The sequence below is a fragment of the Shewanella sp. 5S214 genome (assembly GCF_041439795.1).
Lineage (GTDB): Bacteria > Pseudomonadota > Gammaproteobacteria > Enterobacterales > Shewanellaceae > Shewanella > Shewanella vesiculosa.
Window position 1 is genome coordinate 1 of sequence record NZ_JBGOOV010000001.1, and the last position, 57,671, is coordinate 57,671.

41 protein-coding genes (1 of these 41 running past the window's edge) are annotated in these 57,671 nt (G+C 38.8%); 28 read left to right on the forward strand and 13 right to left on the reverse strand.

What is annotated here, in order from left to right; all coding sequences use genetic code 11:
• Nucleotides 1-313 precede the first annotated feature (313 nt).
• The gene (locus ACED29_RS00005) at nucleotides 314-1,237 is read left to right on the forward strand and encodes a LysR family transcriptional regulator (protein ID WP_371696555.1); all 924 of its coding nucleotides are present in this window, start codon (nucleotides 314-316) and stop codon (nucleotides 1,235-1,237) included.
• A gap of 34 nt (nucleotides 1,238-1,271) precedes the next feature.
• Here ACED29_RS00005 and ACED29_RS00010 read toward each other — a convergent pair whose 3' ends face one another.
• Both ACED29_RS00010 and ACED29_RS00015 read right to left on the reverse strand, forming a co-directional pair.
• Nucleotides 1,272-2,162, reverse strand: coding sequence for a YjjW family glycine radical enzyme activase (locus ACED29_RS00010; RefSeq protein WP_371696557.1), 891 nt, complete (start codon nucleotides 2,160-2,162; stop codon nucleotides 1,272-1,274).
• Entirely contained in the window at nucleotides 2,155-3,729 is a 1,575-nt protein-coding gene (locus ACED29_RS00015; protein WP_371696559.1) for a YjjI family glycine radical enzyme, read from the reverse strand. Before ACED29_RS00015 ends, ACED29_RS00010 begins: the two co-directional genes overlap by 8 nt.
• 356 nt (nucleotides 3,730-4,085) lie before the next feature.
• On the opposite strand from ACED29_RS00015, the gene ACED29_RS00020 reads away from it, so the two are divergent.
• The 3 genes from ACED29_RS00020 to torR all read left to right on the forward strand — a co-directional run bounded on the left by ACED29_RS00020 (nucleotide 4,086) and on the right by torR (nucleotide 7,448).
• The gene (locus tag ACED29_RS00020) at nucleotides 4,086-5,468 is read left to right on the forward strand and encodes a LysM peptidoglycan-binding domain-containing protein (RefSeq protein ID WP_371696561.1); all 1,383 of its coding nucleotides are present in this window, start codon (nucleotides 4,086-4,088) and stop codon (nucleotides 5,466-5,468) included.
• Between the two features lie 305 nt (nucleotides 5,469-5,773).
• The gene (locus ACED29_RS00025) at nucleotides 5,774-6,523 is read left to right on the forward strand and encodes a TorF family putative porin (protein WP_011637450.1); all 750 of its coding nucleotides are present in this window, start codon (nucleotides 5,774-5,776) and stop codon (nucleotides 6,521-6,523) included.
• 199 nt (nucleotides 6,524-6,722) lie between these two features.
• Complete coding sequence (gene torR / locus ACED29_RS00030; RefSeq protein WP_011637451.1) at nucleotides 6,723-7,448, forward strand: two-component system response regulator TorR; 726 nt, start codon at nucleotides 6,723-6,725, stop codon at nucleotides 7,446-7,448.
• Here the strand turns inward: torR and torT are convergent.
• Nucleotides 7,438-8,511, reverse strand: coding sequence for a TMAO reductase system periplasmic protein TorT (gene torT, locus ACED29_RS00035; protein WP_371696563.1), 1,074 nt, complete (start codon nucleotides 8,509-8,511; stop codon nucleotides 7,438-7,440). The genes torR and torT overlap by 11 nt on opposite strands.
• Before the next feature lie 73 nt (nucleotides 8,512-8,584).
• On the opposite strand from torT, the gene torS reads away from it, so the two are divergent.
• Nucleotides 8,585-11,623 carry a TMAO reductase system sensor histidine kinase/response regulator TorS gene (torS, locus tag ACED29_RS00040; RefSeq protein ID WP_371696565.1) on the forward strand — a complete coding sequence of 1,013 codons (3,039 nt, stop codon included), beginning with the start codon at nucleotides 8,585-8,587 and terminating at the stop codon, nucleotides 11,621-11,623.
• Between the two features lie 145 nt (nucleotides 11,624-11,768).
• On the opposite strand, the gene torD is transcribed toward torS, so the two are convergent.
• From torD to ACED29_RS00060, 4 genes are all read right to left on the reverse strand, one after another.
• Nucleotides 11,769-12,410, reverse strand: a complete 642-nt coding sequence (gene torD / locus ACED29_RS00045; protein WP_371696796.1) for a molecular chaperone TorD — start codon at nucleotides 12,408-12,410, stop codon at nucleotides 11,769-11,771.
• 100 nt (nucleotides 12,411-12,510) lie between these two features.
• Nucleotides 12,511-15,003: a trimethylamine-N-oxide reductase TorA gene (gene torA / locus ACED29_RS00050; RefSeq protein WP_371696567.1), complete on the reverse strand. Its 2,493-nt coding sequence runs from the start codon at nucleotides 15,001-15,003 to the stop codon at nucleotides 12,511-12,513.
• A 12-nt stretch (nucleotides 15,004-15,015) separates the two neighbouring features.
• On the reverse strand, nucleotides 15,016-16,194 hold the full coding sequence (gene torC / locus ACED29_RS00055; RefSeq protein ID WP_182697381.1) for a pentaheme c-type cytochrome TorC: 1,179 nt from the start codon (nucleotides 16,192-16,194) through the stop codon (nucleotides 15,016-15,018).
• Nucleotides 16,195-16,236: 42 nt separating this feature from the next.
• Entirely contained in the window at nucleotides 16,237-16,407 is a 171-nt protein-coding gene (locus ACED29_RS00060; RefSeq protein ID WP_124014893.1) for a periplasmic nitrate reductase, NapE protein, read from the reverse strand.
• Between the two features lie 432 nt (nucleotides 16,408-16,839).
• Between ACED29_RS00060 and ACED29_RS00065 the strand changes: the two genes are divergently transcribed.
• The 6 genes from ACED29_RS00065 to ACED29_RS00090 all read left to right on the forward strand — a co-directional run bounded on the left by ACED29_RS00065 (nucleotide 16,840) and on the right by ACED29_RS00090 (nucleotide 22,703).
• Nucleotides 16,840-16,968 (forward strand): hypothetical protein, encoded by a 129-nt coding sequence (locus ACED29_RS00065; protein WP_371696568.1) that lies wholly within the window; start codon nucleotides 16,840-16,842, stop codon nucleotides 16,966-16,968.
• A gap of 1,263 nt (nucleotides 16,969-18,231) precedes the next feature.
• Nucleotides 18,232-18,666 (forward strand): DUF2057 family protein, encoded by a 435-nt coding sequence (locus ACED29_RS00070; protein WP_124014891.1) that lies wholly within the window; start codon nucleotides 18,232-18,234, stop codon nucleotides 18,664-18,666.
• Between the two features lie 126 nt (nucleotides 18,667-18,792).
• Nucleotides 18,793-19,263, forward strand: coding sequence for a MerR family DNA-binding protein (locus ACED29_RS00075; RefSeq protein WP_371696569.1), 471 nt, complete (start codon nucleotides 18,793-18,795; stop codon nucleotides 19,261-19,263).
• Nucleotides 19,263-21,509: a heavy metal translocating P-type ATPase gene (locus tag ACED29_RS00080; protein ID WP_371696570.1), complete on the forward strand. Its 2,247-nt coding sequence runs from the start codon at nucleotides 19,263-19,265 to the stop codon at nucleotides 21,507-21,509. Before ACED29_RS00075 ends, ACED29_RS00080 begins: the two co-directional genes overlap by 1 nt.
• A gap of 10 nt (nucleotides 21,510-21,519) precedes the next feature.
• Complete coding sequence (locus ACED29_RS00085; protein WP_371696572.1) at nucleotides 21,520-21,870, forward strand: cupredoxin domain-containing protein; 351 nt, start codon at nucleotides 21,520-21,522, stop codon at nucleotides 21,868-21,870.
• A gap of 164 nt (nucleotides 21,871-22,034) precedes the next feature.
• Nucleotides 22,035-22,703: a glutathione S-transferase gene (locus ACED29_RS00090; protein WP_371696574.1), complete on the forward strand. Its 669-nt coding sequence runs from the start codon at nucleotides 22,035-22,037 to the stop codon at nucleotides 22,701-22,703.
• An 11-nt stretch (nucleotides 22,704-22,714) separates the two neighbouring features.
• Here ACED29_RS00090 and ACED29_RS00095 read toward each other — a convergent pair whose 3' ends face one another.
• The gene (locus ACED29_RS00095) at nucleotides 22,715-23,476 is read right to left on the reverse strand and encodes an ATP-binding protein (protein WP_371696576.1); all 762 of its coding nucleotides are present in this window, start codon (nucleotides 23,474-23,476) and stop codon (nucleotides 22,715-22,717) included.
• A 218-nt stretch (nucleotides 23,477-23,694) separates the two neighbouring features.
• On the opposite strand from ACED29_RS00095, the gene ACED29_RS00100 reads away from it, so the two are divergent.
• Nucleotides 23,695-24,603: a phosphate/phosphite/phosphonate ABC transporter substrate-binding protein gene (locus ACED29_RS00100; RefSeq protein WP_371696578.1), complete on the forward strand. Its 909-nt coding sequence runs from the start codon at nucleotides 23,695-23,697 to the stop codon at nucleotides 24,601-24,603.
• Nucleotides 24,596-26,989, forward strand: a complete 2,394-nt coding sequence (locus ACED29_RS00105) for an EAL domain-containing protein (protein ID WP_371696580.1) — start codon at nucleotides 24,596-24,598, stop codon at nucleotides 26,987-26,989. Before ACED29_RS00100 ends, ACED29_RS00105 begins: the two co-directional genes overlap by 8 nt.
• Before the next feature lie 235 nt (nucleotides 26,990-27,224).
• Here the strand turns inward: ACED29_RS00105 and ACED29_RS00110 are convergent, their stop codons facing one another.
• Complete coding sequence (locus tag ACED29_RS00110) at nucleotides 27,225-27,668, reverse strand: SirB2 family protein (RefSeq protein ID WP_182756384.1); 444 nt, start codon at nucleotides 27,666-27,668, stop codon at nucleotides 27,225-27,227.
• An 839-nt stretch (nucleotides 27,669-28,507) separates the two neighbouring features.
• On the opposite strand from ACED29_RS00110, the gene ACED29_RS00115 reads away from it, so the two are divergent.
• The 13 genes from ACED29_RS00115 (at nucleotide 28,508) to ACED29_RS00175 (ending at nucleotide 49,605) form a co-directional block, all read left to right on the forward strand.
• Nucleotides 28,508-28,921: a hypothetical protein gene (locus ACED29_RS00115; RefSeq protein WP_259396221.1), complete on the forward strand. Its 414-nt coding sequence runs from the start codon at nucleotides 28,508-28,510 to the stop codon at nucleotides 28,919-28,921.
• 506 nt (nucleotides 28,922-29,427) lie between these two features.
• A complete protein-coding gene (gene putA / locus ACED29_RS00120; protein ID WP_371696582.1) occupies nucleotides 29,428-33,261 on the forward strand; it encodes a bifunctional proline dehydrogenase/L-glutamate gamma-semialdehyde dehydrogenase PutA in 3,834 nt (1,277 codons plus the stop codon).
• Nucleotides 33,262-33,635: 374 nt separating this feature from the next.
• A complete protein-coding gene (locus ACED29_RS00125; RefSeq protein WP_182722947.1) occupies nucleotides 33,636-33,884 on the forward strand; it encodes a DUF2171 domain-containing protein in 249 nt (82 codons plus the stop codon).
• A 749-nt stretch (nucleotides 33,885-34,633) separates the two neighbouring features.
• Complete coding sequence (locus ACED29_RS00130) at nucleotides 34,634-36,823, forward strand: nuclease-related domain-containing protein (RefSeq protein WP_371696584.1); 2,190 nt, start codon at nucleotides 34,634-34,636, stop codon at nucleotides 36,821-36,823.
• A gap of 260 nt (nucleotides 36,824-37,083) precedes the next feature.
• Entirely contained in the window at nucleotides 37,084-37,497 is a 414-nt protein-coding gene (locus tag ACED29_RS00135) for a hypothetical protein (RefSeq protein WP_371696586.1), read from the forward strand.
• A 1,098-nt stretch (nucleotides 37,498-38,595) separates the two neighbouring features.
• Nucleotides 38,596-40,767, forward strand: coding sequence for an anti-phage ZorAB system protein ZorA (gene zorA / locus ACED29_RS00140; protein ID WP_371696588.1), 2,172 nt, complete (start codon nucleotides 38,596-38,598; stop codon nucleotides 40,765-40,767).
• Nucleotides 40,767-41,525 (forward strand): OmpA family protein, encoded by a 759-nt coding sequence (locus tag ACED29_RS00145; RefSeq protein WP_259563608.1) that lies wholly within the window; start codon nucleotides 40,767-40,769, stop codon nucleotides 41,523-41,525. Before zorA ends, ACED29_RS00145 begins: the two co-directional genes overlap by 1 nt.
• 2 nt (nucleotides 41,526-41,527) lie before the next feature.
• Entirely contained in the window at nucleotides 41,528-43,225 is a 1,698-nt protein-coding gene (locus tag ACED29_RS00150; RefSeq protein ID WP_371696590.1) for an EH signature domain-containing protein, read from the forward strand.
• 44 nt (nucleotides 43,226-43,269) lie between these two features.
• Nucleotides 43,270-46,293: a DEAD/DEAH box helicase gene (locus ACED29_RS00155; RefSeq protein ID WP_371696592.1), complete on the forward strand. Its 3,024-nt coding sequence runs from the start codon at nucleotides 43,270-43,272 to the stop codon at nucleotides 46,291-46,293.
• Nucleotides 46,294-46,570: 277 nt separating this feature from the next.
• Nucleotides 46,571-46,888, forward strand: coding sequence for a hypothetical protein (locus ACED29_RS00160; RefSeq protein WP_371696594.1), 318 nt, complete (start codon nucleotides 46,571-46,573; stop codon nucleotides 46,886-46,888).
• A gap of 65 nt (nucleotides 46,889-46,953) precedes the next feature.
• Nucleotides 46,954-47,583: a hypothetical protein gene (locus tag ACED29_RS00165; RefSeq protein ID WP_371696596.1), complete on the forward strand. Its 630-nt coding sequence runs from the start codon at nucleotides 46,954-46,956 to the stop codon at nucleotides 47,581-47,583.
• 58 nt (nucleotides 47,584-47,641) lie between these two features.
• Nucleotides 47,642-48,766 carry a hypothetical protein gene (locus ACED29_RS00170; protein WP_371696598.1) on the forward strand — a complete coding sequence of 375 codons (1,125 nt, stop codon included), beginning with the start codon at nucleotides 47,642-47,644 and terminating at the stop codon, nucleotides 48,764-48,766.
• A gap of 80 nt (nucleotides 48,767-48,846) precedes the next feature.
• Nucleotides 48,847-49,605 (forward strand): hypothetical protein, encoded by a 759-nt coding sequence (locus ACED29_RS00175; RefSeq protein ID WP_371696600.1) that lies wholly within the window; start codon nucleotides 48,847-48,849, stop codon nucleotides 49,603-49,605.
• A gap of 217 nt (nucleotides 49,606-49,822) precedes the next feature.
• Here ACED29_RS00175 and ACED29_RS00180 read toward each other — a convergent pair whose 3' ends face one another.
• The 4 genes from ACED29_RS00180 to ACED29_RS00195 are packed head-to-tail and all read right to left on the reverse strand — an operon-like array spanning nucleotide 49,823 to nucleotide 54,861.
• Nucleotides 49,823-51,382: a TniQ family protein gene (locus tag ACED29_RS00180; protein WP_371696601.1), complete on the reverse strand. Its 1,560-nt coding sequence runs from the start codon at nucleotides 51,380-51,382 to the stop codon at nucleotides 49,823-49,825.
• Nucleotides 51,383-51,389: 7 nt separating this feature from the next.
• Entirely contained in the window at nucleotides 51,390-52,277 is an 888-nt protein-coding gene (locus ACED29_RS00185; RefSeq protein WP_371696602.1) for a TniB family NTP-binding protein, read from the reverse strand.
• 39 nt (nucleotides 52,278-52,316) lie between these two features.
• Nucleotides 52,317-54,248 carry a DNA-binding domain-containing protein gene (locus ACED29_RS00190; protein ID WP_371696604.1) on the reverse strand — a complete coding sequence of 644 codons (1,932 nt, stop codon included), beginning with the start codon at nucleotides 54,246-54,248 and terminating at the stop codon, nucleotides 52,317-52,319.
• On the reverse strand, nucleotides 54,229-54,861 hold the full coding sequence (locus ACED29_RS00195) for a TnsA endonuclease N-terminal domain-containing protein (RefSeq protein ID WP_371696606.1): 633 nt from the start codon (nucleotides 54,859-54,861) through the stop codon (nucleotides 54,229-54,231). The genes ACED29_RS00190 and ACED29_RS00195 overlap by 20 nt, the downstream gene beginning before the upstream one ends.
• A 1,651-nt stretch (nucleotides 54,862-56,512) precedes the next feature.
• On the opposite strand from ACED29_RS00195, the gene ACED29_RS00200 reads away from it, so the two are divergent.
• Nucleotides 56,513-57,484, forward strand: a complete 972-nt coding sequence (locus ACED29_RS00200) for a WYL domain-containing protein (RefSeq protein ID WP_371696608.1) — start codon at nucleotides 56,513-56,515, stop codon at nucleotides 57,482-57,484.
• A gap of 76 nt (nucleotides 57,485-57,560) precedes the next feature.
• Nucleotides 57,561-57,671: the 5' end (the start) of a cell division protein FtsZ gene (locus ACED29_RS00205; protein WP_371696610.1), read on the forward strand. Its footprint extends 864 nt past the window's final position; the window shows 111 of its 975 coding nt (coding positions 1-111); it begins with the start codon at nucleotides 57,561-57,563; its stop codon lies beyond the right edge, outside the window.

The window sequence follows — 57,671 nt, forward strand, 5'->3', positions numbered from 1 at the left end:
GTTATTGATGGTAATAAACCCAGAACCCAATCCACGAGATCAGAAACACTGCTGCCTAGTACGCATGTGAAGTGCTGGGGGAAATGTGATTGGATATTGAATAGAAAAGAAATTAACGGATCAGCAAAGGTTAATGTGAAATAAGCCAAGACTCATGAGCAACTAGAATGACGTTGAACGGCCTTAAATAGACTCTTTATTCGTCAGCACTGTGAAGCGGCTCTTGATTATGACTTTTGAGCCTATACACATATCCTCTTTAGCTTTATATTTTAATGATTAAATCCAATATTTATAAAGGGTTAAGACACTAATGGATTTGGCAAAGCTTTCCCGTATTAGCATGAAACACTTAATCACTTTGCATGTGATGCTTGATACCCTCAGTGTCACTGCCAGTGCTGAACGCTTATGTTTAAGCCCCTCATCGGTAAGTAAAACCTTGAGTCAGCTAAGAAACAGCCTTAATGATGAATTATTTTATCGACATGGTAACTCGCTAATCGCCACACCCTTAGCGCGAAGACTGGGCCCTAGTGTGCAGCAGATGATCAATGATATGAACCATATCATGAGCCAAGATGTGTTTAGTCCTGCTGATTATCAGGGCCGTTTTGCGCTCTCTATGCGTGAAAGCACCTTTGAACTACTGGCGGCAAAAATAAGCGCTCATATTCTTAAGTTAGCGCCCAACATCCATTTAGATATTTACAGTAAAGACAATATTGGTTTTGATGGCTTAATAAAGGGCTCGTTAGATTTCATTATTTTACCCCACGACCTAAGTCAGCCGACGGATATTGATGACGATTTAGTCTGGGAAACCTTGATCAATGATGAGATGGTTTGTTTAATGAATGCATCACATCCTTTGGCTTTGCAGCAAGACATCAGCCTTGATGACTATTTGCGATTCAGCCATATAGGTATAACCGATACCGACTTAAGCACACCCTTTTTCGATATTTTGCTGGCTCAGCAATCCAAAAAACGCGCGATCCCCATTTCAGTAGCAGACTTTGGTAGTGCCGCCTTAATGTGTCACCACAGTGAATTACTGTTTACCTGCTCGCGCCACTGGGGAGCCACAGCCAAACAAGCCCAAGGGCTGGTCATTAAAGCTTTACCTATAGATTATGGCAAAGTCGCTTATAGCCTAGTATGGCATAAGCAAAGCATGAATGATCCCGCACACCGATGGTTATATGAGCAAATATTACACTGTCGTCATTGCTAAAATAGGATGTCGAGATTAAATCGACTTAATTGAATTAAAGATATAGGACCGGTAAGGCAAGATTATTCACTCCTCGCTGGCTCAGCAGCGCGGCTAATTTTTCGATATCAGCCTGAGTGCATTGCTTCCATGTTGAAGCGATTTCACCAACTCCGTGATGGTGAAATGCATTTAATTTAACTCGGGTATTACTTGGTAGCTGAGTTAAATAAGCCGCTAGGGCATCAATCTGGGTATCATAATCTGTAACCTCAGGAATATGTAACAGTCTAACTTCATACAGCTTATTGTGCTGAGCAAGTAATTCAATTGAGTTAAACACCGCTTTGTTGTCACGCCCGGTAATATAGTAGTGAGTAGCTTGGTGCCATGCTTTTAAATCAACCATAGCACCATCTAAATAGGGGAGTAATTTATGCCATCCCGTGCGACTTAAACTACCATTGGTGTCGATCATGCAAGTTAAGTGTGCTAGTTGCTCAGATGATTTAATCGCCTTAAACAGAGTAATAACAAAAGGTAATTGCAAACTCGCTTCGCCGCCGCTAACCGTAATACCGTTAATAAAATGTCGCTGACAACTAATGACCTCAAGTATTTGCTCAAGCGTATAAGTTACCGTTTTGGGCGAGGATTGTGCTTGGCATACCCTAAGGCAAGTATCACATTCAGTGCACTTAGTGCTGTGCCACACGATATGTGGCTTACTTTTTAAATCTGTATCTTGCGACGCAATGAGCGTCAATGCTTGCTCAGGGCAATGATCAACACAATCGCCACATGCACTACACAAACTTATCGTTTGCGGATTATGGCAATTTTTGCATTGATAATTGCAGCCTTGCAGAAAAATCACCAATCTACTGCCCGGTCCATCGACGCATGAAAACGGTAATATTTGGCTTACAACTGCCAGTTTACTCATAAACAAAAGGCGCTTGTTCGTGAGCAATAACACGGGCTTGGCGCTGTAATATGCCGGTATTCATGGCGGCCTCAGCAGCTAAACCGCTAGTATTGCTGCGAGAACCACGTTGTTTGAATGTTTCAATGTCAGATCGTTTGGCCATGTAACCAGTAACGCGGACTAAATCATTATTCGCGACATTGGCGGTAAACTCCCTAAAACCTAAGCTAAATGCGCCTTTACAGAGTTGGAACATGGCTTGTGGATTCGATTTTACGGTTTCATCTATGCTAAGAATATCGCTAATTCCCGCAGTATAATATTGATGATGCTTCGCTAATGCTTGAACATGACTAATGGGATCAGGCTCTGTGCCATAAGGAATACGAACACCAGGAGTCACATCTTTATCGACGCTAATACCACTTTGAGAATGCAATAACGCGCGCCCCTTATAACCATAGGTCACCGGAGTTGATGTCACCATGTTAGCCAATGCAGCTGAGATCCTTAGGCCTAATTCATTAGCTGCCTGGCTGTGACCATAGGCGTTACTGGATTGACTAGTTGCCTCTTGCGATCCAATAGCGGCAGCTAACCCCTTAGCTGACAGGGCTTGTAAAATATTGACCGCCTCAGCCATACCGTAAATCCCAAACATAGGCGCAAAACGGTTCTCATCAATGAGTTGCTCCTTAACCAAAAAACTGTCGAAAAAATGTGATTGTTGATGTAAGAATGCCGAACGCGCTTCAATAAGCTCAAAGGTGAGTTGGCCATAATAAGGCAGTACTTGTTGAAAAAAATCATCGATGCTAGTGGCTTTTAAGGCAACTTGTTTTAAGTTAAGTCGTACTAGCGTATTGGCGCCGCCAGCTAATGGGAGCGCGTTATAACAACTGACAATACCAAACCCGCGCTTATCGAATGTTTCAGCATGCAACGAATAGTTGGCGATGTGAGGCTTATTGCAAAAACAAATATTGGTGGTCGCCTGCAATAATAAATCATCTGGTGTTATTGCGGGCTCGTACATAAAGGTCAAATTAGGCGCAATTTGTTGTAACTCAAGGTCAATGCGCAATAAAGTCCGGCAAATAATATTATCAGTCGGACCAATATTCACGTGCATAAATGCATCGGGCAATATGCGGTCAAGTAAGATCCAAAAGCGGGTTAATTTGCGATAAATGGCATCAGCATCGAGCCCAGCAACAAAAGGCATCAATAACGCATCTAAATGACCTAAGAACACCGGAATATTGGTCACCGACGGCACATGATGATAAAGCACCATTAACGCATTAAGGGCATCATCAAAATCTTCAGCCGGTGATAACGCTAAGTACTCTGAACCTTGCTTCAGGTATTTAGCATAGTCGGGCAGAACATAACGCGGTTTAAACGGCGCGTGGCCTTCAAACATATCGCAAATAATACCATCCTTCATCGCATTACTAACCTGCTCAGACACTGCCACATATGGCAGACTATTTTCAGCTTCTAGGGCCAAATAATTTGATTTTTGCTTAGGAGAAAGGTGAGGGTGGCTGACTATTTGGATAATATTTTCTTGTAATGACATGACTGAATTCACTTTTTAAAGGCTAATGCTTAATAGCCATTAATCTACTCAGTGACCGGGTGTTTTAACAGTGAAAATAGCTGAGGTTGGCATTGATAAAATCGAAATCCGATGATGCAGATCACAATCAATCAAGTTCTCTACTCCATACTATGTCCTAATAATTCTAAACGCATAATGATTATCGTTAAGCTGAATTGATTAACGGTTGAAGTCATTGATAAACTTTTCTAAATTGGCTTTTTAAAACTGATAGATAGAAAAATAAAACTCAATTACAATGGACGACTTTTGCTTCAAAAATATTCGCGATCTGAGCATAAAATGCCAGCGTAAGATCTAAGGAACATCTTTAATTGAGAACATTAATTGTCTTTATCACAACAGGCTTTATCCTGTTAAGTGGTTGCCAAACGGTGGCAATTAAAGATGCCGACGCAGACCGCAATATCAGTACTGCCAATAAAACAAGCTCAACGATCCCTAAGTCTTTAGCCCGCCGAAATTACCAAGACAATGGCGATGTGTGGGAACGCATCCGCTACTCAATGGATATGCCAATCCCAGATGAGCAGTTAGTTAACCAATATCGACAGTGGTATATCGATAATCCACAGCATCTTGAGAGTATTTCGCAACGCGCAAAGCCATTTTTGTATTTAATTGTGCAAGAGTTTGAGCATCGAGATTTACCTATCGAATTAGCCTTACTACCTATGGTTGAGAGCTCATTTAATCCTTTTGCTTATTCTAGCGCCGATGCGTCAGGTCTATGGCAGTTCACCTCACCAATGGCCAGCCATTTTGGCTTGCAGATGAATTGGTGGTATGACGGTCGAAGAGATGTGCCAGCGGCAACATCCGCAGCATTAGATATGCTCGAATACCTGTACAAAAAGACCGATAATTGGTTATATGCACTAGCGGCATACAATGCCGGTGAAGGGCGCTTGCGTGAGGCGATTAGATATAATGAAGCGAGAGGACTGAGTACTGACTTCTGGTCTTTACCCTTGCCTAAAGAAACCAGACAATATGTACCACAACTGCTGGCAATCGCTGATGTGATAAAAAATGCTCAACGTTATGGTATTGCACTCAAAACGATTCCTAACAAACCCCTTGTTGAAGTCATTGATGTTGGCAGTCAAATCGATATCTCGGTGGCAGCCGAGCTTGCAAATATGCCCATAGCTCGGCTACAAAATCTAAATCCTGGATTTAATCGTTGGGCGACATCGCCAGACGGACCGCATCAATTAATAGTGCCTGTTAGCAAGGTAAATGAATTTAAAAAGGCACTTGCTGATACTGACATTAGCGCCAGAATGAAATGGTCTAAATATCAAATAAAACCGGGCGATAGCATTAGTGCTATTGCTAAACGTTATCAAACGACTGTGTCTAAAATTCAACAAATGAACGACATCAATAGTGATAAAATCGTTGCCGGTAAATTTTTGTATATGCCACAAGGCGTATCGAGCATGATACCAGAGGTCGAACTCGCTTCAACAAACAAACAACCAAGGACCATCACCACATCTAATCAGCCAGCAGTTCGGAGCGATCACACGGTAAAATATGGCGATACTCTTTGGAGTATTGCCAAAGTGTATAAGGTCAGTGTGGAACAAATTATCGCTTGGAACAAAATGACGGACAAAGACAAGTTGACGGTAGGCAAAACCCTGCAGTTTTATCAACAGCCCTTCCAGCAACAGCAGACTCAATTGTAACCCTGTTGTTTAAAAACTGATAAGCACAATAGCTCAAATGTTGTAAAAGTTGAGCATTACATAAATGTGAGTATTTATCGATTTAACCTAGTGAAGCACATCGAAATCCAGCTTTGCCATCTGGACACTTTTGATTATACAGATCGTTTAATAGAGTGACCCACAAGGCTTGAGTGATGTTAAATCTTAGTGTTCATATTTTTTCATATTTGTTTCCCATCAGTTCATAACCAACTCAACAGCCATTCATAAGTTTTGAATATAGTCACCCTATCAACAAGAACATATATTTTAGGGTAATGAATATGAACATTAGAAAAACTCAACTAGCTCAGTCAATTTTGTTAGGCAGTCTAATCTTATCGGCTACCTCTTTTGCCAATGCTGCAGATGATAATGTCTTCGATGGAGCCATAAGTGGTAAATTAACCTTTGCTTCAGATTATGTTTTTCGTGGCGAATCGGAAACGATGGATGCAGAAGTACCAGTGGTACAAGGTACTCTAGGGTGGGGTAATGATCTGGGCTGGTATGCCGGTGTATTTGCTTCCAATATCAAATTTGCAGACCCCAATTTAGAAATTGTTACTGCACCTTATATAGGTAAAGCAGGTGAGTTTGGCGATAGTGGTATCAGTTACGACGTTATGGTTTTTTCTTACCTGTATCCAGGTGCCTCATATTCAAATTATACCGAACTGTGGATAAAAGTCGGTAAACAATTTGGTCATGCAAATGTGCAATTAGAAGTGACTCCAACAATCGACGATTGGTTTGGCGTAGAGGGCTGGCAAGGTGTTAACTATGCCGTTCATCCGAGCTATCAGTTTGACAATGGTTTACATGTTTCAGCAAGTATCGGCTACCAAGATTTAGATGGTAATGGAGCAGAAGGTTGGGGACACTGGAATTTGGGAGTGAGTAAAGCCTATGCCGGCCTCAATTTTGATGTTCGTTATCATGGCAGTACCATGGATAGCGATCATAAGGTCTATGGCACTCAAACAAAAATCTTTGATGACCGAGTGGTTGTCGGCATCAGCAAAAGTTTCTAATATAAAAACATAACGTCTTCTATTGCTAAACTACAAATATAATTGGATCTTGTTTTACATATCCCTATTATGTGATCTAGGTCCTTTTTTGTAAACCAATTTTGCTAGCTGCCACTCATTCCTTGTATATCTTTATAGGCAAATATGAAAAGTTATGAATAATAACGACCATTATTAGCAACACTATCTGGATTGGACGATGGCACATCCTGGTTTAACAAATACAGTACTCGTCGTTGACGATGAAGCAGTGATCCGAGCTCGATTAAAAGGTTATTTTGAGCGTGAAGGTTATCGGGTACTTGAAGCTGGAGACGGCGAACAGATGTGGCAACAGTTTACAAATCAACATATCGATTTGGTGATGTTAGATATTAACTTACCCGGTACCGATGGTTTGAGCTTGGCACGTGAACTGAGAAGTCGTTCGGACGTTGGCATTATTTTAGTCACAGGTCGTGATGAAACCATTGATAAAATCGTTGGTCTTGAAATGGGCGCTGATGATTATGTGACTAAACCATTTGAATTAAGAGAACTATTAGTAAGAGTTAAAAATTTGTTGTGGCGAATTTCATTAGTTAAAAAAGCACAGCAAGACGTTGTAGAACAATTTGAACAGTGTGACGATATCATTGCGTTCGATAAATATATTCTTGAGTTAAACAGCCGAAAACTGAGTCGTGGTGACGAGGTGATAAAGCTGACTAAAGCAGAGTTCGAATTACTTACCGCCTTTGCATTGCATCCGCAGCAAGTGCTATCTCGTGAGCGACTAATGCAGCAAACAAGCCACCGTAATGAAGATGTAAATGATAGAACCATTGATGTCATTATTCGTCGATTACGAAACAAGCTACAGGCTGACCTGTTTGTAACGGTTCATGGAGAAGGCTATTTGTTTGCGACAAAGATTAAAGATTAGTTTCTGGCGTCACGCGGTAAATAGGGTAAAAACTTGCAGGGGCTAAGCTGTTATTAAACATATCGAGTTGTACCTTTCCTTGTTCTAACGCCTGTATTTGTGGGCCAATATCACCAAATGATTGTGCTCCCTCAAGTAGTTTTACCATGATGTCTATTGCTAATTTACCTTGTAACACCACTTGATCATCACTGCTGAAAGCGACTTTATTACGATGCAGTCCTCGCAATGTCGCTGGCGATAGATAACTGCTCACAAGCTTTACTTGGCCAGCTAATTGTTTATGTTGCAATGTTCCAATTGCTGCTTCGATAGCAACAGCACTGCCTATAATATAGCTAGGAATATGATCATTAAGCAGATGATGAAGTTGGTCACGATAAAGGTCACGATTATTATCGGTATGGCGAATTGATGTAATCTCAATATGACTATTGGCAATAGCATCTTGAATACCGAGCTCAACCCAATCGCTGCCACCAACACTTTCTGGACCAGTGAGTAGTGCGAGTGTTACTGGAGATGATGGCGGTATTTTTTTAACAGCTTTAGCAATAAAGTGGCCAGCTTCCCAGCCCATTTGATACCAATTAACGCCTACACGAGTCGTTATCATGGGGTTATCGAGTCTATTCACTAACGCTATGATGGGTTTATTAATCTGTCCCGGATAGTTATCAAGTAAATTAGGGGCCACGGCACCGAGTAAGATGGCATCGAACGGCTGATTAAGGCAGTATTCAAGTTGTTTTAGTTGTTGCTCTTTTCTGTAATAACTGCCGGCTTCAAATAATTCTAAATTAATGCCTAATTGGCTGGCTTTTGACACCAAACCGTAATCAATGCCGATCCAATAAGCATCTTTGAGGTGAGGTACTAAGGCACAGATCCGCCAAGGCTTTTTGGCCGAAGTCAGTTGATTATATTGTATCGATTTTACTGTTTGAATTTTGGCATTAAATGGCGTCCGCTGTTGTAATATCCAGCTAGAATCTAATGTAGCCTCAGCAAGTAATGGTATTGTCCCTAAGCAAGCTATGAGCAAATAAATAAGTCGGCGCATTATATTGTCTCGATTAAGGTTTCTAAACAGAACACTAAGATTTTTTGTAATTATAACATTTTAAGGAATGACTGTGAGCACTTTATCACTATCAGGCAAGAGCTTAGTGGGTCGCCTTATGTTGGCATTTTGTTTGCTCGGATTGTTATTGTTAATGTTAGTTAGCCTTGGCAGCATTTCGCTTTATTGGGTAAAGCTTGCTGACCAATATTTATATGAAGAGGCGTTACCCGCATCTGAGGCTGCAAGGCAATTGATGCAGTCTTCTAATGGCTTGCTCGACAATGCCCAAGCGCTGGAACGAGTGGAACAAGAGGCACAACGCGTTTTCCTTGGGCGTAAGTTGTCACTCGAAAGCACTAATTTACTTTCCGCTATTGAACGACTCAATTCGTTAAATCTACAAAATCATGGTGTCGATAAAGATAAGCAATTAGCTCTATTAGCTGGTGAAATTATCCATGACTTATCGGTATTCGGCCGCCAAGTGGGTAAACGTTTAGTGTTGGCGGCTCAATTGAATAATAAAGGAAGCGCACTCGCGGAAACAGCCAGTAAGAGTAGTGTTTTACTTGAAGCAGAACAAGCTGTGGTCGATTCAACCATTCTGGCCAAGTTAAGTTTAGCTTACCCTCAAGTGGTTGGTGCTGAACAAAGTGCCCAACTTTTGGACTCCATCATAGAACAAGACTTGGATGTTCGTGAACGTTTAAATCGAGCTTTGGGATTGATCCATCACATTGAGTTAGTAGGGCAGTTATTACAGTCTCCAGAACAACAACTCGGATTAAATAACGTACTCGACAATATGGCTCGAGTACTGTCTCCAACGACTTATACCATTAATTCTACTCGCGATAACTCCCAAAACGGTAATGAAATACCGAGCCCTTATACTGCTTCAGGCACGAGTGGGCAAATTGATTTAATGCCTCTAGAATTACTTAAAGGCTTAATTCGAGATCCGGTTAGAGCGACAGAGCTTGAGCACCAATTGATAATGTTAAGGGAGGTGAATGATGGCTTAAGTTTGCAGCAGCAATATGCTCAATTGCTAACGAAACAAAATGCGCAGCTGTTAACGCTGACGGATAAATTAGGCCAACTGAATAAGTCAGTCGATAGCGCAATGAAAGCACAACAGCTACAGGCAGAACATGCCCGAAGTAATTTTTTACAGCAATTACTGTGGGCTAAATCAGGACTGTGGGCGACAGGTATTTTGATGTTAATCATTATGCTGTTGGTGGTTTATCGAGTTATTTATAAAGGTATCGCTTTACGCCTAAGTGAAGCAACTGCAGCATTATCTCAATTAAGTCAGGGCAATACCGAAGTAGTACTTGATCCTCACGGAGACGATGAACTCACCGCGATGGCTTCTGCCATTGAAGCTTTTAAACAAAAAACCGCGCACAATCAAGCACTGCAATCTGAATTACAACAAACGGCATCAGAATTATTTGCCCATAAAGCCTCACTTGAAAGTACCGTGCAGGCACGTACACTCGAACTGGCTGAAACCAACCGTCAACTAGACGCTGAAGCAAAAGGACATTCGACGGCTAGAGTGATGGCAGAACAAGCTAACAAGGCAAAATCGCTATTTTTAGCGACCATGAGCCATGAAATCCGTACTCCGCTAAATGGTCTTTTAGGCACCCTGACTTTACTGAGTCACTCGCCATTACCTCCAGCACAAAAACAAATGTTGGCATTATCGCAATACAGCGGCACCTTACTGCAAAATGTACTTAATGATATTTTGGACTTTTCCCGTTTGGAGCAAGGTAAATTAACTAACGAACCACGGGCTGTTGCGCTTAATGAGCTGCTCGACGAAGTGATGGCAATCATGTTAGCTGGTGCGGGATTGTCAGGTATCTCGTTATATTTAGTTCGCGGTAATTTACCTAAATGGATAACGGTAGATGGCCCCAAATTGCGCCAAGTGTTGTTTAATTTGCTCGGCAATGCCATTAAATTCACTCCAGCAGGACAGGTTACATTACGGGTAAATGTGGTCGAGAAACGATTAACCTTTGAAGTGTCAGATACTGGCGTTGGCATAAGTAAAAAGGCCATAGATCAATTGTTTATCGCCTATAGTGCACAGCCTAATCAAGGCAGAACCAGAGGCACAGGACTCGGGCTCGCAATTTGTAAAGAATTAGTCTCGTTAATGAATGAGGTTAATACTGCCAATGATTCTATTTGGGTCAATAGTAAAGTGGGTGAGGGTTCCACCTTTGGTTTTAGTTTGCCATTGCACATCTGTGAGCAAGAACATGAGGTTATCTGTGCAAAATTACCTAAAGTTGATCCTAAATGTGTACTCGTTATCGAAGACAACAAAGTCAATTCCATGGTAGCCCAAGGGTTTTTAGCACATCTTGGACATCATTCCGTACTGGCTGATAGTTGTGCTCAAGCAAGAGCGTTGTTTAACGTCGATAGTGCGTTGAAGTTTGACGGCATTATGCTTGATATTCAATTAGGCGATGGCTCAGGAATTGAGTTATTGGTAGAGTTGAAGAATATTGCTAACACAGTCGAAAAAAACATCAGCATAGCCGCTTTTACGGCACAAATTCAACATGATGACATAAACGAGTATCAAGCAGCGGGCTTTGACGACGTATTAGCCAAACCGCTTAATATGAAGTTTTTAGCCAATTGGATTGGTGATGCAAGTGATAAGTCAGCAATCAACAGCGACAACACGAATAAGTTAACTAAGATGGATAAACACAAAGGCTTTACACAAACGACCATAGATCAAAAAGTATCTGTTTGTAATGAAGACAATCAGCCTTTACTCGATGAAAAGCAAATTAATGAAGACTTACAATATCTTGGTACAGAAGCTGTTAAAGAGATGTTAGCGTTATTTAAAGTAAGTAGTACACAACACATCAATGCACTGGCAGCTTTACCTACAGATAGGCCAAAAGCGTTACACGCACTTAAAGGCAGTAGTGCCAGCATTGGCTTTATTCAGTTGAGTCAGTTGTGCAAACAATTAGAAAAAGATGGCATTAGTGATGATTCATATTTGTTGCTTAAGCAAGTATTGCAAGCATCCATTAACGCACTTGAGTTGAAAATATAAACCTAAGATTTTGTAAAATATGGATAATAATTATAGCCAAGTGTGTGTAACCCTAACGCTATTTATCCTGAACTCAAACATTACATATAAAAACACCGAGCTTGATCGGTGTTTTTATATGGGGGTTAATTATATAGATATCCTGTTACTGAGCACCTTTTAGTCCTACACAATCGCTTTCAACCCAAGCCAGAGTGAGGTGAGCAATGGCTGAATAAAACTTACCAGTATCCACAGAGGTAAGCCTATCTACAAAACGGGGTAACCAAGCGTGGAGATATTGCCTAATAAAGCTGAGCTGAGTGTTATCGTCACAAGCACACGCTTGGTGAGCGACATAAGCCAAAATAACGGCAATATGGTCAGACGGTTCAGGAAATTCACTTTGAACCGTTAATTGGCTTTGTTTTAGATATGTTTGCATTTGCTGATGCTGTTCACCAAATAAGAGTATGTCGTCCTTGGCAACTGCATTATCGTTAAGATATAAACTGGCATAAGGGCTGGCGCTATGCTTTGTACCTACTAAAAATAGGCCACAATAATCGGCAGCAAGCTCTAATAAAGCATGATCAGTATTGACGCTGTTAAGGGTTGAATTAAGCACTGAGTTTATGGTTTCAATGTCTTGACTCAATAACGGGTCACTGGCCAATTTAGCAAAGAATGCCTGAGCCTGACTTGCAGTTAGCTCTTGTAATAGCTGTTGGTCTAGCTCTTTTGCAAACAGTGATGAGAGCAGCTTATACACCATCGAACGACCCTGGTTCATTGGCGTGTTATACAATATCTTGTCATTCATCTATGTTATCTCCTGACCCTATTATGGCTGTTAACTTAAGCGCCAAGAATTAAATCGCTTGGCGCACAGTGATAATACTTACACTTTATAGCTGCGTTTCTATTGGGCCACTAAAAGAACTGACGTCAGGTAACTTACCTTGATACTTTTCGAAATCGACCAAGCAAGTGTATGCGGAGCAAGCCTGGGCAAGCTTTGATGTACCAATATCTTGCGTTAACGTATTAGGGTCACCATAGCTGCACAACGCCCCAATTTCACTACCGCCTTCTTTAGACCCATCTTTACCGACTGGGCCATACCAAGCCCCTTCATGAATTCGGATAACCCCACTAGGGAAGCTGTCGGATACCACTGCACCCGCTAACAGTTGACCTCGGTCGTTAAACACACGAACAACATCGCCATCTTTAATGCCGCGCTGTTTTGCATCGGTAGGATTCAAGTACACGGGTTCACGACCTTGTACCGTATAGGTTTCCCGATATTGCTGCGACTCACACATTTGTGAATGTAAGCGTTTATCTGGGTGGCAAGATTGCATCCACATTGGGTATTTATCTGAACCAGGACCACCATGGCTGCGCTCTGACTTTTCTATCCAAGTAGGATGGCCAGGACAGTCATCGTAATTGAATTGGGCGATTTTACGGCTGAAAATTTCAATCAAGCCCGATGGTGTACCCAATGGATTCATTTCAGGATCATCCCTAAAGTCGGCATGGCGAGTCCAAGGTTGGCCTTCACCAAAATGTACATAACCTTGTTTCCAGAACGTGTCGAAATTTGGCATATCGAACTTACCGGCATTATCGGCTTTACAGTCGTTATAAAGTTTCTTAATCCAGTCAAATTCAGACATGCCACGGGTATATTCTGTCTCTTTACCCATTACTTTGGCAAAGCGGGTAAAGATATCAAAATCAGACAAGCTATCAAATAATGGTTCAACCATTTTTTGCATCGCTAAAACACCACGGTTAGCGTAGCTGCCATAAACGTCAATGTCATTACGTTCAAATGTAGTACAAGCGGGTAAAACGATGTCTGAGAAACGGCACGTTGCTGTCCAGTTAATGTCGACAGTGACCACACATTCAAGCTTTTGAAATGCTTGCTTCATCTTATTTCTATCTTGGTGATGACTCCATGGATTATTACCTGAAAATACCATCATCTTAATATCAGGATAAGTGACCTTAGCCCCGTTGGCATCGATGGTTTTACCCGGTTCTAAAATGGCATCAATCCAACGTGCAATCGGAATTGTGCTACTCGCACCTTTAAAATCATTACTGTCGAATAATGGCTTTTGGCCTTCATCAAGATTACGAGGAAACGCGCCCGGTGCAGCTGCGCCCGATGAAGGAACACCAATACTTGAGTAATGATGGCCATAGCTGATACCACCACCAGGTAAACCAATTTGGCCAATCATAGTGGCAAGTACAGCTGCCATCCAATAAGGTTGTTCACCGTGTTGTTGACGTTGAATACACCAACCCATCATGATTTGAGTACGACCTTTGGTCATCACTTTAGCTAAATCACGTATAATTTCAGGGCTAACACCAGTAATTTTACTGGCCCACTCTGGTGTTTTAGCTACGTTATCTGACTCGCCTAAAATATAAGGTACGAATCTGTCGAAACCTAGGCTGTAGCCCTCAATAAATTTTTCATCGTGTAACTTACTGGTGATCATTTCATGGGCAATACCCAGCATTAACGCAACGTCAGTTTGTGGGTTGACGTAAAGTTGCTCACAGCCTAAGTATTTTTGGGTTTTAGTGACCACTGGGTCGATACTGATCACCCGGATCTTACCTTGTTTTACTTTTTCTTTAAGCTCCGCTAGATAAGCGAACGATTCATGGGTTTCGGCATTCCAACCCACTTGCAGGTTTTTATAGGGATCATTTGACCACAAAATGATGGTTTTAGATTGCTCAAGGATCAACGGCCATGAAGTACCTTGGGCATAAACTTCAGTAGAACCTAAAATATAAGGCAAAATAGTTTGGCCAGCACCCGTTGAGTAGTCACCTATTTTTTTGACAAAATTACCGTGCATTCCAACAGCGCGTTGCATGTGACTGGTACTTGAATGCAGTTGTCCAGTGGCGCGCCAGCCAGTTTGACCTGCGTGCAATCCTGATGGGCCATATTGAGTTTGCACCTCATCAAGTGAATCTTTAAACAGAGTCAATGCTTTATCCCAAGTGACACGGACAAAGCGAAAATCACCTCGTTGACTGGTATCACTTTTATGACCTTTCAATAAAAAATCTAGGCGTACCATAGGGTAGCGAACCCGTGAAGGGTTGTAGACTAAGCCTTTAACGCCATTAATCATATCGGTAGGGTATTTGTCCAACTCAAATGGAATCACCTGGTCAATCACGCCATTCTTACGTTTCATCTTGAATGCACCAAAGTGCGAACCGGTAGTCAACCAGTCGTCATTTGCTTTAGTGCCCGCAGCTGCAAGGGCATTGAATGGTGCCAAAACTGATGTACTGCTTAGTCCAACATAAGAAGTCGCCACTAAGCCTTTAAGAAAATGTCTTCTGTTCATGATGATGTCCTATTAATGCGCCGACTTATCAAAAGTAGATGAATGCTCTTGTAAGTACTTTTGTACAAGCGCTTGAGTGTCTTGGTCCATGTTGACGAATGCAATCATGCCTTTAAACATTCCAGGCCAGCTATTAGCGTCAAAGTGTGCTTCTGCTGGTTGGGTGTGGCACACACTACAACTTCTGGTATAAGTGGTGCGGGCATAATCCCAAAGTGGCTGTAAATCGTTAATTAGGTAGTCAGCATCTGTCCAAATTTTGGCTTCAACACGCTGCCATGTTAATCCGGTCATGGGGTCTTCTTTCTGTTCAAAAACATTCATTACGCCTTCTTCTAACGCAGCATCTTTTGATAACTGAGCCGACAGAATGTTAAGACCAAAATCGAAATAGATAACACGACCAGCACCAATTTTTTTACGCCAACCATTAATACCAACTAGTACACGACTGCCATTGATTTCAAGTACCGTCACTTTAGTGGCAATGTTTAACGTGCCAGCTTCAACATCTGTTTTTTGATTAAAATAAAGGGGTTTAGTTAAGGCAGTAAAGTACTGAGCACCAACCACAAGACCAGTTTCTCCAGATCCTACTTGTGCAATGAGTTCTGGTGCACGAGAAGTCCCCATGTCAGGAAGTTTGTGAGCAATACCTTTATGGCAATCAACACAGCTCTGGTCTATCTCTGCTGCACGCTTCATTTGTTTTTGCGCCAACTTTGACATGTCATCCCATTTCATCGAGTCATAGTTATGGCAGTTTTTACACGCCAAAGAGTTATCACGGTCGAAGCGTTTCCACTCACGGCTAGCCATCTCTAGACGTTTTGATTCAAATTTTTCTTCAGTATTAACAGTTTGCATCAACCAGCCCCACATATCATGTGATGCTTCAATCTTGCGCCCAATTTTACGACTCCAGTTATGAGGCACGTGACAATCGGGGCAAGTGGCCCGAACGCCAGAGTGATTAGACCAATGCACCGTTTTCTGTAGCTCTTGGTAGGGCTTGCTTTCCATGCTGTGACAGCTAATACAGAACTCTTCAGTGTTGGTCATTTCCAGTGCGGTATTAAAACCACCCCAGAATATAATCCCCATTAAAAAAGCAGATAGGCTAATTGTGCCTAATGTAAGATATTTGGCAGGCTGGTTTAGCGTCCGCCAGGTATTAATAAACCATTTCATAACAGCATCCTTTATAAGATTGACTCATAATTTATTTGAGGATTAGTGCGCAACAACGCCACCAAATGCTTGGATCATCCAAATGACAAAACCATACGCACTAATGCTGGTTACTGTGATAATGGGAAAGAATAAAAAAATGATAAACCCAAGAGCTTTCAGCTCCTTAGACTTCACATTACGTTGGGGATCTACTACGTTTTTTGTTGTCATAGCTTGCTCACTTAAAAAATTACCTTTGCTGATGACAGCTATATTAGATAACAATTGTTAATGGCACTCAGACTGTGGATGAATGAACGTAGACAATATATGAAAGATTATGAATAAATAGATTGAGTACCAACAAGAAAGGTTGCGGTAGAAAATAACACCGGGGTAGAGACTAGGGAAAGTGAGATTATGGTTTATGCACCGCATCGCTATCTACCATAGCTTTAGACTATTTTGTGGTTTTTTAACCCGTAATTTTATTCAGGTCTAATAGAGAATTACATTAAACTATTACGATAATAAAATGCTAAACACTCGATGTGATATGACGTGTCATAACAATGTTAAACAACACCATAAAAAATAGATTAAAATCTGTTAACTACACTATAGTTATTCTATTAATTTGAAAACTAATGGAGTAATACAAGGATGTCGATTTTAAAGTTTATTTTATTGTCTTTAATCGTATTTATGCCAACTTCACATGCAGGTGAAACATGGAAAATCGCATCACTAGAGTGGGCTCCTTATGCGGGCTCAACCATCCCAAGTATGTAAAGATGCACTTGTACCATGGATTAATACTATGGGTTCTTGATCAGACTTTGGTCCTTCATCTCTTAAGTGAATATTCATCCTGAGAAGGAGGTTGAGCCCAACGCTTACTCAGCTCTGCAACTGACTTATCAGGTGCTTGATTAAGGCAAGCTAAAAGTACCAACAACAGATATAAAAAATATTTCAACAATCCGAACATTTGTGCACCTTATTATTGTCACAGGTATTATTACTAATAAATATTAACAGCAGTGTTCCTTAGATTAGATAGCCACTTAAGACTACAATGCAAATGAGGTAAATCTTTGCTCAGTAGCTTCAAATAACGACAGCCATATATTTACAATAATGTTAATAGCAGGCTTGCAGCATACACAATGACATTGTTATCACAATATCCCCAGAACAAGATGCATTGGCTCTCTTAAGTGCAAAATATAGCTTATATGGTAGAGCTTTATTGGTCGTTAAATATGTTAAAAATTATTTTTATCACTATAAAACAATGAGATAATCTTATACTAAAGAGTTTTTTAACAAATATTAGCCTAGCTCACAGCATGATATAACTGATATAGAATACATAAACCAGTTCTGACCGTTTTAGGCGGATAGAGGCGCTCTCTGTAGTGAGAGTATTAACGTACTTAGCTTTTTAATCACTTACTAGGCATCATATAGTTAGTCGCTAAATGTGACATGTGTCGAACAAATCTAACTAAAAATCGTTATAGTAAGATCATCTTCGAATTCTTGGGCGTCATATATGCTGAAAGTTTTGTTAAATATAGCGATTATAATATCACTAGTAGGGCAGTTGTTGATGCCTAGCTTCGCTATGTCTAATGAAATGCTTAAGTCTACACAAATGACGATGTCTGACGCACAATCGAGCCCCCCTAATCAGTCAGCAATGATGAATACTGACTGTGATAACGAGCCTAATTGTTGTTTAGGTGATATGAGTCAATGCATTAGTCATTGCCATGCGATCGCGAATACTTTTACGTTTTTTACAGGCATAGAGCTCATCTCTATAGGGCTAACCAGCACGAAGGCCAGCTTGCCTTTATGGGTATCAACCCCTTCTAATCTATCAAGCCAAAACCCACCTCCAATAGCTTAATTCTTTATCTAAATTAATTATTTATATTAGTTACCTATATTAATTACCACATTAATTACCACATTAATTACCCACATTAATTTATAAAGATTTTTGTTGCTGTCGTTATCAGCATCAAAAAGTTAACGGAGTTTATTATGAAAAAATTTATTGCTATTTCACTACTATCTTTAGTCAGCTCAGTATCAATGGCTGCCACTATCTCATTGCCAGATTATTTGATCTTTACGGCGGTCGATGGAAAACCGGTATCAAATAAAAGCCAATTAGAAATCTCTCCTGGTCAACATCTCATTGAATTACAGTTTTATGAGTTGTTCTCATCTGGCGCTGATGATACTAATTTCATTAAGTCTGATGCGTTATATTGGAGTTTTAATCTATCTAGAGATGAAGATATTAAAGTGTATACCAAAGAGATTCTATCTTCGAAAAATGCAAAAAACTTTATCAAATCACCGTTTATAACATTAGAAAGCGCCACTATTAAAGGTGAAACCGTCAAGTTAGTTAATCACGAAGAGTTAATGGCTATCATCATGAAACAACATAGTAAAATGATGCAGCAATAACCCTCTAATAATAGGGCGCTCTAATGCGCTCTATTATTTTAATATTCAAACCTTGCTTGACCTGTGTGTTACACATAGGTTTATAGTCAGATGATTATAATGATTAACCTTAGCGGTGGAGGCTGCATGAAAGTGAACCAACTTGCTACTGAATTAGGTATTACTGCCGACACAGTGCGCTTTTACACTCGCATTGGCTTACTTAATCCCAATAAATCTCCAGTCAATGGTTATAAAGTCTATGACCATAAAGATAAGTCGCGTATGCAATTTATCTTAAGCGCTCGAAGACTTGATTTTTCAGTTGAAGAAATTAAAGTGATTTTTTCAAAAACCGACCATGGTGAAAGTGCCTGCCATCTTGTGCGAACGTTAGTTAAACAAAAGCTGGCTGAAACGGAAAGACAATTTAATGAAATGGTTAGACTACGCTCAAGGCTTGCACACGCAGTTGAGCAATGGTCAACCATGCCAGATAACTTACCGACAGGAAATATGATTTGCCATTTGATTGAAGGTTCACATCAAACAGATGGCACTCCTGCAAGAATTAATCAGGATGATAAGATTACATTAACACCAACGGAGGTTAAGTAATGGAACACACAACGCATTCACCTATACAGCTCAATATTATCGGCGCAGGCTGCGCTAGCTGTGTTGGTAAAATTGAGAAAGCCATTAAAACCGTACAAGGCGTAGATTCGGCCGATATGAATTTTGCAGATAGAACGGTACTTGTTACTGGTCAAGCAACTGCAGAGTCCATTATCAACGCGGTAGAAAGTGCTGGCTACAATGCCACACAAATCCAGGCTGAGTCGGCAGAAGATGCCATGAATGAGAAAGAACAGGCTGATTTACAACATTATAAAAGTTTATTACGCCATACCATTATCGCTTTAAGCGTCGGTATTCCGTTGATGATCTATGGACTTTTTATTGGCGAGATGACGGTATCAAGCCTCTCAGAGCAAATGGTATGGGGGCTGGTCGGTGTAGTTACCTTGGCCATTATGTTGATATCCGGTAAACATTTTTATATCGGTGCTTGGAAATCTTTTTTAAACCATAACGCCAATATGGACACCCTCATCGCCTTGGGAACAGGAACGGCTTGGATATATTCAATGCTAATTGTGGCATTTCCACAGTGGTTTCCTGAAATGGCAAGACATGTTTACTTTGAAGCAACCACGATGATCATTGGTTTAATTAATCTTGGTTTAGCACTAGAAGTGAAAGCGCGCGGTAAGACCTCTGAAGCCATTAAGCGTCTTATTGGCCTGCAAGCAAAAACGGCGCGGGTTATCCGTGATGGCAAAGAAATCGATATCGACATTGCCCAAGTGTTACTTAACGATCATGTTAGAGTCCGTCCTGGCGAAAAAATCCCCGTGGATGGAGTGGTTATTGAAGGTAAAAGTACCATTGATGAGTCAATGCTGACCGGTGAGCCCATGCCAGTTGAAAAAGCTGTTGATGATGATGTGGTCACCGGTACTTTAAATAAATCTGGCTCAATCATATTTAAAGCAACACGGGTCGGAAAAGATACCGCACTGGCGCACATTATTAGTATGGTCAAACGGGCACAAAACTCGAAGCCACCGATTGGTCGATTAGCGGATGTCATTGCGGCTTATTTTGTACCAGCCATTATGATCATTGCCATTGTCAGTGCCATGGTGTGGTTTAACGTTGGACCTGAGCCATCAATGGTATTTGCCATAGTGTCTGCTACAACCGTGTTGATTATCGCTTGTCCTTGTGCCCTCGGACTCGCAACACCAATGTCGGTAATGGTTGGCGTTGGTAAGGCGGCTGAATCTGGAGTACTTATTCGTAACGGTGAAGCTTTACAAACGGCCTCTAAAATCACCGCAATGATTTTAGATAAAACTGGCACCATTACCGAAGGTAAACCGCAAGTTACCGATATTATTCTGGCTCAAGCAGACAGTGAAGAGCAGGTAATTGCCTTATCGGCTGGAATTGAAAGTCACTCCGAACACCCCTTAGCACAAGCCATTGTTGACAGTGCCAACGCTAGAAGTATTAAAGCCATTAACACTGAACACTTTAATGCCATTTCGGGTCAAGGTGTAGAAGCTCAGATGGATGGACAAACATTACTGTTTGGTAATGAAAAACTGATGCAAGACAACAATATTGCGATTAGTGACTACCAAGCCAAGGCCCAAACCTTAGCCAAAGAGGCTAAAACACCTATGTATTTGGCGCTTGCAGGGCAGTTACTTGCCATTATCGCAGTATCTGATCCGATAAAATCCGATTCAATCGAAGCGATTGCGAGACTAAAACTCAGTGGCATTAAAGTGATTATGTTAACCGGAGATAATAAAGCCACCGCAGCCGCAGTGGCGAAGAAAGTCGGTATTGATGACTTTTTCGCTGAAGTGATGCCAGAAGATAAAGCCAAAAAAGTCGCTGAACTTCAGCAACAAAATGAAATTGTTGGCATGACTGGTGATGGCATTAATGACGCTCCAGCGTTAGCCTTAGCCGATGTCGGCTTTGCAATTGGTACGGGTACCGATGTCGCGATAGAAAGTGCCGATATTACCTTAATGCGTGGATCACTTCATGGATTAGCCGATGCCATAACCATTAGTAAAGCAACGCTGCGCAACATTAAACAAAACTTGTTTGGTGCATTTATTTATAACGTTGCGGGTATTCCGTTAGCGGCAGGAGTGCTTTATCCAGTATTTGGTATTTTGTTAAACCCAGTGATTGCCGGGGCGGCGATGGCCTTTTCATCGCTTACCGTCGTCAGTAACGCCAACCGTTTACGTCTGTTTAAAGCTAAAGAACACTAGGAGACTCAAAATGTTGATTAATTTACTGTGTATCGCCTTAATCGGTTTTATCATTTGGTGGTTTTGGCTGTATAAACCATCAAATGAAACTAAGGTTGATGCCAGCACATCAATAGTGGTTAAAGACGGGGTGTATTCGCCTGCAAGAATTAACATTAGCGCCAATACGCCGACAGAAATAACCTTTTTACGCCAAGATAAATCCGGATGTTCCGCCACAGTCTTGCTACCCGACTTAGATATTAGCCAAGATTTAACACTGGATAAACCCACGACGGTAGCATTACCTGCTCTGGAAAAAGGCGAGTATCCATTTCATTGTCAGATGCAAATGTATAAAGGCGTGTTGATCGTTGAGTAAGCGTTACCAGCCCGTTATGGCATAACGGATTGGATAATGAATCTTTGGGGGCATGAACAAAATGACGATCAGAACTTGATAGTGTAATGTCACCCTAAGATTTAATTAATGATTATCGTTAATGTAACGTATGCCTATCGGCAAAATGAATTTACTGAGCAAAAATGACCCAGACAATTGACTTACCCATACTTTATTCTTTAAGAAATTGCCCTTATGCAATGCGGGCTAGGTTGGCGATTTATGCTTCAGGCCAGCAAGTTCAGCTACGCGATATAGTGTTAAGTAACAAACCTGATGAGATGCTTCAGGTGTCACCTAAAGGTACCGTCCCGGTACTAGTCACCACTGATAACCAGGTGATCGATGAAAGCCTAGCCATCATGCAATGGGCATTTTTACAAACAGACCCTGAAGGTTACACTAACAAAGCAGTCCCCAACGCTTTAGATGAAATGTTGGCTGTTATTGCGATATTTGATAATGAATTTAAAGGTCATCTTGAACGGTATCGCTGCTCAAAACGTTACCATGAACACTCATTACCAGAAGATAGACAGCAATGTGAGCGTTATCTTGCCGATCTGGAATCGCGACTCTCTCTGCACCAGTATTTGATGTCCGACAAACCGAGCTTAACTGATTTGGCATTAATGCCGTTTATGCGGCAGTTTGCCCAAGTAGAGCGGCAATGGTATCTACAATCACCCTATCCAAAATTGCGCCAGTGGTTGAATCATTTTTTGCAAAGTCGGATGTTCAGCAAGGTAATGGTACAAAATTCAATGTGGTTAGACACTAAACAACGCCTGATATTTGGCGCTGGTGTCTAGGGCTATTATTTTTATTGAGCTTGAGTATTTAAGATTAATTCGGCATAGCGCGCCATTGGAATATTGATTTGTTGTTGCAATATTTGAGCCTTACGCATGAGTTGTTCAGTTTCTATTTGGGGTATGGCATTTTTGAATGCCAGAATGATCCTGTTGCCACTGTCAACTTCGAAACTGATTAAGCGATGTTCAAATTCTAGCGCAAGTAATGCATCTAACTCTTGTCGAAGTTCTACCGATGTATGCCAAATATTGAGTACTAAAACGCCATTTTCATTGAGTGCATTTTTACAATCCCGTAAATAGGATGACTGCACTTGTTTAGGTTCCATGCCTTGTGAGTTATACAAATCTGAAAAAATAATATCACTTTTGACAGTAGTATATTTAATGTGATGGACTGCATCGTCTATATGAGTAACGATGCGATGGGTATCGGGTAAATAAAAGTAATCTTTGGCGGCATTGACTACCGCTTCGCGGTATTCAACCGCATGGACGTTTATATTAACGAAACTATTGAGTAAACACTTTGCCATCGATCCCGCCCCCAACCCCATAATAGTGGCGATGTTCACTGTCGGAAGAAACAATAATCCGCTCATCATGGCTTGGGTATAACCAAGATGTAATCCATTTATATCATTGAGTTTCATGCAGCTTTGATAGATTTTCCCATCGAAGCTAAGAATACGGCTATTTTTTGTTTGATAAACATAAATGGGGCCGTGCTCATCTTCAGTTGATGAGATGCAGGTTCCTTTGATATCCATGGTATTGTTAACATCGCTTAAATACGTACATGTAACGGGTAGGGCAGTATAGCTGATAATAGACTCGGTAAATTAATTGCTTACGAAGTAAAACTCTTTTAGTTGATATCAAACGGCTAAATTATTCGTGGTTAAGTTAATATAATGTATCCAGAAAGTGACTTTTTTCAAATATAAAACTACTATCATTATTACGACAATAACAAATTGATTTTTTTATGAAAAAATATCTCTTTACCTTAATTATCATTTTGCTATTCGCTTGCGAACAACCCGCTACTGAAAAAGCCCTGCAGTACAGTCGTTCGCCTAGTAATAATACCGCGTTAACCTATCGATTTGCGATTCACCCTTTACACAATCCGCAAAAGTTATTCGAGGCTTATCAACCGCTGATTGATTATATCAATCAGAAAATCCCTGAGATTGATATTGAACTCGAAGCATCAATCGATTATGCCTCCTATGAACAAAAAATCCGCGACAGAAAGCCAGATTTATTACTGCCTAATCCATGGCAGACCTTGCAGGCTAGGAACAACGGATATCGAGTGATTGCCATGGCTGGTGATGCTGATGATTTCAAAGGGATTTTTATTGTAAGAAAAGATAATAATATCCAAAAACCAATTGAGCTCAAGGGTAAAAGAGTGAGTTATCCTGCACAAACAGCGCTTGCTGCGACAATTATGCCACAGTATTTTTTGTACACTAATGGAATCGATATTAACCAAGATCTTGATAATATCTATGTGGGTTCACAAGAATCTTCAATCATGAATGCATATCTTGGTAAGGTAGCTGCAGCAGCAACTTGGCCACTTCCTTGGCGATTATTTCAAAAAGATCACCCAGAAAAAGCAAACCAGCTTAAAGTCATTTGGCAAACGCCATCTTTAATCAATAACTCAGTTATGGTACGTGATGACTTTCCTAAAGAGATTAGTCAAAAAATACAACATTTACTGATTACTTTAGCAGACTCACCAGAAGGTAAGGCGATTATGCTCGGTATGGAAACTGCTAGGTTTACTCAGGCGGAAGATGCTGATTACGATGTTGTACGCAGCTATATAAATAATTTTGAGAGTAAAGTGCGTCCAGTGGAAAGTTCAATCAATGATTAAAAAATTGCAACGCATTCTATTAGGCACATTGCGCCGACAAATGATGATTGGCATGACGCTCATCATCACTTTGATGATGGGATTATTTGTCTGGGATACCACTCATCGCCAACAAAAAATTAAAGTTGAACAATATAAAGATCAAGCTATTGCCCTTGCAGATACTTTAGCGACCTCGTCTGCTATTTGGGTTGCCTCGCGAGATGTCAGCGGTCTGCAGGAAATCGTCAATGGTGTCTCAAAATACCCTAACTTAAAGCAAGCTATCGTCATCGATTTACGTGGCCAAGTGTTGGCACATACAGATTTGACTAAAGTGGGTTTGTATATCGATGCATTCAACCAAGACAATGATCTGCAACAGATACATTATTCTGATAGTAGTATTGATGTGACTAAAGCCATTGTATTAGCTGATCGAGAAATTGGCTGGGTGGTGATTGATTTAGATAGACGCGCTTACTTAGAAGAAATTAACCAAATAAAAATAAACAGTTTCTTTTATGCACTTACTGCCATTTTACTTGGTGTATTAATCACCACCTTAGCCAGTCGTTATTTAACTCGTCGTTTGTATATCATTCAAAAAGTAGCCGATAAAGTCCAAACTGGCGCCACTCATTTACGTGTCAACATGAAGGGAACTGATGAAGCTTCGTTACTTGCTAAACAATTTGATCAAATGCTGGATAGCTTGGCATTAAGGGAATCTCAGTTAGCCTCATTTTATTCTTTAGATTTGGTCGGTTTAACGGTTACGTCACCAGATAAAGGCTTGATCAGTATCAATCCTTGTTTGTGTAAGATGCTGGAATACACCGAAGAGCAACTGAAAAAATTAACATGGAATGATTTAACCTACCCTAATGATTTAGAGGCTGATGAAGCCCAATTCACCAGGTTACTTGCCAATGAAATTGATGGCTATAGTCTAGAAAAACGTTTTATTAGCAGAACAGGCAAAGTGATCCCTACCATGTTAGTCGTTCGTTGTGTGCGTAAAAACGATGGCAGTATTGATTATGTACTGGCAATGGTTCAAGACATCAGCAAGCAAAAAGAAGACGCTATTCAAATAGAGCGACTAGCCTACTTTGACCCGTTAACGAAATTACCCAATCGGCGGTTATTAGATGATAGGTTAAAACAAGCATTAATATTTAGTGATCGGAATCAGTATTATGGTGCGATATTATTTCTTGATCTGGATAATTTTAAAACACTCAACGACACCCTAGGACATGATATTGGTGACCTGTTATTGCAACAAGTGGCCAATCGACTTATCAATATTATCCGTGAAGGTGATACAGTCACTCGCTTTGGCGGTGATGAGTTTGTGATCATATTAGAAGGCATTCATTCTAATGCTTTTGTTGCCGCCACACAGATAAAAGCGATTGCCACGGCTATTTTAGATACCATTAATCAGCCTTACACTATAGCAGGCCATAGTTACTCGACCAGTACCAGTATTGGCGCGACTTTGTTTCTCGGCAATAATACCACCCCAGATGAGTTACTCAAGCAAGCTGATATTTCCATGTATCAAGCCAAAAAATCAGGTCGAAACCTTGTCTGCTTTTTTGACCCTAAAATGGAAATCAGCATTATCAATAGAGTGGTGCTTGAACGCGATTTACTCATTGCACTAGAACATAATCAATTCCAATTGTATTACCAAGTACAAGTCGACAGCTCAAACACCCCCGTGGGCGCCGAAGCCCTGATCCGTTGGAACCATCCACAGCGCGGCATAGTGTCCCCCTTAGAATTTATCCCGTTGGTAGAAGAAACCGGCATGATTATCGAAATAGGACAGTGGGTTATTGATTCGGCCTGTAGGCAACTCAATGCCTGGCAGCAACATGTTAATACAGCAGGATTATCATTATCTATCAATGTCAGCGCCAAACAATTCCATAAAGCCGATTTTGTCGACATAATCAAAAAAAGTATTGATAAATATAGTGTTAATCCTAAATTACTTAAAATTGAATTAACTGAAAGTGTACTGTTAAATAATATTCAAACCATTATCGAAAAAATGAATACTTTAGCGGCTATAGGTATCCAGTTTTCGTTAGACGATTTTGGTACCGGTTATTCATCGTTACAATATCTCAAAAAACTTCCATTACATCAGCTTAAGATTGATCAGTCATTTGTGCGTGAACTCTGTGTTGATAGTAACGATAAAACCATTGTTAAGACCATTATTTCGATGGCACAGAGCTTAGGTTTAAGTGTAATTGCAGAAGGTGTAGAAACTGAACAACAACAGCAATATTTAATCAGCCAAGGGTGCCGTAATTTTCAAGGTTACTTGTTCAGTAGACCGGTACCAATTGACCAGTTTGAAAGCCTAATACCTCAAATCGCTTAATTAGGCAGATGCCAGTGGGCTAGGGCGACGATAATCAAAATGCGCCTATTGACTTAGAGTCAATAAAACGGCTATTTCATAGAACATGAAATGAGATAAATCGAGGTAAACACTAAGATTTTTATTCTGAGGTGTGCGTATAAGGGGTAATGTTGCCGCTGGAATAAACACCGAATGAATCAACACGATGGACCAATAGTGGCTAAAGTTAATTAGCCACTTTACTCGACATTATCTAACAAATGCCTGTTAACATAGACTGTCCCAACTCAAGATAAGCATTCGCATCATCAACAATCCCTTTCGATTTAAGATGATGGGCAAAACCCAATCGTGCAGTCATCAATAACCAAAATATCGTACTAATTAAGCCCACAATGCGCCATAGAGTTGATTTTGCCCATTTAAGCGTAAAGGTAATCGAGAGTACATAAAGTACAAAACCACCTAATTTAGACGATGCCCAACCGTTCACAAACGGGTACAAGTTCAATGGATTAACGATAATCATGTAAACAAAGGTGCAGATAAACAGAGCATACAAAACATGAGGACCGATCTTTAGCAGTTTATTATTGACCTTGTCAGAGCCTTTCATCGTCAACACAAAGTTAATGATAAAAAATATAAACGTCAGCGCAATTATTGTCAGGTGGGTGTGCTTAACTATCATGTACATGGTCTTGTTCCCTAAAAAGTAATGTGTATATAGTACTTATACCGTGTGTTTGTAGTTTAAAGCAAAGTCTGTAACCAACGAACCTTAATTACGTACTACGGTGGCGTTAAGATCAATATCACCAACCAAGTCTAATTATAGTATTTGAGTATCGTGCTTATATGAAAAATAGGCATCAAACTTCTCTTACAAGCTTTCTCCTAATATCAGCAATACAGCACTGTAGGCTACAGTTTTTTCATTTTAGTGCAGCTCATGAGTACTAACTCTTTAATCCGTTGCTCAGGTGTTATCTTTGCGCTTTTTGTCAGTTTTTTGTATTAAACCATTACACTTTGCGCACTGACTTTACAATGAATTTACTAGCCAAGCGCTCATCTCATTCAGCTTCGTCCCATCCAAAGATAACAGGATATTTTTCAATGAGTCTGTAGACATCTTTGATGATATCGCCCAATCCACACCAATAATTCTAATGGCTTTATGTGGGTCATACTATTCTCGGTAAGGTTTCTAAATATGTAGATCAGACAAATATTCATGCCAAGCTGAGTGCGGCAGCGAACAGAGTGAAAAATAAAATACACGTATGATGAGTATTAACATCATGAGTTAAATCGTGGTCGCTAACTCTTATTTATGTAGCCAATACATAATGTTGCATAGACTGAATGAGTTCAAAGTGATTGCAATTTAAGCCACAGATGGTGATATTTTTTACCATATTTTTATGCTAGGCAGGCGCTTCACTTTGCACAGCAAAGTGATCTAAACGCGTCAATTTTGAGGATAATATGCAAATAGAAACACTTCACGATGTTATGCAATGGACTAAAAACATGCACCAAGAACTGCACTATTTTGCAGCAAATTGTGCACTAAAAAGCGATAGTGTAAGAGTTGGATTGCTGCTTAAGTACATTTCAGAGCACGAAAAAAAAATGGCGCAGATAATGAAAAAGTTCGAAGACAGTGGTAACAACAGTGCGCTTAACACTTATAGTCGGCATTACTACGAAAAACTCGCTATTTCAATTCACACTGAAGGTGAGCATCCGTTTGAAAAGATGGATACAGATGAAATAGCGATTGTCACTCTTGAATATCACAAAAATATTGTCGGACTATTTGAGTATCTGCAAAAGTGCAGTTGTGCACCTTCCGTGACGGAATTTCTTAACGATATATTGTCGGTTCAAGAGGCAGAGGGAAGATTATTAGCACGTAACATGAAACAAATTGACGATTTGTAGCATCAATACTCCTCAGACCAAAAGTCATAGCGTCATGCTGAGTGGTTTTGTACTAGAAGCTATGCAGAATGGGCTCCCCCTGTTAAGCAAAGCCTGTTTAGTGGCTTACTTTATACGTTATTTTAGCCACCAAATTAGCGTTAATTTGGCAACAACTGCTAATTCACATCAAGCCATATAGATAATGCGACATTTCAACAAATCTAAGCCGAATTTATCGGTTTTATGACCTTAACTTGGTGTGACTCTGCAATAAAACTCCGCGACGTTAGCAAAAAAATGACAGGTTATTCACAGTGTTCAGATTTTTTAACATTTTGAATAAAAACATTAAAATCGAAAATAAAGCCACTATCAAGCGTATTCTCGAAAGTACGCTAACGCGCAGAGTCTAAAACTAAAGATCAGTATAATTTACTCGTTAGTCATCAAATCTTAGGTATCACTTAGATATCAAATGTCTCTAGTCATTGCAAAATACAATTTATTAATATTGAGGTGAGCACATGCTTTTTAATAATTCGAATATCTCGGACTCTCCTATTCGTCAGAAAATTCGCGAGTTCTATCGTATTGATGAAAGTGTTGCGGTAGAGCATATTTTACCGTTAGCAAAGGTTAACCCTGAAGCTGCCAGCAGAGCGTGGGAAAAAGCCCGTAAAATATCACTAAAAATACGTAGAGATGAGTCAGGAAACGGTGCTGTAGATGCCTTACTCGCAGAATACACATTATCCAGTGAAGAAGGTGTGGTGTTGATGTGTTTGGCCGAGGCCTTATTGCGTGTACCAGACAAACATACTCAAGATGCCCTAATTAGCGACAAAATTTCTCAAGGTGAGTGGCGAAGTCATTTGGGCAGCAGTGATTCACTGTTCGTTAATGCCTCATCATGGGGATTATTAGTTACCGGCACTATGGTTGATTATGCTGATGAGCGCGAAAAAGATAGTTTTGATTTATTGAAAAAGATTATTGGTCGTTTAGGAGAGCCTGTCATTCGTAAAGCAATGAACTATGCCATGCAAATTATGGGTGAGCAGTTTGTTATGGGCGAAACGATTCAAGCTGCAACAGAGCATGCTACCAAACAAGATCGGCAAGGCTTCGTGTATTCTTACGATATGCTAGGTGAGGGTGCGCGCACCATGGATGATGCGGATAAGTATTTTAAAGCATATCAAGTTGCTATAGATACTATTGGTGCGGTTTCACTCGCGTCAGGTAAGAACGATCCTCGCAGGGTTCCTGGTATCTCAGTTAAGCTTTCTGCTATCCATCCTCGTTACGAATTTGCGCAAAGACAACGGGTAATGACTGAAGCTGTGCCCAAACTTAAAGCGCTTTGTTTGCAAGCTAAAAAATACAATATTGGTTTAACGGTTGATGCGGAAGAATCTGAGCGATTAGATTTATCCCTTGATGTTATTGAGGCGGTATTTAGTGATGACGAATTAGCCGGTTGGAATGGCTTTTCGATGGCGCTGCAAGCTTATCAAAAGCGGGCTATTTTTATTCTTGATTGGTTGCATGAGTTAACCGTTCGTGTTGGCCGGACAATGATGGTGCGTTTAGTTAAAGGTGCTTATTGGGATACTCAGATTAAAAACACTCAAAAAGGCGGCTATCAGCATTTTCCGGTATTCACTCGCAAGGCTTCTACTGATGTGTCTTACCTCGCCTGTGCGAAAAAATTACTAGAATATAGAGATACTCTCTATCCACAGTTTGCTACACATAATGCTTATACTGTGGCGACTATTCTTGAACTGGCGGGCAATGACAAAACAAGTTTTGAATTTCAATGTCTATATGGCATGGGTGGTTCTTTATATGATCAAGTTGTGGCCAGTGAAAATGTTCAATGTCGCGTTTATGCACCGGTTGGTCCTCATAAAGAGCTACTCGCCTATTTAGTCCGTCGTTTGTTAGAAAATGGCGCTAACTCTTCTTTTGTTAATGCCATTATTGATGATTCTCAACCGGTCGAATCGTTACTTGAAGACCCGGTTGAAAAAATGACTCGCTTAACAGACAAATATAACGGCCAGATAACCAAACCTATTGCGTTATACCATGATGAAAATGGTGTGGGTCGAGATAATTCCAAGGGCCTAGATTTAACCGACATCAATATGCTTACCCCGTTAAAAACATCACTAGATAACTGGGCTGAAGCTAACCAGTTCTGTGAAAATGATACCCTTGAAGGGGCTGTAGTCATTAGAAACCCAGCAAAGCAAAGTGAAATCATTGGTTTCCAGCGACATCATAGCAAAGATGACATGCTCGCGATGATCGATACGGCTCAAACGGCATTTGCCTCATGGTCACAAAAGCCTGTATCGGAGCGCGCAGCCTTATTATGCAGTATCGGCGATATTCTCGAACATCATAGGGACGAACTCATAGCCTTATGCATCAAGGAAGCGGGAAAAACGACTCAAGATGGTATTGATGAAGTCAGAGAGGCTGTTGATTTTTGTCGTTATTATGCACAACAAGCGATTGAACTTGCAGAAGATGATCGTTTAGAAGCCCGAGGTGTGGTGTTATGTATCAGCCCTTGGAACTTCCCGTTAGCGATATTCATAGGCCAAGTAACTGCAGCCATTGCTACTGGTAATACGGTGTTGGCAAAACCCGCCCAGCAAACAAGTTTAATTGCATTACGCGCTATTGAACTCATGACATCTGCTGGACTACCTCACGGGGTTGTACAAGCGGTTATTGCCAAGGGGAGTGAAGTAGGCAGTATCATTATTCCTAATGCACATATTCAAACGGTTATTTTTACGGGTTCAATTAAAACAGCGACTATGATTTCGCAAACGTTGGCTGATAGAGATGGCGCAAAAGTGCCTCTCATTGCTGAAACGGGCGGTCAAAACTGCATGATAGTTGACTCCACAGCTTTGCCAGAGCAAGTGGTTGATGATGTAATTTCTTCAGGATTTCAGTCTGCAGGTCAGCGTTGCTCTGCGCTCAGGGTGTTATTTTTGCAAGAAGACATTGCTGATACGGTTATTACAATGCTTAAAGGCGCATTAGCAGAATTGCATGTGGGTAATCCAGAACAACTGAGCACTGATGTGGGGCCTGTCATTGATCAAAAAGCGCTAGAATCACTCAATGCTCACAGTGATTATATGAAAACTCATGGTCAACTATTGTATCAATGTCCGATATCTAATGAAGAAAATGAAATAGCACAAAACGAAGCTTTCTTTTTTGCACCGCGACTTTATGAAATAGACAATATTAGCGTGCTCAAGCATGAAGTCTTTGGTCCCTGTGTGCATATTATTCGTTTTAAAGGCGATGAAATAGAAAAAGTCATTGATGATATTAATGGTACCGGTTTTGGTTTAACTATGGGTATACATACCCGAATTGAACAGCGAGCCATTCGTTTGGCGACACTATCGCGTGCAGGTAATGTATATATAAATCGTAATATGATTGGCGCTATTGTCGGTGTGCAACCTTTTGGGGGGCGTGGTCTTTCAGGTACAGGGCCAAAAGCGGGTGGCCCCTTTTATTTAACGCGTTTAGTGAAAGAGAAAGCCACTCCCGATGCCGATAAATTTAACTTATTGCCATCGCAAGTCGATGCCTTAGTGAGCGATGCGGGATCAAAAGCAGAAGCAGAATTATTGATGGATAGGGCGGATGTAGCAGAAAAAATCTGGCGCATGACCGAGCTAAATCAGCGTATTGCTTTTGTTCGTCAAATGTTAGTCGAAATGGCTAATATCGATAGTATTGATGATTTAGCCGATGACTTAAATCGTACTTTGACTGCCGCTAATTCACAATTAGTGGCTGTTGAAAAACATCTGCAAAAGCCAACAACACTTCCAGGTCCAACAGGTGAGTCTAATATTCTCTATTTGGAAAACCGCGGTAATATCATCTGCTTTGCTGATAAAAATGTAACTTTCCATTTTTGGATGCTCTCTATCGTAACGGCTTTGGCAACTGGAAATACCGTTATCTCGGTGGTTTCTGATTTATTTTATGATCAAGCCCTAGCCATTAGAGATAAGTTCGTTACAACAGGTGCTGATGAGAATGTTTTTCAAGTTACTCGGTTAGGTCATTTAACCACTTTGTTGGCACATCCGGCGTTATCAGGAGTTGTTGTTGATAGTCATTGTGACCGAAAACATTATATCAGTGACAGACTAGCCGAGCGTCAAGGCGCAATTTTACCGGTTATTAGTTCAGAGTATTTTGATAATCTCATTCAACGTTTATTAACAGAAAAAACCGTTAGCATTGATACAACCGCTTCTGGTGGTAATACGTCGTTGATGACTTTAGATGAAGAAAACTAACTATTTTAGAATGTTATGGTTAAACAAACATTCTGAATATTTATAATTTCATCAACTGAAACGTTGATGAAATTATTCACTTTAGTGGCAATCGAAAATTAAAACGACCTAACAGGCAAACTAAAACGATAGACGAACAGATGTATTATTCGAGTTGACCATCAATGGTAACAGAGGATTTAGATATGCAGTCTGTTCGTTGTCGAACAGACTGCATTTGGTTTTATCGGTATGATTTTACTGTGCGATTAGGAACATTAAGTAACCAATTATTGCAGTTAAAGTCAAAGACAATCCCGATTAGTGAAGCTTGTCAGATTACTGATTGCACATTTATAAATAGAAGGGCTTGTACTGAGCCCTGAGGAGAAACTATGATTCAAACCAACCAAATTCAACCTGATATGCCTGTTGTCTGTTCCGAAGATGGTCAATTTGCTACTGTAGATCATATGGAGGGCACCGACACCCTCAAGCTGAAAAAAGATGATAGCGGTCAACACCATTACATTCCGCTGAGCTGGGTAACTTCAATTGAGGGCGATAAAGTTAAAATCGATCGTCCAGGAGACCAGGCTATGCAGGAATGGTCTCAAACTCCGCCAACAGCTACAGGACACTAAAGTCTTGCTGTACCGCTAAACAAAGGTGGCATGCACTCATGCCATCTTAAGACCTGAGCGGGAAGTACTGAATATATTTCCCGCCATCACTTTTCCCCAAAAACTCACACCAAAATGATAGACATCAAAAACAGCGTTAGTCGAGTTCGTACAGATTTTACGTAGGCGCAGATTACAGGAATGTCAGGGACATTTTTATCTTTGGCATTATTTACTGCAACCAGAATAGCTAGATCTCACGTTAAATTTGAATCTCAGTTTTCCTGGTATTAATGAAAAATGGCTCTAGGCCAATAGTGGTGTGGGCTAGAGCAATTCAAATTTCAGTGGGATCAAGTTTCGATCTCAATGTCGAATATCACAAATGTGGCTTCTCATATGAAATGAATTTGGGGTATTCGGTAAATCATAGACTTAGAAAAATTTGTCTCATTCAAAAACGCTAAATTCTCAAACTTTCTGACTTTAAGCGCTTTTTTCTCAAACATTTTGACTTTAAGCGCATAACAGATATCAATGTAATGCACTGAGATGAAAAGAAAAGTTGGCTTTTTTATTTATTAATAGTATATGTATTTATTGATATAAAGTAAATGAGTTCGAACTCCTAATTTCTAGTGTTAACATAGCTTTAGTGCGATGCAAATGTAACTAAAGAAGTGACTTGAGTTGCCTCTTTTCAGATATGCCTACTGAATAAGGCAATTATTTTATATCTCAACATAATAATATTGTGAATGGATTCCTTGATGTTAGACCGTAAACAGGATTACTTTGAAAAGCTTTTTTTACAATTCAAAGCCTCTCAGAATGAAGAATTTGCATACAAGCAAGTTCTAGAAGTTTATCTCTATAGAAAGCCTGCTAAAAAAAGCTTGTCGAATATTAGCCGCGATGACAACTTTTGGAATTCAACTTTTATTTTTGATTTTCCACATCATCTATTCGAATCTGATGATTTTATCTTAGCCTTAGCCCGTTATTTTGCACAGGAAACCGCTACTAATTCCAAGCTTATTTCAATGATATTAGCTAAATCGCCAACAACCATCATAACGGCGATCAGAAGATCTGAGATAGTCCTTAAGAAAGAGCATGCCAAGTGGCATGAAATTAACCAGCTATCGAGCCAATACCCAAACATACTGGAAGGTTTGATTGAGACATGTCATCAATTCCAACAAGCTCACGAAGACAGAAAAGGGCTGATAAAAAAGTATAGCAATCCATTTAAAGATATAACTCTATTCGAGTTTTTGTCTTTTTCTGCTGTATATTTTTTCAAATATCAAATAAAACAAGCCATATCATTTGACGGTGGTGTGATAAGTGTAAACTCAAAGTTGAGAGCGTTAACGGAGTTAATACATTGGAAATTAAGATATTCACCAGACTCTGACTTCCATCTGAATGATAACAAAATCGTTAAATCACTAAAGAAGTATCATGCCCCGTTAGTTTTCCCATCTAATGAAGACAGTGCTGTTGCAGATTCATTACTGAATACGTTTAGTGAGTTGATGCAAGTACAAGTCGAACTTGATGAGTTTTTGTCGCAAAGCGTACACCCATTTTGTTTTGACGATTCATTACATTTCTCGGTTAAAAGTGGAAGGTTAACATTTGATCGTTTTGACAAAGGTATAATTGATAATTGGGACCGAAATGGGAATAGGCAACAACTTCTTAAAGGTTATTGGTTTAATTTAGCAATGGAAGAATTTATTGCTTCTGGAATTGCCCATGTTCAGATGTTTTCTGCAGAAAACCATGACAGCAATCAAATTGCATATGTAAAAGCCATAGCAACTAAGCTAGAACTTCAGAAACTTTATGGTTTTCAGGAGTATGTTGAACTCGACAACGGGTTTAAAGTTAATTTATTCCAAGCTTTACTATCGTTAGAACTCATGATCGCTTTTTATTTAAAAGAGAACATTGAAGCGTTTTATTATGAATATGCTCAAGTCGGTGATTGGCAAAAAGCCATTGGAATGGTTGCAATAAAAGGGTTATCTATTGGTCAAAATCGATTTCCAATTACCTGGTCTTTGTGGAAAGAGAAAGTAAACAACATTGTCGGTTGGACTGTTTCCAAAGACTTTCCAAAAGGGAGCATTAAGGCTGCAGAAGCTATTTTAGAGTTTTGGTGCCTTGATATGAAAAAGCTCAGTAATGAATTACACCAATCGCAATTTGAAAAGATTCAACCACTTTACGAAAAACCCGTTTTCAAAATCGGCAGTCATTGTGTCCAACTTCCTTTGTTAATGTCTACGCAGTATAGTTCGGTGAGTGCAGTGAATAATCTTCGTCGTTTTGCCAATCTGCGCAGTTCATTAAAAGAAGAAACAACAAGAATAGAAAATCAGTTAGGTGATGCATTCGAAGGCCGTGGCTTCAATGTTATAAGGAATTATACAGCAAATACTCCAAACGGGATTGAAGCAGGTGAGATTGATTTAATTTGTGTTATAGACAATATTGTCTTTATCATTGAAGTGAAATCAACATACTACCGTACAACTCAATCTGAGATATTTCATCACCGGGATCGTACATTACGTAATGCGGGTATACAGGTAAGAAAAAAAGTCGAAGCAGTTAAGGATGATCTTGATTTAAATAAAGAACTTAGACACATATTAGGATTAACGATTGAAACACCTAAAATTAAAGGGTTAATTGCTGATACGTCACTTGAGTTTGACCATGACTATTTCGCCGGTTTTATGAAAGTGAGCATTGAAGAGCTTTTGATTGCACTAGCAGATAATGCTCATTTTTTGTGTAATCATGATAAAGAAATTGCTTCTTCTATGGAATCAGGCAAAGAGCTTAATTTTTCTTCAGATCCTTTTTCTTTGTATCCATTAGGATTCAATGGCAAAGAGTTTCTAAGGGTAATCGAGGAATCGCTGGTTTGGGCAAAGACTTAGTTATTAATTAAGCGTCTGGGCTACTACACCTATCGTTTAAATTCCAAGGTAAAATACTTTCGATATCCGGCTCTGGTTGGTACTGTTCATTAAGACGAGCCAAGTGATCAAATTAAATAGGCCAAGCTTTTGTACCGTTAAATGCATGTAAATTTTTCGCAATGTGGAAATGATGGCTATGAACTTTTAGCGTTGCTATCTTCAAAGGCGTTAAGTAAATTTCCATTTATTTTAATCATTAGACACAAGGACTAGCGCTAATGTTAACGAAAACAGTTGCTAAAAACGTTTCCGGTTTGCTCCAAAAACACAGTATACGAGCATCGAATTTAATCGATTACAACTCAGACTTAAACAAGACGTTTATGAGCCGTATGCTATCTGGGGAACATGACTTTCTCATATCTAAATTACAAAGTCTTTGCGAAGCTTTGCAAAAACTAGAACCAAGCCTAACAGTCATAGATTTGCTTGACGAGAATCTACTCACAAAAATGAGTGGTAACAGCCAGCTGTCTGCCAAAGACTTATCCGCTCGGATGCACGAAGTAATTATTGATTTAATCTATTTGGAGTGGATCGAAGTTAAGAAAGACATACCTGTTCGAGTTATAGCTGATTATGTTTTTTCCGCTCATATAAAACGTATTATCCCCCGAGAGTTTATTCGTTAAGTCATGTGACAAAAATAACGGAGTTTAGTTGCTATTATTATATAAAGATTTCAAGAGGTCTCAGGCCTTAACATTTAACGCGGCTAAAGAGTATTTGAAAAACTGCTTTTACCGGCAATATACTAGTTTCATGACCAGTTACTAGCTCTAAATCTTTTCCGTTTCGAGGATATTAAAGATCCAATTTCTGTATTTTATTGGTAGAGCAGATTAATCGTGCGGTTACTAAAAATCCGTGTTACCCAAATAAAACATTACCATTAATGCAATAAATTTTATAATTGCTGGGCAATATACGTGAGTTGTACAGGCTTCATAATGGTCAAATAACAGGGTTGTCAATGAAAAAGACATCGCAGACAGTATTATAAACATCCAAAAAATAAGCTTGATAATAAAATTACTATGTCAATTCACGATAAAGTTGATATAGTTCAAATCACTGGTGACATTCAAAAAAATATGTTACTGGATGAAACGTTTAAATATCACAATTGATTAATTAATACTTTTAACATGCTTGGGATTATAACTGCGGTATAGGGATATCAAAGGAACAAACGGAATGAAGCGATCAATGAATTTTGAACATATTCAAACAAAATGGACACAGCTCTATCAATTATCCGCATATGCTGAAGAGTATGCGATATCAGATCCACAAAATTCATTGGTTAAACTTCGTTTTTTGCTGAGCAGATTGTCGTCAATTTATACAAAGAACTTCAACTTCCTGCTTTTCCAAATTCAAATTTTTATGACAAGCTCATTTCTCATGACTTCATTATTGTAAGCCCCAATTTAATTAACTATAAACTACACGCAATATGCAAAAGTGGTAACCAAAGTTCGTGTCGATTAATAACAAGCAATTATGATTTACAAAAAGCTATTATGAATAAAGAAGCATATCAATAACACGATAAGGCTCTGAATTTCAAGGTGATTTACAGCTTCTTTTACCGTCATGCAGTAAAAAAAGATAGCAGTTTCCCAAGATATTATAGATGACAGCTTCAATTCACCAAGCCAGAAAGCCTTTTCTGGCGAGCTTTAACTAAAACAATCAATACCCAAAATACTAAGGGAGTAGTAATAATGTTGGATTTTTTGCCATCGCATTGGTTGATACCTCAATCACTGCTAGGGGTATCGTTTTGGCTTGCGCTATTGATAGTGTTTATTATTGCGTTGATAACCATTATTTCGCGTACGCTTAAAAGTAAAAGCAGAGTAGAGCAAGTAAGGCAGATTATTAAGGGTGAAACAGTCACCACACTTTATGATAATAGCTTGAGTATTGCTGAACGAGCGGGCGCATCAAAAGATAAAATAGTGCATAGCTTGTGGCATGAGTTTAGCGAAAGTTTAGTACAAGATGATAGCACACAACGCGTTTATAATACCCTAGATGCAGAGCACTTTTTTAATCATAAAACCCTTTCTGCAGGGTTAACCTCTAACAGGCTATTAGCTGCAACGCCTTCATTTTTAACTGCAATTGGTGTGTTAGGTACCTTTATGGGCCTGACCATGGGCCTGCGTGATATTCATATTGAAAGTAACGATATTGAAGTATTAAAATCCGGTATTGCTAGCATGATGAGCGGCGCGGCGTTTGCCTTTGTGACCTCTGTTTGGGGGGTGGGTTTAAGCTTACTGCTTAACTTCATAGAGAAAATAGCCGAACGGACCATTTTAAGTAACATTATCACGGTACAGCAAAAAATTGATTTTCTTTATCCTCGTTTACCTGCTGAAAAGTCGTTAGTTGATATCTCTAAAAACACCGGTGAAAGTAGTCAAGCTCTGCAAGAGCTGCATGAACGTATTGGCGACCGCTTGCAAGAGACCATTTCGGGCGTCAGTGACAGCATGCAAGAAGCATTTACCAATGCGTTAAATAATGTCATGGCACCTGCAATGCAATCATTAGTGAGTAATGCCAGCCAGCAAAGCAGCGGGGTGTTAGAGCAGCTTATTGGTAACTTTACCGAGAGCATGCAAGCAGCAGGTAGAGGTCAAGGCGAGCTCATGCAAAAGTCGACTGAGCAAATGCACGAGGCGGTCAGCCGTTTAAGCGAGCAAATGAACGCGGTACTTGAACAAAGCAGCAAACAATCACAGCTAATGGCAGAACAGCAGGCTGGAGCATCGTCACAATTTAATCAACAGCTTGAAGCAATGCTGACCCAAAGCGAACAACGCCAGCAAGCGATGGAGCAAAAGCTGTTTTCAGCCATTGAGTCACTGCAGAAGTCGCAAGCTGCACGTGAAGCAAGCCATGTAGATAACTTACAGTCGGTATTGGGTGATTGGTTAACTGAGCAGTCGCAAACGTTAACCCAGTTATCTGACTCTATGAGCCAAGTGCAAAATGCTATGGGTGAATCAAATCGTAGTTTTGTGAGTGATCTTACTAGCCAAAATGAAAAGACCACTGCTCAACAACAAGCCTTTACCAGCGGGTTAGAAACCAGCTTACAAAGCTTTATGCAGAACTCAGCACAGCGCCAACAAAAGCTAGAAGAAAACTTTAGTTCGTTATTACAAAACCAACAAGTTGAGGCATCTAAACGAGATGAGCAATATCGTGATCAGCTGCAATCTCAGCTAAGCAAGTGGTTAGCGCAGCAAGACCAAATGCTGACGTCTATGACCGATGCGGTAAAACGGACACAAACCCATATGGATATGGTTGTTGCACAACATAAAGAAGTAGTAGGCGAACTTAAAACGGTTGCACAATCATCAGCGACAAGTAGCCAAAATTTGAGTAATAGTTCAAACCAAATTGCGATGTTATCCACTAACTTAGTGAAGGCCACTGAGCTGTTTGATACGCGTTTAGCTGACATGACGGACACAATTGAAGATATTTGTTCTCAAAATGATGAATTAGCAAACCATGTCATTGAACAAGCAAAAATATTAAAAGAGCTTGAAACATCGCTTGTGACAACAACAGAGAAATTTGGAGAGACGGCAAAGTTAGCCTTTAATGGTTTCACTGAAATGAAAACTCACCAAAACGATTTTATAAAAGGAATTGAGTCTTCATTTGAAGGTTTAGGCAATACGTTAGCTAAACAGGTATCGGATATTGAGAAACAAACAAATGAATGGCTACGTAGTTACTCAGCAGAAGTAAATACCCAAGTTAAAGAACGTATGGAAACCTGGAATACAACAACACTTGAGTTTAGCGACCAGATGCGCAGAACAGTGAGTTCAATTTCTGACTTAGTGGATGAATTGGAGCATAGCTAATGCGGATATTTAGAACAGACGATGTGAGTGTAGATGAAGAAAACCCTTATTGGATGTCGTTTTCTGACATTTTGTCTGGGTTGTTAATTTTATTCATTTTAGCGTCTGTTGTGTTAATGGTTGAGCTTATGGAAGCCAAACAAGAGCTTGAAAATAAGCAACAAGCATTTACCCAAGAGTTAGAAATGTTGCACTTAGCTGAAGGGGTTCGTAAAACGATATTACATGAAGCCGCTGATTTATTAAGGCAACGTGGCATACAAGTGACCGTTAGTGAAAATGAAACCGTGTTAAGTATTCCTAACGACATTTTAGGGTTTGATAGCGCCGCATTTAATATTAATCCTCAATTTGAACAAACCGCGCTTGAAATTGGCGAAGTGCTTTCAATGGTGATTAATACAGACAATCGTGAGCAATTTCTGGATACCATTTTTATTGAAGGCCATACCGACAGTAAAAATTTCAATGGCATGCTGGGCAAAGGCAATTGGGGCTTATCTACTTTTCGAGCTATTTCGCTGTGGGAACTTTGGAGTCAATCATTACCGAGTCACCTTAATTTAGCGGGGATCAACAACAAAGATGGCAATCCGCTTTTTTCAGTAAGCGGCTACGCTGCGACACGCAGAATGGTATTGGATGAAGTCACCGACAATGATTTTAGAGCAAATAGACGAATTGATATTCGCTTCACTATTCGTAGACCTACAAGTTCGGAATATGAATCAGTAAGAAGTCGTTTGGAGATGCAGTAATTATGCTGTTTTTACCCCCTAAACCAGAGCTCGCCCAGTTTAACTGGGAGCGTATTACAAAGCAGTGGAGCAGCCTTACATTACAAACTAAGACAATTGCTGATGGTGCAGGGCAAGGTGAAGAGTTTAAGGCACTTGAGCAACAGGTTAGTGGTTTTGTTGTTAATGGCGATGTTGCGCAATTAAACCATACACTGCTTAAACGCAAAGGCGTTAGGGTGTTAACTCAGCTGTGGATTGATAAAGAAGAGATAAGAAAAGGCTCATTAAACGAAGAGACCATTGATTACATTCAAGCCAAACACCCAAAGCTTGGCATGTCGTCGTTAATGAATTTAATTTCGTTGGTCTATCGTTATTTTGATGCTTTGGTTGATGGTAATATTTTTAATAAATTAACAGCATGGATTAAGCAACAAATAGCGCAACGTTTAGATGAGCGGAAAAAAAGCAGTGATACCATTTTATCTGTTCTGAATAGTGCAAAATGGCTGTTTGATTTAACTGCCCCTAAGGCGTTAGTGAATCTTGCAAAACAAAACCATTTAGATCTTAGTGAGCAATTAAAAAAACTTCGTTTAAACGAGTTACCACAAGGGCGTTTTTTAGATGTATGTCATGCTCAATATTACCTAGACACACTAAGGGAAATTCCCGTTGGTGAGCAGAACGATATTCTCCATGAATTATTAAAACATGATGTTGCTACCATGCCTTTTGAAGAAGGTAAACGCATTGGCCACATCGCACTCGAGATTATTATTGACCGCTCTGCCGGTGCACCAAGCGAAGTGTGGCAAAATTTTGTGCTGAATTTAGCCGGTGATCCCCGTATTGCGAATACGGCTAAAAATTACCGCGAGTGGTGGAAACCCATTGGTGAAAATAGAGTTAAAGCTGTAACAAGCTGGCTTGCCAAGGAAGACTTGCGCTTATTTTTGGGTGCGATTGCAGAGTACGCTAATCACACTGGTGACGAATCACTGAACCGGATGTTCCCAGCGCGTAAGCGATTTTTAGAAGGACTTTATGAACATGGCTTTGTTCGTAATGCACGACTTATGCTTGGCTATCAAGCTGAACATACAGTAAAGAGAGTGCTAGGTAAGAGTTTAACGACCAGTTATATCAAACTAAAAGCGATGCCACAGACTTCTATTATTTATTTAGATTGTGGCGACTTTCATATTGTTGAAGGTTCACATAACTTTAAGCTTTGGATATATATGGGCTTACCCAGTGAAAAGATGACAGATTACTCTTTGAGCGAGTTAACTCATAACGACCTTACCGTGCGTTTTCCAAATGAATTTAGAAAAAACTTACCCAATGGTAAGAAATTAGCTATTCAGCACTCGCCAACTTCCTGGCAAAAAAATGCCATAGATTTTTTGACTGAAAACGGTGTTGAACTGGATTTAGAGAAACTGTTTGATAGCGATAAGTACAGAAGGTATGTCAATCGTTATGGATTGCCTGTTGTTAAGAAGAATACACAAGAAAATAATCTTTTAGAGGTTAACTTGTTAAAAGCTTTAGACGCTTACCAACCTATTACGGCTAAAGAGTTAGTTAAGATTTTAGACAATGAATTTTCGATGTTTGCAGATCGTCCGACAGTTAACGCTAAGCTCTATTCAATGTTATCACAAAAGAAAGTGACTCGAGACGATAGTTTTCGTTGGTATCTTGCCGACTAAAATGTGATTGACACTAGTAATATTTGAAAGGAATTAATACAACCATGTCACTTGTTAGCTTGATAAAAGGGCTTTTGCCTAACAATAAAAATAGTCATTTAGCAGACGATAGATATTCCTTAGTGTATGACTCATATGGCGTTAACTTCGTAACTGACGAGGCTTCTTACCATTGTTTAAACAAAGGTGAGGGCGGCGGCAGTCAGCTCATTGCGCATGTTGTGTTAAAAATGCTGCAGGAAAGAGACATTGCAGAAACGATACCTAATGGCTTTAGAGTGGATAGCGATCAAGCTTGTTTACTCGATCCAGAAGATGCAGAAGTACTTGGACTGCCACCTTTTTGTAGTCACGATTTTGACATTGATATTCAAGGCAGAACAACGAAAAGTAGTTTTACATTGCAGTTGTTTACAATGCTTGGTCATCAAAAATATCCCGTCAAAAGAAAAGGGCCCATACTGGCTTTTAGTGAACAAACACAGTTTTTAATGACACCTGAGCAGTTTATTGCTGTTTTAGCTGTAGAAGATCATTCATCTCTTACACCAGATGACCGCACTGAACTTAATAATGTTTTGGCTATCGCTAGGTTGCAGCAAGCGGTTAAAGACGGTTTAAAACTCGATTTAAAGCAGTTTGATAAATTTGATTTAGTCCAACCAGAGCAAATTACTGTTACCGCTAACCAAAAAGCAGATGGTAGCTTAGAGCTTAACCCAAGCTTTGGTGATGGCTCATCGATTGAAGATCTGCAAAATCGATTTGCTCAGTTACAAGGTGACGGACAGGTAATGCGAGTAAAAGATCGCATTGTGTTGTTGTCAGATGATAAAAAACAAGCCATAAAAGAAGTATTGCAAAATCGGACCATTCCAGCACACAAAGTCGCAGAATTTATTAAAACACCATCCGCTTTTTTAGATGCATCCATTCTTAATCTTGATTTAGGTTTTTCCATTCGTGTTTATGGTATCGGGAAGATGGTTCATATTCCCTTTGGGCAAGATAATGATGGAAGTAACGGCTGGTTTTCAACTAATGCTGCGAGTGAACCTCCAGAGCGTTTAGTTAGACTGCTTGAATGTGAAGAAGATATAGCTTCTTTTGAACAAAGTTACGAGCAAGCTAAAGGTCAAAATGCCGACAGTGTCATTGTTGATAATGAAATCATTGATATTCGTGATGAGCAGCGTGTAAATGAAGCGGTTGCAGAGGTAAGGGACAATTTAGCAAATCCTATTAATGACTCTGACCTACCTGGTTTTGATGATATTCCGGACCGTAAAGAACAAGTGTCTTTATTGCTAAAAGATGCAGAAGATCATAATCAAGATATTGTAAATAAGGTCGCACAGTTAGACCGAACAATTAGTTTTGATCGAACTAACTTAGCTCGTACCCCTTTCCCTCATCAAGAGTCTGGTATTAGCTGGATGCTGTCGTTACTTAAATCTTCACAATTAGATAATTATGACGATATGTATCGCGTTCAAGGCGCTTTATTAGCCGATGATATGGGATTAGGTAAAACCTATATGACGCTAGTGATGTTAGCCGAATATTTAACTATGCAAAAACAAAACAACAAATCTGAAAAGCCTATTTTAATCGTCGCTCCACTTAGTTTATTAGAAAACTGGGAGCAAGAAGTGGCAGTAACGTTTAAGCATTCGCCATTTCGAGATATAAAAGTATTACAGTCAGCAAGGGATTTGAAAGAGTTTAAAGTTCAAGGGGCTGAACGAGAGTCTATGCAGCTTACTTCTGTGATGAATGAATCACATGCTGATCATAAATCTATTCGTTACGCCTTGCACGTGGGTGCTGATGCAGCTACGAAACGCTTAGATATGGATAGACGTATCGTTATTACTACTTACCAGACTATACGAGATTATCAGTTTTCTTTATGCGTGATTGATTGGGGGATTGTAGTGTTTGATGAAGCACAAAATATTAAAAACCCTAATACTCAAGCTACTCGTGCGGCGAAGGCATTAAAAGCTGACTTTAAACTCCTAGCCACAGGAACGCCGGTTGAAAACAGCTTAAGTGAGTTTTGGTGTTTAATGGACACTGCTCAACCAGGTTTATTAGGTGATTGGAGCTATTTTAGAGATCGTTGGATAAAACCAATTAGCAATGCTAATGATGAAGAAAAAGCGGAGGTTCGCTTAGACATTGGTCATGATTTACGCACCTCCGTTGGGCAGTTTATGTTACGCCGAACCAAGGAAGAAGAATTAACTGGAATGCCAAAGAAAACAATAAAAACAGGTATTCATAAAGATCTTGCAGACAATATGTTATTTACACCCGAGCTCGCTCGTAATATGAGCGGTGGTCAGTTACTTGGATATAACCAAATTGTTGAAGACTACAGAAAAGCTAAAGCAAAGGAACAGGGCGGCACTCATGCTTTAGCAGTGCTTCAGCAATTAAGAGCGGTTAGTTTACACCCAAGACTGAATGAGATTTTTAAAGCGCCACCAAATACCGCTAAAGAAGCGCTGCATAAAATGCAGGAATCTGAAAAGTTGCTTATGTTGATAGATACCTTGGCAGATATAAAAAACAAACAAGAAAAAGTCATTATTTTTGCGACAACTAAAAAACTTCAGGCAGTTCTTAAAATTTGCTTAGACAAAATCTATGCGTTGCAAATTCATGTCATTAATGGCGACAGTAAAGCGATTGCAACGAAGAAGGACCAACTGTCTCGTAAAGGAATGATTACTGACTTTGAGTCGAGAGAAGGCTTTAATATTATCATTATGTCACCTGTTGCTGCTGGCGTAGGATTGACCGTTGTTGGCGCAAATCATGTAGTGCATCTAGAGCGCCATTGGAATCCTGCAAAAGAAGCCCAGGCAACAGACCGGGTTTACAGAATCGGCCAGAAAAAACCTGTATTTATTCACTTACCCTGCCTATTACATCCTGAATATGATTCGTTTGATGTGAATTTAGACAAGTTACTAGCAAAGAAAACAATGTTAAGTGATGCAGTGGTAACCCCTGAAGCAGTCAGTGAACATGAGCTTTTGTCTTCAATGGGCTTGTAGAAATTTTATTTAGTGACATAGTGATAAATAAATATAGTTAATTTGATTTTTGAGGTAATTATGCAGGTCAAACTAGAAGAGAATGATGAGGGCGAGATTTTTTTTAGGATCCCATCAGTATATGAACACGAGCTTCAGTGGAAAGAAGGTGATCTTATCGAATGGATTGATAATAAAAATGGATCATGGACTTTACAAAAAATTAGTTCGCTAGATAAAAATTCCGCAACTGAAACATAGCTTTATAGAAGAAATCAATTAATTCAATGGTGGCGCTATGAGAAAGCAATGCATTGGTATTTCAGAATATTTTGCAACTGGTGAAGGCGTTACCTACGTCATCGCATCCGGAACTGAGGCTCAAATTAGAGAATTTGCCGGAGACTATTTTTCAATAGGATTAGCTTTTTATTCGTTTGAAGATATTAAGCACGCATTAAGTCAATCTGAGGAACTCACTGAAGAGCTAGTAATGAATGACACTCGCTTACGAGCTGCTTATGTGCTGCGCACTCATTTACCCAGTGTCGTTCAATTCATTAAACAAAATGGATTTGCTACTTTCTCATACAAATGCCATTACAACCTAAGCTAATAAAGTGAACTATTAGAATTAAATAAAACTAAAATCGAAAAAAGTCTCTATCAAGGAAGAATTTTATGCGCAAACCAAAGACAGTTAAATCTTTAGAGGCGTTAGGCAGAGTGAGGCTATCTAAATCATTCTTTATGCGGGATTTTTTATATTCCGAGATTTCTCAGATAGAAATGATACCTAATATTCCCGATAATCCTGAATTAGCAATCAAATCAGGTACTCAATTATGTGAAAACGTACTTGAACCAATACAAATGGCATTAGGAAGAATATCTATACGGTCAGGATATAGATCATCAGCAGTCAACGCCAAAGGAGCAGAAAACAACAATCAATATAATTGTGCTAAAAATGAAAAAAACTTTGCGCATCATATATGGGATATTCAGGGCGTTAATGGAGAGGTAGGTGCAACAGCCTGTATCGTTGTCAATTCATTTATAGAATACTATGAAAAAACAGGAGATTGGCAAGCTCTAGCATGGTGGATTCATGACAATATACCCAATTATTCTTCTTTATACTTCTTCCCTAAATATGCAGCTTTTAACGTTCGTTGGTGTGAAAAACCAGAGAAAATAATTCGCAGTTTCATTTCACCCAAAGGTTGCTTAACTAAACCCGGCATGAATAACTTTGCTGGGGAGCATAAAGCCTATTATCAAGACTTTTTAAATGATGTAAAACTATAACTGGTAATATCAACTTCGATTTTTGTAAGTATATTTCACGCTTATTAGGAAGGAACCTATGATATTAAATCAGAAAATATTAGCAGCGATTTTTGGTGATGCTAGTGAATTTTGCGGTAAAGAAGACGTTCTACATGCCTTGATATATTATCATATCGTTCAATCTGGGGTACCATCCACACAAGTAGCAAGAGAACATTCAATCGCAAATAAAAAAATTGACCTTGTCGTTTTTGATAGATCTATAAATGGGCAATTTAATGGTACTAATATTAAACCCAAATGTTTTATAGAAGTTAAAGGTGGGGCTTATGGTAATAGAAATGCACTAGCTGACGAAATTTCTTTTGATGGTTATTGCACTGATATGGATAAACTTAAACAAGAAGCCAAAGACGGTATTGAAGCATGGTTTATATGTGTTGATATGCCTGAATTAGGTAGAGCGCTTTCACCATGTCTAGTACAAAAGGTTCACAACCAATGTCGTATTAGAAACATCTCATTTGCATATTATTGCCAAGGGGAAAATTATTTTTACTACGCACCTTTAACAAATACTCAGTCTAATGAGAAAGTAAGTTTATCAAGTAGTAATAGTAATTTAGATATGCGAAAAATCTTCAACCCAAACAACAGTCATTTTAATAAAATGGTATCAACACTGCGTAAAGTCAATGGTCACGAAGCCAATACAACCGCAGCTCTTTATGAATTATTTAGAAACTCTGGTTTAGGTACCAAGCAGATTTCACTAGAAACTTATTTTTCATTTGCTAAGAAATCGGGCTCTACTATGCATGATAGACCCGATCTTGTTTTATTTGATGAACATTTTGATGGATTGTTCAACTTATATAAAAATGGGAATAGGAACATGTCCAATGATGCCCATAAGCTAAAATATATTAAATCCATTATTGAAGTTAAAGGTAGCAATGCTATGAACAGTCTTGGAGTTAAGGCTAGAATGAATAAATATGTCGCTGACATTGAAAAACTCCATAATTGGCAATCAATGGCTAAGTCAAAAGGTTGCGATAATTTGCCTGCATGTTTCTTCTGTCTAGATGGTCATCGAACACCTTTACCAAGAAGCCGTTTACAACAAATGATAGATCAGTCGGCGGGAAATCAACTGGTATACATCAGTCACAATGGAATTGAACTGACTGGTTTTTAAATCTATTTCAAGTCTTCGACATTGCAAAATGAATTAAGAAAATGGTTTGTAAATAACACCTCTCTATGGAAGGTATACGAATGGACTCAACAACGAATAGCTTAAAAGTACACGATGATAATCATGCAAGAGCAATTTTAAAAGGGGAAATGAGAAAGGCACGTGAGCAGTTTATTGCAGTTTATTCAAATGTTACTCATACGTACCGCAAAAAAAGAAAATTAAAACATGTTAAAATAATATTTAAAATGATCTGTGAAATCAACGATAAAGGTTTGAAAAATTGTCTTATAAATAAGATCGTTAAAGATAAAAGCGCTAAGAGGGCTGCTACTGATTATATTTCTCTTGGATGGATCAATATAGATGACAATGGGGTGACTACATTAAAAGGTGAGCGCCTTTACCCTGTTTCATGTGAAATGGTTAAAATACAGTTTCTTTCCATGTTAAAAGTGGATGATCCCAATATAAATAATATCACTCCTTTGTTTTATTTAACGGAACATGCTTTAGTTAGGTTAATGAGGAGGTATCATCGTTTTGACCTTCGTTCTTTAACTGACATCGTCAGTGAAGAATTACAACCTATGAAATTTTCTAATTATATTAATGCCCAAAGTGATGACTTCATAATCGTTACCAGTAATGCTTATATACCTTGCACACACGGTACTGACGAAATACCCATATTGAAAACTTGGATCCCTCGATTAGTATGGGACAGTCGCAACCTGTCAAAGTTAAGTTCATTGTGTGATTTCCTTAAAGAAAGGAATGAGATTCGAATTTTTAGTGAATCATTTTTCAATGATAGTGTTTATCTTTCCCCGGAATAACTACTTCGATATTAGTCATAAGCGTACAATTCGTGATTATGGTAAATAGCGTTGTTTGCTATTATAAATGACACATTGAGCTAATTTGGAAGGGGAAAAGGCTGTTTTGAGCGATTAACTCGCCGTTAACAGCCATTTCGCCACTGAAAGTTTGAAACGATTTTCACTTCAAAAAAGGTACCGAACTGAGTCTGTGCTGGTTGACGCTGATATTGAGTTAAAGCACCCATTTTTCATGCTTAGTCAGGTGGCATCGAGGCACTTTTTCGACTCTTTGTAGTAAGTCTGCTAATTGTGCATGTGTTAATAAAGTACATTGTTGCGAACTGAGTATTGGCGTCATGTTAATATCTCTCATCACCTTTTCGACGCTATTTCGATGTAAACTGTGCAAGTAACAAAAGCGATGCAGTGTAGAGTATTGGCGCAAGAATACGCTAAGGGAGTCTTTGTTAATGTCTCGTGCTCGTGTGAGCGCAAGCAGACCTGGCTTTACTAGCTCTTTAACTGCTTTGACTTGAATTCTTAATCGCCTTGCTACCCATTTGTAACTTTTATGCTCATCAGTTTCAAACACTTCATGATGCGAAATAAATGCTTTGACATCATCTTCTGCTAACATCAGTGTCAGTTGTTGCTGGACGCTCTTCAACGTGAATCTAAATTGTCCTTGATAGATCGCTTTTATGATTGTCTTAAGATCTATTCCGCTTAACATTGCTAATTTATTAAAGCTGATCGCTGGATAGTAATTTAGTTCTTCTTTACACATTCGAACCGATAACCAAGCACAGATCTGTCTCATGTCATACATTTTATGACTTTTACTTGAAACGTGATACAAACTCTTAAAATGAGCACTATCTTCAAATAAACTCAGTTGCGTTGCCGTTAAACCGAGCATTTGTCTGATGTTAAATGACGACACTCTGTCTTTTAGAGCGACAGTAATATTGGGGTGTTTATCAATACGGTCAACGGATGTAAATGCAGGCCAGCACTTGATATGATGAGTAGATGCGACAGGTAAACCAGCAGTTGCCATCAGTTCGGTCATCGGCGCTAACACCAGGCGCTTATCAAAGAATGAAAGGTAATCACGATCTTCTACACAACGTTTATGCCAAAGATGATGGTATTTCCCTTGAAGCAAATTGAACGCTTCCATAATATACTGATTATTGACTTTAAATTTATGCGTCAGCGGCAGGGGATCCAGATCGGTTGGGTAGATTAACAAGGTGATAGCTTTATGAAGCAAGCCCAAATGTTGTTCAAGGTAACTTGACTCGATCCAGTCTTGATATTTCACATCGAATGCTGTTTCAATCGTTAACTCAGACCATTTTTGCTTACAGTGAGTACATTGAGTAAATAAATCTGCATTCCACTCAAACGGTTTCTGACAGCAGGGACAGCTATCAATAATCTCACACTGATGTTGTGTGCAAAATACATTGGATTGGTCATGATAATGTCGTTTTATAAAATGTTCGGTCTGAATACAGCAAGGACAAAATCGCGGCGATTGAGTATAAAACATCCGTCCAGGCATCTGTTGATAGAACTTATCTTGCAGCGATGTAAATTGATCAATGGGTTGTTGCGTTAAACGAGCCAGTTGCTCGAAATCGCAATGTCGGTCGATTTTGGATTGCTTGATTTGCATTGTCGTTAAAAATTCAGCTAGGGTTTCCCAACCATTATCGGTGCCGAGTCGACACAGATATGAATTGAGTGATTCTGATTTGATGGGCTTTAATCGGATAGGTAGCATGAAAGACTTAACCCTCTAAAAAATATAATTTTTCGAGCTGTTTTGTGGTAATTATAAACGGACAGTACTGAATGTCATAATCAGATATTTCACTGTATGCTCTCGAAAAATCAGATAATGTCGCTAATTCGCCTTCATTATTTTCAATGACATATTCTAAAATTTTGATAATAATTGATATTTTTCCTTTGCTTGCAGCCAGAATGCGTTTTGCAACAACGGGGTCTTCAATATTAATGGTGTCGATGGGCATGATGTCAGCAATCGTATGAAGAAATGAGAAAAACAGATCGGTATCAGTATAATCGTGATTTACCTTTTCATTATTCATACTAAATGGGTTGAGCATGATGGTCTTTGAAAAACGTCTTTCGATTTGCTCATCTAGTTCGAGTAAATCTTTAGCGTCTGGCATGCCCACTAACACAACGGGACAGTTCGTTTCTGACATTAAGTTTTTGACAAAATTGATCACTGGTTTGGTTTTCTTTTGCGCATTTTTTTCTGTTAGGTGCTGTATTTCATCAAAAATAATGATTTTCGTTTCCAGATTTTCCATTAATTTAACTGCTCGAATGAACATGCTATGGGCACTGCCGCGATCCGGTGTCGGGCAACCAAGCGCTTTAAGCAGGGCACATGTCATGCTCTTAACTGTGCCATTTTCGGGAGTGATCACTGGGACAATGGTTTGATAACTATGAGTTTCAGTAGCGGGTCTACTGTACTGCTCTTTAAAAAGACGGATCGCCGTCGTTTTACCCAATCCCGATGCCCCCATAATCAATAACCCTGCTGGATTTAAGCCAGTACTTTTAAGGCTTCTGACTAACCCCTCTATAACTTTGTTGCAGTCATAATGAAATACAGAACAATTTAAAAATTTTTCTGTCATTGGTTTTCGTAATGGTTGAATGTAACTCATAGTAAGTGCCTAATTAGTTTTATATTTTATTATTTTTGGTGTGCTTGGTTTTGGTACATCAAGAGTGTGCTCGGTGCTGGTTATATTTAACTGCTTATGACTTGTTTGCTCTCGTTTACTCATCATTAGCTCAATGTCATTTTGAGTTAATGTTGAATCAAATGTTGATAATTCAGATGTTGATTTTTTTATTGTTTTTTGTTTGTCACGAACCGCTTTCTTTTTACGTGCTACTGCTTGCTGCGTTATTTTATCAATTTTTTGTTGAGCATTATTGGGTATGTGCTTTGCAGATAGGCTTTGTAACTCTTGAAAGCCGCATCCAATTGATGATTTACGCGTATTGGGGATTTTCAGTAGTGATTGATTTAAGGGATTTATCACAAGAATGTTTGATGCATCATCATTATCAACTAAAAAAGTGACTTTTTCTTTGTGACGTTTTACTTTTTTTAGTTGTTTATATAGACCTTTTAATTCGTCTGAGTTAAAAAATTGCAGCAAGTATTGGATTCCTTTTAATTCTTGAATCGTTCCTTTTTTTTGTGCTCTTAAGTAATTGTCAAATATTTCAATATTAGGAGGCAGTATAGGGGGAGAGTAGCGAATGTTTTTATCCCAGATCTCATTTGGGATATTATTTTTTAATCCGGAATGTGGCTCTACGTGATATTCATCATTAATGAGAATACAGACAATTTTTTCAAATTCTTCAGGCGTTAAGGTTGCATAATGATGCCCTGGCTTGTCATAAGTGAAATTATCGACTCTCTTCCCTAAATACCCAGGTAATCCGATCAATTTATTTCGTAAAGTTTTGTTAAATCGTTCAATAAAACTTCGTTTCCAAGGAAGACGAGTTTGCCCAGCTATGCGATGGATTTTTAATTGTGCAAGTAATGAATCAAATGAAGCATTGATAAATGATTTTCCAGAATCGACGTAAATACTCATCGGTTGACCGAAACATGACCATTTATTGTCCAAAAATAGATAATCTTCGACAGGTTTGGGTAATATTGCATGTCTTAATGCACTAACTGCGGCAATATTCGTTTCACCAGATTGCATACTGATATGCATTCCCGTGATGCGGCGACTAAAAACATCAATTAACAAGAAAATAATGGGTGTACCCAAAACATCGCCGTTATGATCAATCAAGTAAATTTTTGAATGTACGGCATCCATTTCAAATCGCTCAAACAAACCATTCACTTCGTATTGATGTTTCGCCGAGCGGTTATGTGCGTTTGCTGCAGCAGAACCTTGTCGATGTCTAATTACTTCTATTTCATCTAATTTTTTAATTTCGCGATAAAATGAAGATCGTGAAATAACTTTACAATTAAGCCCCTGACGGAGGTGAGATTGCATTAAGATTTTATAACATCTTGCTACAGTGGGCCCGTTTTGTGTTAAATAATAACTATCGACAATATCGTCTATTAACAAACGCATATCGTAATCCAAACGGCTATTTTGGCTAAGAGATGGATCATTTTGTCTAGATTTCAACAAATACAGTGCTTGTTTATTATTATTACACCATTTGGCATACCATCGTCTTAACGTTGAAATAGATGGTCTTAAGTTGATCGGTTCATTCAATAAATCAGCACAAATTTCTATTGTTAGTCTAAGGGTACTATCAGAGCCAGGGTATTCTTGTACATCAAGATAGTTTAGATATGTATTAAATCGTTTTAAATCAGCAATTTGACTTTCTGTAAGCCAAGAGCGATCTAAGTTTGAATTGTCAATGGGTAATGTCAGTGTGCCAATTTGATAATCAGATAACAGTTCTTCGACTTGTACCACTTGATATGATTTAGTATCAATTGATTCTAGTGTTACTAATTGTTCACTGAGCATAGCAATCTTGTAATGCCGAGTTTTGCGGACTATGACCATCCCAGTTTTAAATACATATTGTGCCATCACTGATATCCAGAATTGTTTTAGCGTTTAATAAATGAGTTAAATCAAATGAGTAGTAATAATTTGCTAATAAGATCATTGGGTCATAGAGATGACATTGATTGAGCTCTGCCCAGTCAATAAGTTCAGAATATGTCAGTGTTGACGGTAATTGAGTCATTAGTAATTTGCATTGTTTAGAAAGCGCTAATGACTTGTAATGATAAAGTTTTTTTAAATTAGCTATCTTATCGCCGTGATGAATGTCTTTTTCTGTAATTGTTGATAGCCCACCTTCACAAATTTTATTAAATAGTGTTTGTAAAATTTTAAATTTATCAATGTTTTTTGGACTATTCAATTTCTCAAATACCTTAACCTCTTCAAAATAAACACCTTTTTGTTTGTGCCCAATAATAATATCTGGTGTATAGCGTAATTTTTTTCCATACGATTTATAACTAAATGAGGAAGGCTGAGTATTATAAACTTTCACTTCATCATCAAATTCTAATAACAGCAATCGCGCAGCTTCGAGTTCACTGTCACAGTATCGCGTAGAATCATTTTTAATTGAGTAAAATTGGATGCGAGGGAGGATTTTACTGTATCTCGGTAAACTGCGTTCTTTCATTTTATTCAGTCTCAATATGAATTTTATGTGAATTTACTCGTGAAAAATATACTTGTAAAGGAAAGTTTTCAATGCGTTTCAATGAACTCGAATCTTAGTTTGATTATTTATTTGCTCTCCCATTATGTTTTTATTTTATTATTATAAATTTATCGATATGTATTGTTTTTTAATAATGAAAAGAGGTTTAATCACCAAAGGCGAAACCAACCAATTCAGTATCGACCACTGATTTCTTTGTGTTTTGCTGTATTAATAAAGCTTTACAAGAAATTGGTTTATTTAATATGAAATATATATATCAAATAAATAAAACTTAATATTTGGTTTATTTGATATATATATTTTACGGCATTTTCAATAATTGAGAGGGATATTTGAAAACTTAGAATTATGGAGGTTTTTTACATGAAACAGTTTTTGCGTAAAAACGCAGTTTAGCTAAGTTTTTATTCACGATTTATTTTTAAAATTATTTTTTGGATCATCGATTTTCTGACGCAACACATATTGATGATGAGCGCCTGTTCGCTATGAGAGTAAAACCCATACAAACCTCGTATTGATTTGCGAAAATACAATCAAAAACATCCGCGATAACCAAGCAAGGATCAGGATTAACTGTGGCGACATTCTGACCATACATTACATCCCTTTTTTTGCAGTAAAAAATCACCGATCCGGGTACTCTCAAAAGTGTATTTTTCATTATAAAAAGACGGTTTTTTAACCATTTTGCTTTAGCAGCACTTTACTAGTGATTGTTTTTTAACCGAGCAGATAAAAACCTAAAAATGATAATAATTTCAGATTTGCAGAAGTGCTAAAAACAAAAAGTTTTTAACTCAAAATATAGAATTAACTTGAATATAATCAGAATCTTAGCGCTTAAGGTTGTACAAAGTCAGAACGTTTAACTTGTCTATTTAACACACTAAAACCTAAAATAATGTTAACCAGATATAATCTTTAATTGTATTTAATTAGTCAATAAATAAAATATATTTATTTTTTTTACTTGATTTTTAAACAAAAAGTTACTTAATAAGAGATATTGGTAGTAACAAACACACTCGACGTTTTTTTGTTTTCTAAAATTTAAAGACAAAACAATAGAGACTCACAGAGTTTAAGAACACACTCTGGCTTCGTTAAATTCATTCGCCTTTTGAATGAATTTGGTAGTCATTAAAATGCTTTTAAAGCTTTTCTTGTTAACAAATAAAAGAAGTTTTTTTGAAAAAATTTCATTTCTTTTTTTTCAGGTAAAATCCGAACCGAAAATGATTAAAACTGTCATGTTGAAATTAGCACACTAGTCTAAAAAATTGTTTTCGGCAAAGTTATACTAAAACGCTTTAGAATCGCTTAGTGGCCATATAAAGTATTTTAGCCCAATAGGTGAGGGGTTTTAATTTAAGGTTCACCGAGAGTTCTTTAGGAGCCTTCAAAGAGTGTCTTAACTATAGATCCTCCACTGGAAATGCAGTGAAAGTAAAAATTCAAATTTATGCAGGACAGGTTAGATAATTTTTTTATGATAATATCTACAGTCGTTATGTTTGAGTATTATTTGACTTGTGATGATAATCGTTTAGTTATTATGCAATGCTTTCTTTTTGACTAAAGTCGTAATTTTCTAGGGTGATATATGGAGTATGAATCGTTAACAAGGAAAGTCATTATTCTTTTCTTGCTCCCAAAGCATCCAATAACGACTACCGCGGCAACACTATGCGATCAGTTAGTAAGCCGAGGTTATTCTACCAATGTCCGTGCAATTCAAAGAGACCTTCAAGATCTTTTAAATATCAGTCAATGTGGTTTAGTTGTAGAGGAATCAACACGTCCATTTAAATGGTCAATTTCAGCAGACTGGCACAAGATACAATTAGCTGAAATGGACAATAACACTGCCTTAGCGTTTTCTATGTTAGAACGTATAGGGCATTTATGTTTGCCTAATGTCAGTTTACAACAATTAAAACAGACCTTTACCCAAGCTAATCGAGTGCTGAAACTCAGTGATGGTCACACACACTGGTTAGAATCCATGTCACATAAATACAGTGGTCATGAAATAACAGATGACCAATTAAAGTTGGAAACAGCAATTTTACAAGGGAAAGACGTCAGTGCTCAAGTAACGCGTTTCATCAAACATGAACAAGCCTCTTTGGTTTACAGTAAATTATCACCTTATGCATTTGTTGATGACGCAGGTGAAAAATATCTGGTATTCAGAGTTGGATCAGACGCAAAGCTTAATCAATGGCCGGTAAAATATTTTAGTGACATCAAACTGCTTGATTCAATGTCTATAACGATAAATACCGCTAATTTGTCACACCAAGGTCGCCGTTATCGTGGTGAAACAATCCAGTTTGAATGCATTACTCATCGACAGTCGAGTTTTATTAACAAGCTTCAGGCTCATCAGTATGCATTTACTGCAACAGCGACAGAAAACGACCAGGTTCAAATTAATGCTCAGCTTATCAATTCAGGATTTTTTCGCGAACTGGTTTGGAGCCATGCCACATCAATCAAAGTGCTTAACCCACCATCAATCAAACAATATATCTACAGACAAACTCAGCGATTAATTGCGTTAAGCGAATAAAATTATCCTGTGCGTCACAATCTGACGCAGCCTTAGCGTATCTTGAATTCCATATTAATAAATGGAATAAATACCTATGTTCATCACTGACTCAAAGCCTATTCTGGTCATCGGCGTTGGCGGGTGTGGTTGCTCAACCCTGCAAGCACTAAAAAAGAAACACGACTTTGCAGAGATTCGATTTTTA

Coding starts and splice junctions, on each gene's coding strand:
- ACED29_RS00005 (WP_371696555.1), top strand. CDS start 314: ATGGATTTGGCAAAGCTTTCCCGTATTAGCATGAAACACTTAATCACT.
- ACED29_RS00010 (WP_371696557.1), bottom strand. CDS start 2,162: ATGAGTAAACTGGCAGTTGTAAGCCAAATATTACCGTTTTCATGCGTC.
- ACED29_RS00015 (WP_371696559.1), bottom strand. CDS start 3,729: ATGTCATTACAAGAAAATATTATCCAAATAGTCAGCCACCCTCACCTT.
- ACED29_RS00025 (WP_011637450.1), top strand. CDS start 5,774: ATGAACATTAGAAAAACTCAACTAGCTCAGTCAATTTTGTTAGGCAGT.
- torR (WP_011637451.1), top strand. CDS start 6,723: ATGGCACATCCTGGTTTAACAAATACAGTACTCGTCGTTGACGATGAA.
- torT (WP_371696563.1), bottom strand. CDS start 8,511: ATGCGCCGACTTATTTATTTGCTCATAGCTTGCTTAGGGACAATACCA.
- torA (WP_371696567.1), bottom strand. CDS start 15,003: ATGAACAGAAGACATTTTCTTAAAGGCTTAGTGGCGACTTCTTATGTT.
- torC (WP_182697381.1), bottom strand. CDS start 16,194: ATGAAATGGTTTATTAATACCTGGCGGACGCTAAACCAGCCTGCCAAA.
- ACED29_RS00060 (WP_124014893.1), bottom strand. CDS start 16,407: ATGACAACAAAAAACGTAGTAGATCCCCAACGTAATGTGAAGTCTAAG.
- ACED29_RS00065 (WP_371696568.1), top strand. CDS start 16,840: ATGTCGATTTTAAAGTTTATTTTATTGTCTTTAATCGTATTTATGCCA.
- ACED29_RS00070 (WP_124014891.1), top strand. CDS start 18,232: ATGAAAAAATTTATTGCTATTTCACTACTATCTTTAGTCAGCTCAGTA.
- ACED29_RS00075 (WP_371696569.1), top strand. CDS start 18,793: ATGAAAGTGAACCAACTTGCTACTGAATTAGGTATTACTGCCGACACA.
- ACED29_RS00080 (WP_371696570.1), top strand. CDS start 19,263: ATGGAACACACAACGCATTCACCTATACAGCTCAATATTATCGGCGCA.
- ACED29_RS00085 (WP_371696572.1), top strand. CDS start 21,520: ATGTTGATTAATTTACTGTGTATCGCCTTAATCGGTTTTATCATTTGG.
- ACED29_RS00090 (WP_371696574.1), top strand. CDS start 22,035: ATGACCCAGACAATTGACTTACCCATACTTTATTCTTTAAGAAATTGC.
- ACED29_RS00095 (WP_371696576.1), bottom strand. CDS start 23,476: ATGGATATCAAAGGAACCTGCATCTCATCAACTGAAGATGAGCACGGC.
- ACED29_RS00100 (WP_371696578.1), top strand. CDS start 23,695: ATGAAAAAATATCTCTTTACCTTAATTATCATTTTGCTATTCGCTTGC.
- ACED29_RS00105 (WP_371696580.1), top strand. CDS start 24,596: ATGATTAAAAAATTGCAACGCATTCTATTAGGCACATTGCGCCGACAA.
- ACED29_RS00110 (WP_182756384.1), bottom strand. CDS start 27,668: ATGTACATGATAGTTAAGCACACCCACCTGACAATAATTGCGCTGACG.
- ACED29_RS00115 (WP_259396221.1), top strand. CDS start 28,508: ATGCACCAAGAACTGCACTATTTTGCAGCAAATTGTGCACTAAAAAGC.
- putA (WP_371696582.1), top strand. CDS start 29,428: ATGCTTTTTAATAATTCGAATATCTCGGACTCTCCTATTCGTCAGAAA.
- ACED29_RS00125 (WP_182722947.1), top strand. CDS start 33,636: ATGATTCAAACCAACCAAATTCAACCTGATATGCCTGTTGTCTGTTCC.
- ACED29_RS00130 (WP_371696584.1), top strand. CDS start 34,634: ATGTTAGACCGTAAACAGGATTACTTTGAAAAGCTTTTTTTACAATTC.
- ACED29_RS00135 (WP_371696586.1), top strand. CDS start 37,084: ATGTTAACGAAAACAGTTGCTAAAAACGTTTCCGGTTTGCTCCAAAAA.
- zorA (WP_371696588.1), top strand. CDS start 38,596: ATGTTGGATTTTTTGCCATCGCATTGGTTGATACCTCAATCACTGCTA.
- ACED29_RS00145 (WP_259563608.1), top strand. CDS start 40,767: ATGCGGATATTTAGAACAGACGATGTGAGTGTAGATGAAGAAAACCCT.
- ACED29_RS00150 (WP_371696590.1), top strand. CDS start 41,528: ATGCTGTTTTTACCCCCTAAACCAGAGCTCGCCCAGTTTAACTGGGAG.
- ACED29_RS00155 (WP_371696592.1), top strand. CDS start 43,270: ATGTCACTTGTTAGCTTGATAAAAGGGCTTTTGCCTAACAATAAAAAT.
- ACED29_RS00160 (WP_371696594.1), top strand. CDS start 46,571: ATGAGAAAGCAATGCATTGGTATTTCAGAATATTTTGCAACTGGTGAA.
- ACED29_RS00165 (WP_371696596.1), top strand. CDS start 46,954: ATGCGCAAACCAAAGACAGTTAAATCTTTAGAGGCGTTAGGCAGAGTG.
- ACED29_RS00170 (WP_371696598.1), top strand. CDS start 47,642: ATGATATTAAATCAGAAAATATTAGCAGCGATTTTTGGTGATGCTAGT.
- ACED29_RS00175 (WP_371696600.1), top strand. CDS start 48,847: ATGGACTCAACAACGAATAGCTTAAAAGTACACGATGATAATCATGCA.
- ACED29_RS00180 (WP_371696601.1), bottom strand. CDS start 51,382: ATGCTACCTATCCGATTAAAGCCCATCAAATCAGAATCACTCAATTCA.
- ACED29_RS00185 (WP_371696602.1), bottom strand. CDS start 52,277: ATGACAGAAAAATTTTTAAATTGTTCTGTATTTCATTATGACTGCAAC.
- ACED29_RS00190 (WP_371696604.1), bottom strand. CDS start 54,248: ATGGCACAATATGTATTTAAAACTGGGATGGTCATAGTCCGCAAAACT.
- ACED29_RS00195 (WP_371696606.1), bottom strand. CDS start 54,861: ATGAAAGAACGCAGTTTACCGAGATACAGTAAAATCCTCCCTCGCATC.
- ACED29_RS00200 (WP_371696608.1), top strand. CDS start 56,513: ATGGAGTATGAATCGTTAACAAGGAAAGTCATTATTCTTTTCTTGCTC.